Consider the following 43,734-nt stretch of genomic DNA (forward strand, 5'->3'; position numbering starts at 1 on the left):
TTGCAAATTTCTTCTTAGCTAAATCTAAGCCAATTTAGACGCCTCAATGCTTATGCGTAAAACGGGAATTTAAAAGCCAGCTGAAGATAGGTTTCCATTGGAAATCAGGCCCCTGAAAAGTAATTCTTAGAAGTTCTTGTAAGCAAATAGGGCTGCAGCGAGATCTTCGATTGCAAATCCAGCAGAGTTGAAAAGGGTGATTTCTTCTCTTGAGTTTCTTTCTGGGTGAATTCCTTTTACTAATTCGACAATATCCGCTTTCACATCAACTTCCGTGATGGTTCCCTCCGCAATAGGTATAGCAAGTTCACCTGTTTCATAAAGTGCCCCAGCTCGGAAATCCACAAAGATGCTGCTCTTTCGAATGGCATCATTTCGGATAATCATAAAATCTATTAACTAATCGGTTTTTTTAGTGGTATGCTGAAGAAAAAGTTAGAGCCGTTGTTTTTAGAACTTTTTACACCAATTTGCCCCTGATGTAACCTGATAATCTGTCTGGAAATCGCCAAGCCTAATCCGGTACTTTCCTCACCTTCAGTTGGTCTGGAGCTTGTTTTTGGAAATAGTTAAAAAGGTTTTGCTGCTCTGGCTCTGAAATCCCAATTCCATTATCTATAACTTCCGTGAGTACTTCGTGTGTTTTGGTTACAGAGACCTTTACTAAAACTGCCGTATTTCTATTAGAGTACTTAACTGCGTTAGATAAAAAATTGCCAATTACTTCACTCAAATAATGTTCGTCAAAATCTGAATATAGCTGATCTTTCTCCACCTCAAGTGAGATATCAATGTCCTTGTTTTTTGCCAAAATTTGATTGATATGAACCTGATTCGTGATAAACGAAATATAGTCCTGCGTCTTGTAAGTTAGTGAGAGTTGACCAGCTTCAATTTTTGAGACATCCAGTAAGTTTCTAACCACTGTGATGCTATTGCTACTCGTTGTTTTGATAATATTCAGGATCTCTGTTACTTCAGGATTGAACTCTTCCTTATAATCATCAATTAAAATTTCAGAAAAGGCATGAATGATGCCTAGCGGACCTTTTATGTCGTGCGCAGCTATTCCAATAAACTTATTTTTTTCATTATTGATGGCTTTCAAATGGCCATTTAACGACTTAAGTTTCTGTTCATTTGCCTTCAGGTAATATAACAGTAAGCCTACCGAAATAAAGAATGCAAGTCGTACTACGGCGTTCCAAACTGGAAAGAAAAGTAAGGTGTATTCTCTGGTAAGGTATTCGGAAACAAACCATTCAATTGATGCCAAGGTAGAGCAAAAGATAATTGCTGACACATTTGCCTTAGGAGAAATGGATAATGCAGCTATTGGAAGAAGGTAAAAAAATGAAAAGCCAAATTCATCTCCTGTTATAAAATCTATATAACCAATGAATAGAATTTTTAGGATTGCTACTGGTAGACTGATGTATTTATTTTTGATTTTGTCTATTAAACTCATTTCATTTTTTTAAAAGTCTACCCTAAAAAGTAGATTTAAGCTTACCGTAATAACTAAGGGCGTTTTCTGTACCATGTTTTGGGAGATCAGTTAGTTGAGTCAGTTCAACTTCCTAATTCTCTCTGATTTAGCGCGGACGAATATCTTCAGATAACTTCCAATTGCAATACCTTTTTTTATGTTTTTTACTGGAAATTTCTGGGTTCTCATCAAGGAGCCTCAGGATTAAAAAATCGGATTAAACTTAAATATTGGCAAAAATCTAAGTTAGTAAATATGTATAGCCGCTTTTGTGCCAGTATGGGGTCTAAAGCAAAAAGGATATCTAAAACTTAAGAATTGAGGCCGCTTTGGTCATGAGGCATCGGTCTTCCTGCCAGAAAAGCAAAGAATCGAAAGTGACTGGAATCTTTGAGAACAATTATATAAGTAAATCATTGCACTTTCATGAGGCCATCGAACAGCCTTCTCTTTCTAATAACAAGCTGAACACACCCAGACAGACAGATAAATTTCAAATCAAGTTTGCAGTTTTGGAGTCAGTTTTTGAAATAGTATTGTAGCTTAAAGAAAAAAGTTGAAAAATACCTACCCTTTCGACCCATTCATCAAACATCACCTGATTATCGCTCTAGGTCTGGCAATCTGGATATTTATTTTCTTGTTTTTCACAGAGCCCCTTGACGTAGGACAGCTTCCTGAAGTCGATAAACTGAAGTTTCTGCCGATTTATGGGTTGTTCGGGGCGGTAGGGTATTTACTTTGTCTTCCTATTCAATCATGGCTAGCCAGAAAAGAGAGGGAGGTGGCATCTTCGCTCAGAGTTAATTTTTATGGTCACGTTGATTTTGATCGGGTTTGTCACTACATAGTTGGTTTATTTTTATATCGTGATGGATGCAAATCCTTACGCCTACACCATTGACTATTTTGCGAAAGCTATCTATCTGCCGGCAGCATTGACAGTATTTCCCATTCTGGCAATCGGTCGCTGGTCTTGTGGGAAATACAAAGAGAAACAACTGGAAAAGGATAAAATAGAGATTCGTGGAGTGGGCAATTTTGAAGGACTGCGACTGCAAAGGGAGGATTTGATTTACATACAATCTTCCGATAATTACGTAGAGGTTTTTTTCAAAGAGGGTGAAAATTTAAAAACACAATTGATCCGGAATAAACTTTCTACCATAGAGGAACAACTCCCAGAACTGATCCGAACGCATCGCTCTTTTTTGATCAATCCAGCTCATTTTAATCAATGGAAAACTGGCAATAGGAAATTGTTTATCCGGCTAAGTGAAGGGATAGAAGTGCCCGTCTCCAAGACTTACTTGGAGTCCTTGAAAGCTGCGGTAAATTTCACCACAGAATAGCGCACTTTCGCCACAATCCCTGTTTATTGTCTTCAGAGGTAGATTTGAGTTTGTATGTTTGAATCAGTCAAACACATAATTCAATCTCTATGAAAAAGGTATTCATCTTAATGCTGCTGCTTAATTTCAACTTAAAGTTGGCAGCACAACCCAATTGCGATTGCGCATCCGAACTGGATTTTGTATATGAGCAAGTCCAGACAACCGCTTCATTCAAGGACCAGATCAGAGGCGAGAAGAAGGCGAAATTCGAGGAAAATTACTTAAGCTTAAGAGCTCAGATGAATGAGGAGCTGAGTAAATTGGATTGCTTTTGGGCACTGAATCAACTGACGTACATGGTGCAGGATAAGCATGTTGCGCTCACTGAGAATCCCTTGGGGCTATCTGAGAAAAGTCTTCAGGATTCTAGTTTCTTAGCAGGATATAGAGACAGTCATCCGTTTAAAAATTTCCCTAAGACCGACAGAAATGTGGCCAATTTGGCAAAAAGTCTGGAAGGTAAAAGACTGGATGAGGTAGAAGGAATTTATAAAATTGGCAGCAAGCTAAAGATGGGAGTGTATCGCGTTACTCCAGACAGTTTGGTGGGGGTGATTCTATCATCGCAAGTTGAAATCTGGGAGCCGGGTCAAATCTTCGCTTACCTCAAGCACTCCAACATCGAGTCACATTACGACATCATCCACTATGGAACGAGCCAGAAAAACCTCAAATTCTCAAAAGCTCAATTCTTTGACCATGGGATGCTATTCCCTTCTGTGTTGAAGGAAGACCTTGAAAGCAACTATGCATGGATAGATAAGCCGGAGGAGGAAGCATATCAACTTTCCCACTTGACGGATGATGTTCAGTACGTTTGGCTTAATAGTTTTAACCGAGTAACAAAGCCAGCAGAACGGGATGCGCTTATCGCCGAGATCCCGAGAGGCCTTACCGCAAAGAATCTGATCATTGACCTCAGAAACAATGGGGGTGGAGCGGACAAAATTTCGCTTCCAATACTTAAGGAACTGAAAAAGAAGAAGGTTAACATCTATGTGCTCACCAATTTTTTTACTGGATCCAATGCTGAAATGACTACCGTACGTCTGAAGGATGATTTTGATGCCATTCAACTCGGACAGAGGACTTATGGTGCCATTAGCTACGGGTCAAATTATGGTAAAAGCTATAATTCGCCTTCTGGTCTTTTTAATTTTTATCCTACCGATATGCGTCAGCGAGAATTTATCGCCTATGAAGAGGTGGGAGTGCAGCCGGACGTTAAGCTGAATCAGGAATCGGATTGGGTGAGGCAGACGGTAGCATACATCCAGTCGATAAATGACTAAGCGCCAATTGATTTTCACAAGTGAAAAAGGGTTGAAGTGTTTGACGACGAGTTAATCCTAGAAAAGGCTGTCCTTCGGGACGGTCTTTTTGCTCTTTCGTTGATTCCAGTTAAAAAACAGAACATGCGAAAACGTAAGGACTTTATACCCATAAGTTGAACGTGGACCAGGACTAGTTGTAGTTTATAACTACAACTTTATTTCTTTCCGAATTTGTAAATCGTTTGATTCGAATTATTTTCTTTAGATGGGTGTAGTTGCAAACTCACCCAGTGCTATCACTATCTGACTACACCCAGAAGGGGCGATGAAGGTTGTAAAGTGTTCTTTACTTCAATATTCGACCTTCATTATTCATCATTCGATAGTTTCTACTCCCATTTCGTACCTCGTATTTCAAATTACCCTGCCTCTCGTATTTCGACAATCGCATTTCCAAAATCCCACTTCCAAACTTCCCCCTCACCCAATATACTCTCTCAATTCTCCTTCTATCCCCACAGGAAAGCCTTTTTTCTCTTCTACGCCCACGTAGACCAAACAGCTGGAAGGAGTGCTTTCAGAGATGCCTTTGAACTTTGCGAGCCATAATTCTAAGTGGGCTTTCAGTTCTTTGAGCCTAGGGATATCAGAAAGGAGCGCTCGGTTTTGCTTGAGTAGATCCAAAGCAGATTGATTGTATTCCGCTAAAACATTGGAGGTGTAAGCCCGAATCGTACGATGAAGAATGAGTTCATCTGCTGTCATCTGATCAAAATACTCATGAAAAAATTCCTCGTATTGAAGGCGCTTGGTATTTGGTATTCGGTTTTTGAGCTTTTGGGCAAGTTTGTTTCGGAGTTTTACCTGAGCTTGGAAAGTAGTCCAGGCAGTATCCAGAATTTCCAATAAACTTTCAGCGACTTCTTTAGATGAAAGACCTGTATGCTTCTGAGAGGGTGCTTCTGATCCTGGAAACTCAGCCTTACTCCAATCAAATGGGTTTTCTTTGGCTACAGCATCCAAGATCAATCGCTTGGAAGTTTCCTGATCCTTGCCCACCACATCCACATAGACAATAGATCGCAGCATTTTTGGTACTTCGCCAGGTTTCACCTTGATAGGAATAATGGCCCGGTTTACGCCAGTTGGGTCGGAGTGAAATGCCGCGCCCCACTCGGGCATAGTGAAAATAGATGCAAAATAGGCAGCAGAATATACGGCTATCGTTTTATTGGCTTCTGTAGCTTTGAGCATTTCAAACACGAAATTGGAACCCGGCCGAAAGTCCTTTGCCTGCAAAACAGTGGTGTAGCCAGCCTCTTCGAGGATTTTGCTGATCCAAATAGCCCACTGAACATCATTTGCAGTATAGCTTATGAAAAAATCTTTCATGGTCTGTTAGTTAAAAGTCTGATATTCTGTTAATCGCCTTTGCGAGCATTTGAATAAATATAGGAATTTAAGGTTTGAGTTTTTTAAGGTTGTGCGATTCAAAGTTTAGCGTAGTAAAAATGGAGTTGCTATATAAAGGCAAGACTAAGTAGCAATTACCGTCAAATAAAAACCTACTTTTGCGGCCGCAAAGAAAAAACACGAATGAAACGCATCAACGAATACAAGAAGCTCTTTGGAGTAGAAAAAGAAATCAATTTGGCAACTCTTAAGAAGACTTACCGCAACTTGGTGAAGGAGTGGCATCCTGACAAATTCCAAGATGGCGATGCGATGAAAGTGGAGGCGGAGCTTCAAAGTAGAAGGATTATAGATGGGTATCATTTTTTAGTGAGTATTGCTCCAGAGACCCATACAGCTAACTTAGATGCATACACAGAGACGATCAATGTTGCGGGAATTGCTGATTATCATCACAAGGGTATGGTATTGGAAATCACGTTTGTGGATGGGAATACTTATGAATACTTTGGTGTGACGCCACAGGTTTTTCAAAAAATGATCAATAGCGACAAAATCAACCGCTTTGCCAAGCGTGCTATCTACCCAAATTATACCTATAGAAAGTCTAAGAAGAGCTCGGAGCAGGAGTAGGAGTTGTGAGTTGTTGGTAGTAAGGGTGCAAAATGGGGAGAAGGAGGTTGGAAAGTAGTAGATAGAAGATTTGAAGTTGGATGTTATTGATTCAGTCCTAAAGTGCCTTTAGATGGGTATAGATTGAGAAGGCGCATCGATCTCCTTTGTATTGTATAATTGGCAGAAAGTTTAGAAAGTGGGTCCAGCTTTTTTTACTTCAAATAATCAATCAAGAAGCCAATCACTACTACTGTTATTGAAAAAGTTAAGAAGCCAAGGAGGTAGGCGAAAAATGCTTTTAAATAGTTGAAGATCTTCTTTTTATCGAAAAATTGTCCTATGGCCCAAGCAATGTATACTATTCCTATTAACATGCCTTTGTCGATTATTCTTAGACCGCTTAGACCATCAATTATTCCAAAAAAGGCAAAGAAGAGCATTCCCATTCCCATTGTAAAACAGAGCAGAATGAGGATTTCAAAATAGTTGTAACCGTATTTTCTAAAGAAAATCTTGATCCATAGCGCGATAAATAAGGCCATGACAATATTGGCGTAACCGTAGTTATTTGACACCCACTCAAAGATCTGTGAATTGGTAGAATCGTCCGCCTGTGAATAGTTCACATAGCCATCTTCAAAATTTAATAACTGTTGGAACAGGGTGTAGATCAATGAACAGACTATTATAAAGACAATAGGTTTTACGATTCGGTTTCTATCCTCCAGGATAAATTCCTGAACTGTTTTACCCGGTCGCAAGAGCAGTTCTTTAACTGTATATAAAATACCTTTATCAAAATTGAGAACACTTCCGATCTCATTGAACACGTATTTTCTATCAATCCTTTTTAGCTCTACAGGTGCGCCACAGTAAAAACAATAACTACCACTTAGCTTGGTTTCGCACTTTTTGCAATACCCTAGACTATTTTGATCCTGCATGCAGTTTTGTCTTAAACTATATAAATGATTGATACTTCCAGTTCCCTAAAATATATAAATAGTGGTTCAAATAAAATCTCTTTGGGGGGTATAAGGTTGGGAAGTAGCGAGTTGTTGGATGTTAAGCGGGGAGAAAGTTCCATGTCCTTAAGCTGAATTTCCTGCTTTAATTTCTCAGTCTTTAGCTTTAGAAATTGAGTTTGAGTATTCTTAAGTTCCTTGCCCTTTTCCTGAATCACCTGAGTGGAGGCAAATTTGATCAATTTTTCCTTCTTGTTGTACCTTTCAATAAATCAGATAGGTGGTCAATATCAACAGCAGCAAATAGACAAAGAAGCTGCTTTCAATCGGAAGCAGCTTATTTGAATTTTAATTGCCAGGTAAACGAATCGGTATAGTGGGTACTGGCAAAGTTCATGGGATAGTTCAAGATATTTGAAAAAATGGAATCCTTTTAACAGAAAGGTCGTTTTAACATTGCGATGATTTGCTTGCTTGCTAAGCGGTAGCAGATAGGAAAATCATTATTTTTGCAGCACCTAATCACCACTACATGTTCTTGGAAATAATTATCGCCATGCTTTGGAGCATTTCTCCATTTGGAGAGGCGAAACTAGGTATTCCTTACGCGTTACTAAATGATATAAATATCTATTTAGCTTTTGCACTTTGCTTTGTTGCAAATGTGTTGGTATTCCCTGTTATGTCATTTTTTTTGGACGTAGTCAATCGTTATTTCTTGCGATGGTATCATTACAAGAAGGCGGCAATTTTTGTAGGGCGGAGAGCAAAAGCGGGTGCTGGTAAAAATGTCCAAAAATATGGGTTTTGGGGTCTTATGTTTTTTGTTTTGCTTCCAATTCCGGGCACTGGAGTCTATGCCGGTACTATCGCAGGTTATCTTTTCGGGATGGATAAGAAAAAGGCTTTTTTGGCAAATACCATAGGTATTTTTATCTCCTGTGTTATTGTGTGGGTGACTACTGTTATAGCTATCGGAGGGTTTAAATAATTTCAATTGGTAAGCATAGGAAACCGTATTTGTTGCCAACAATTTTAGTGGATTACATTTGGTGCAGGGTGTTTGAACTACCCTCAGTGCGGTAAATTTATACTACAGATCCTGCCCTTGGCACTCTGAGCTCGTTGACTCATTTTCTTTCACCCAGAATTGCATTCTCGTCTTCTACATGGTTCGCCTTTGGCAAGATTAGAAATCCCAATTAAAAAAGGCTGAACCCCTTAGAATTCAGCCTTTTTGCTATTAAGATTACTTCAAAATCTATTCTTTAGTCGTTTCAATCACTCCCCGAAAATACCCTATGGATTCGGCAATCCCCATAAATGGATTGTTCTGATTCCTCTCATGCTCCAGACTGCATACGCCGGTGTAACCAACTTTTCTGATCATTCTTACCATTGCAGGAAAGTCGATGACCCCACGTCCTACTTCGAGTGAATATCCCTCTTTGGTAGGGGCTGTCACGTCTTTAATGTGCATGTCGAATACGCGGGTGTGGTATTTTTCCATATCGGCTACTGGGTCCTTTCCATTTCTTGTGTCGTGGCCAATGTCCAGACACATGCCAATTCTAGGATCTAGATCTTTGGTGTGGTTCCAAACATCGTCGGCATCCTGATAGATTTTAATATCCGGCCCGTGCAAATGAATGGCGAATTTGAAATCATACTCCTTCACCTTTTTATCAACGTAAGGAAGCAGCTCCACATTGGGAACGCCCACGATCAGTTTTACCCCAACTCTTTTTGCATAATCAAATGCCTTATCGATTTCGGCCTCAGATTTCATGTAGATGGGACCAACAGCGTAACCTGTGATATCATTGGCTTTCAGTTTTTCATGAAAAGCAGCAATTTCATCATCAGTACTTGTCATTGGCAAATGAAAATCCTTGATGCAGAGATAATGAACATCCAAGGCTTTCAATGTTTCGAGTGTCTTGTCCAAGTCAAATTTCACAAAGGTGTAGCCTGCAATTCCAACTTTGAATGTTTCGCCTGTTTCAGGCGGTAGCTGTGGTGTCAGGTCTGCTATCCTGTGCTTTGCAAACCATCAGGGAGAAGGCGAGTAAAAGAGTTAATAGAGTTGATTTCATGTAAATTATTTTAGGAATTATTATTAGCCAATTTAGCAAATGCATAGCAAAGAGCGGTCTTGAGTTTTGCCAATACTACGGAATCGTTTGTTTTGGTTAGGGCGAGTGCGGATGGGTGGAAGGTGAAAAAGGTTGGGAATAACTATAATCTACCCCCAGTCCTTTTGGATGAATAGATATGGCCCGTCCCACTGGGACTTTGCCAGATGATAGTGCTATCAATTTTTCCAGAGGTTGAAACCGTCCCGATGGGACTGATAAATGATATTTTGTGGAATTAATGCCTTTTGGCATGACAGATCTTTTAGCCGGCCATTTCAATAGCTGTTAAAAAAAATCAAATAGTTGGCAAAATGTCATAGGTATGGCCGATATCAATTCTGCACCATTCACAAATATCAGTGAGAGAGAAAGAACCAGAAGATTACCTGTATTCCAGTGTTAGGAATCCCGCCACGGCCAGGTACTCTGGATTGAAAGGTTTGATTGAGGTGGACTATGGTTCTATTCAAAACAAAAAAATGTACTTAGTTTAAAACAATAACGGTTTGAGTTAATACCCAAACCGTTATAATGTTTTATGGTTGACTGTTCGACCTTTTTAGGAAGCATACACTTTGGTCAAAAATTCCTTCGCTGTGGTAGGTTTCCTTCCCAGGATTTTTTCTAAATCCGAATTTTCAACTGTGAATTCTCCTTGTTTGATAGCTGCCGAAAATCCTGCAAACATCCCTATATATTCTGAGGGAACATTTGCTTTAGTTAAGGTTTCCACATAGACCTCTTGGCTCGGACTGTGGTATGGGATCTCTTTTCCAACGACTTCACTTATGATTTCAGCCATTTCCGGAATAGATACATTTTCGCTGTTGCTAAAATCGTAAGTTTTGTTTTCGTGCCCTTCGGTCATTAAAATATTAGCGGTAGCTTCTGCCATATCCACTCTTAGTGCAAAGGCAGCTTTGGTGTCTCCTGCTGGTAAAAATATACCTGATTCCACTACTTTATCACCAAAAAACATAGGTAGCATATCCATATACAAACTGTTTCTCAAAATTGTATAGTCTAATCCGCTACTTTTTAAACAATTTTCGGTAGCAATATGAGTGGCAGAAACAAAAGTGATAGGAGATGTTTCAGTTTCGTTTTTACGCTCAAAACTCGTGTAGATGATGTGGTTGACACCAGCCTCTTTCGCAGCATTCACGGCGTTTTGATGTTGCTTGTCGCGGTTTACCATGTCAGAACCTGAAATCAGAAGTAATTTGTCAATGCCTTCAAAAGCCTCAACTAATTGTGTGTAATTGTCATAATCACCGACTCTGACAGCAATTCCTTTTTCTTTTAAACCGGAAGCCTTTTCTTCATTCCTTACTAATGCAACGATGTTTGAGGAAGAGAAACCTTTTTGAAGTAAGAAATCGATGGTTGATTTACCGTAATTTCCTGTTGCGCCTGTTATTAAAACCATAATGAATTTGTTTTGATTAAACTGTCTTATTTGGAAGTGATAGCGGCTTTCTTCGTTCTGCCCCAAGCTACAAAAACAGCAAGTGCAAGGAAGAATATGTTCATGCCGATAAGTGATGCTTCGCCTCTGGATATATGAAAAATGCTGGCAGCTATCATTAATACAATGACTCCGTAGGCTGCAAAAACGGTAAGTTTTGGCTGTATTCTTAAAGCCGCCGGTAAAACGATACCTATGCCACCAAGTAAATCAATGATACCCGTGAATTTTAATAATCCAGGATTATCAAGTGCCCAAGGCAACATTTCGGCGGTTTGTTCAATTGGTTGAAATAATTTGGTGAAACCTGCCCAAATTAAGGTTAGAGAAATTAACCCTTGAGCTACCCATAAAGCAATGGTTAGCCCTTTTGATTTTGCTGTTGTTGTCATTTTTATCTTTTAATTGTTTTTACACAACAAAGGTGGGTACAATAAAAAAGATAAAAATTAAGGTATCTTAAGAAATCACTTTTGGGCTAATTTTCGTCTGACATCGCTTAAATATTCGGGCGTCATTCCTAGATAGGAAGCAATTAGTTTAAGTGGAAGTCTTTGAATCAGTGTGGGGTAGGTTTCTATGAAATCCATATACCGCTCTTCGGCGGTGGCACTTAATAAGTTAATTAAGCGCTTATTGGTTGTAATTAAATTATTGACTAGTTTTTTATTTTGTTCAAGCAAATCACCATGATCCAACTGACTTATATCGTTGTAAGTTGAGGAAGTAAGAAATGCCACCTCACTGTCTTCAATCGCATCTATGAATATATTGGAAGGCTTTTGGTTCATGAAACTGTCCATATCGGTCATTATCCAGTCCTCAGAGGCAAAGTGTAGAATGTGTTCTTTTCCTGATTTATCGATTACATAGCTTTTTAAACAACCTTTAATTACCTTATAAACGGATCTGCAAGAATCTCCTTTGGACAGGAGAATTGTTCCTTTAGGTATTTTTTTAGTCTGTAAATTGTCAAATAGCTTCATTTATAATGATATTATTTAAAATGTTGGCTTATGCTTGAAAGCCAATTTTCTTATCACCAAATCCGATTGGCTTATTGCGATTATCCCCATATAGACCAATGGCATTTTGGTTGTTTCGAAAGCCAAATTAAGAATTTCGACCATGATTATCTTCGGGTTTTGGGTAGTTCCAGAATTATTTTTGTTTTTAATCCCAGGAATTCGGGGTCCCAATTACTAGGATTTTATTTATCGTCCAATTTCTGGAATGAAGATTTGTGTTGCAATGACTCATGAAAAAGCTGAAAGACCAGAGTCGTGATCCTGATAAGGTTTCTTTTCCAGGTAGGAATATTTATTGATGTTAATACTGCATAATGATTTGGGCGGAGGTACAAACTATAGTCAGACCAGTGCTAAAAAGTGGATTGTTAATCAATTTTCAATGTTTTGAAATTTCAGCAAAATATGTTTTTTTGAGTTAACAGTTAAAGTGTCCGATCCGGAGTTTTTTTGAAGTTCATTCCCTATTATAAAGTTCCCTTGGAGTTCATCTCCCATAGATGGAGCCGAAATTATTTGGTTCGTCAAAACGATTAAATAGTCTCCGTGATTATATAAACTGAAAAGGACTCTTCCTTTGATTTCCGTATCGCGTTGGAGTTGAGTTCCGGTTATAAAAAGGACCATGATAAGAATGAAGATCCCTACAAAAGTAATCATGATGACTCTACTTCCGCGCCTTTTAATCTTCTCCTTCCTTTCTTCAGTTTCTTGATTTAGATACATTCTACTCGAAAAGATTAGATAGTGATATTAATTAAGGAGAGCTTGCAATTTCTCCCAAATATAAAGATCAATTGCAAATTGATAAGGATAGGAAGGCGTAGTTACAAACTACCCTTAGATAACGATCGGACTACACCCAGACGGGGGGCTGCCGGCAAGCATTAATTCTCATAAAAAAATCCCTCAGATTGCTCTAAGGGATTTATAAGTCAAATTCAAAAGTGTTCGAATCCTAATTTACGGCTGAAGTTCAAGTCAATCTCGTAAATCCAATATCGTAATTCGTAAATATCGAATGCTGAACTTCGAATCCTGAATAGCGAAGTTTAGGAAGTATGTTCTTCCACCCAAAGGCATGCATTCACAAAAGCCTCCATCCATGGCGTAAAGTCGTCTTTTCTGTCAGCTGGATAATGTGCCCAGTTCCAAGGCTTCAGGCTTCGCTCGATATGTGGCATGATAGCCAGGTGACGACCGTCAGCCGATGCGATACCTGCGGTTGCATGATCGGAACCGTTTGGATTGCCTGGGTAAGCTTCGTAGCTGTATTTCATTGCGAAGTTGTAGTCGCTTGCGGATTGAGGAAGTGCAAACTTGCCTTCTCCGTGTGCTACCCATACGCCTAGTCTCTGTCCCGCTAAGTGATCCTAGCATCACAGATTCGTTTTGTGGGATGGTTACGTTCACGAAAGTAGATTCAAACTTATGGGATGCATTGTGAAGCATCTTTGGTTTGTCGGCATGATCAGGAGTGACCAGGCCTAGTTCTACCATCAGTTGGCAACCGTTACATACGCCCAAACTCAAGGTGTCAGGTCTAGCGTAGAAGTTGTCCAGCGCCTGCTTAGCCTTAGGATTGTATAGGAAGGCACCTGCCCAGCCTTTGGCCGAACCTAGTACATCGGAGTTGGAGAATCCACCCACAAAGACGATCATCTGTACATCTTCCAGGTTTTCACGACCTGCGATCAGATCGGTCATGTGAATGTCTTTCACTTCGAAGCCAGCCAACCAAAGGGAGTAAGCCATCTCACGATCGCCATTCACACCTTTTTCACGTATAATCGCTGCTTTCGCCTTGCCTTTGGTAGTGCGGAAAGGATCTAGTCCAGCAGTTGCAAAACTACCTTTCCAGCCTTCAGCAAACTCAAATGCAAGCGGCTGATTTTTATAATTGTCAAAGCGGTCTTTCGCTAGTTGCTCTCCACTTTGCTTTCTGTCTAATAAGTAAGAAGACCTGAACCATACATCACGAAGCTCAGCGATATCAAGCGTCAGGTCTTTTCCTGCAAACTCAATGTTTCCAGAATCAGTCACTTTTGCCAGCTCCACATAATCAATGTCAGCTTCTACCAACAAGGTTTCCACTGCATGGTCTTCGGCCACCTGAATCAGGATTCCCGGATTCTCGGCAAATAGCGCTTTCACTAGATCTGCTTCATGAAGGCGATTCAGTTTTACTTTCAACCCAATATTTTGCACCGGGAAGCACATTTCCAACAGGGCTGTTACCAATCCACCTGAAGAGATGTCGTGTCCTGCCAGGATCCAAGTTTGATCGATCAAATCCTGAACTGCGGTAAATGCCTTCGCGAAATATCTAGGGTTCTTGACGTCTGGAGTTTCTGTTCCAACCTTGTTCAAGGCCTGATAGAAGCTTGATCCAGCCAGTTTGAACTCGTCCTTAGAGAAATCTATGTAGAGGATTCTGCTCCCTTTGATAGGTTTCAAGGCAGTTTTCACTGTTTTCTGTACATCAGAGCATTCACCCACGGAGGAGATAATCACTGTTCCCGGGGAGTAAACCGTTTTTCCGTCAGGATATTTCTGAGTCATGGAAAGGGAGTCTTTTCCCGTAGGGATATTCACACCCAGATCAATGGCAAACTTAGATACGGCTTCAACCGCTCTATACAATCTATCGTTTTCGCCTTTGTTTTTGGCTGGCCACATCCAGTTGGCAGAAAGGGAAATCCCCTGCAAGCCGTCCTGAATATGTGCAAAAATCAAGTTGGTCATCGCCTCAGCAATCGCTAATCGGCTACCTGCTTCCGGATCTGCCAAAGCTGCCACTGGCGCATGACCGATGGAAGTTGCGATTCCTTTGTTTCCCGTGAAATCCAAAGCCATCACAGCCACGTCATTCAGTGGAAGTTGGATCTCACCGACGGTCTGCTGCGTAGCCACACGACCTGTCACGGATCTATCTACTTTATTTGTCAACCAATCCTTACATGCTACCGCTTCCAGCTGGAGTACTTCGCGTACATAGGCTTGGATCAGGTCAGCTTCATAGCTTGCTTCCGCAAAAGTTGAGTTGGTCGTATCGTCTTCCAAAATGGTTTTAGGAGATGAACCGAACATGTAGCTCAGGTTCCAGTCCACTGGCTTCTCTCCAGTTTTGCCATTTTCGAATTTGAAATGCATATCTCCAGTTGTCTCGCCCACCACATAGAATGGCGCACGCTCACGGTCAGAGATCTGATGTAAGGTATCTACATCCTTTTTGCCAATAACCAATCCCATACGTTCTTGGGATTCGTTTCCGATGATTTCCTTAGCGGAAAGGGTAGGGTCACCCACAGGAAGTTGGTCGATGTGGATAGTTCCTCCGGCATCTTCCACCAATTCAGAAAGGCAGTTCAAATGTCCACCAGCTCCGTGATCGTGGATGGAAATGATTGGGTTGTCTTCGCTCTCAGCCATAGCGCGAATCACATTGGAAACACGCTTTTGCATCTCAGGATTGGAACGCTGAATTGCATTTAGCTCGATTGCGTTGGAAAGTTCTCCGGTGTTCAGGGAAGAAACAGCCGAACCGCCCATTCCGATTCTATAGTTGTCGCCGCCCATGATCACAATCTGATCACCGGCTTTTGGCGCATCTTTTTTAGTGTACTTGGCATTGGTGAAGCCCACGCCACCAGCCAGCATGATTACCTTATCAAAACCGTGGTGCTTGCCGTCTTCCTCATGCTCGAAAGTCAAAAGAGATCCGGAGATCAGCGGTTGACCGAATTTGTTTCCGAAATCAGAAGCTCCGTTGGAAGCTTTGATCAGGATATCCATAGGCGTTTGGTATAGCCAAGGACGTTCTTCCAACTTGCTTTCCCAAGATCTTCCTTTCTCGGAACGAGGATAAGAAGTCATATAAACTGCCGTTCCTGCCAAAGGAATAGAGGCAGTTCCGCCAGCCATACGGTCTCTGATTTCTCCACCAGCTCCAGTGGCCGCACCGTTAAATGGCTCTACGGTAGTTGGGAAGTTGTGTGTTTCAGCTTTCAGGGAGATAACCGTATCGATGTCACGGGTTTCGAAGAAGTCCGCTTGATGCGCTGTTTTCGGTGCGAATTGCTGTGCTTTTGGTCCGGCTACAAAGGCCACATTGTCCTTGTAGGCAGAAGCGATACGGTTAGGATGCGCTTTGGAAGTTTCTTTGATCAATTGAAAAAGCGTCTGTGGCTTTTCTACTCCGTCTATGATAAACGTACCGTTAAAAATCTTGTGACGGCAGTGCTCTCCGAGTTCTTCACTTGGGAAAATCCGAAAACCTCAGAATCCGTCAGTGGACGCTCTAGTTGCTTGGAAACATTGTCCAGGTAATCCACTTCTACCTGGCTGAGTGCCAAGCCATGCTCTTTATTATAGGCAGCGATATCGTGGATTTCTACGATCGCTTCCGGCTGCAGGTGAATATCAAAGATTTCCTGATCTATTCCCTCGTATGCTTTTTGTAGCATAGGGTCGATCTGGTCACCTTCATTCATCGGGAAAAACTCCTCGATACGAATTACGCCTGGAATCTCCGATGTTTGCAGTGATTTCCACGGCGTTAGTTGACCATGGAGTAATCATTTCCTTGCGAGGTCCTGAGTATTTTCCGGAAAGTGATGGTGTGTTGATGGCTGTAGCTCCGCCGAAAAGCCAAGTCAGCTTTTCTAGGTCTTCTGGAGCGAAAGGTTGTGGAGATTGTACAGCGTAAACGGTTTTTAGAGGGGATTCAAAGAAGAAAATCATGTCCTTTGGCTGGTAAGATGCAAAGGTACGGAATTGAGAGGTAGATTGAAAAATTTGAAAATTGAAAGATTGAAAAATATACTGATCAGTTTTCAGTGGTGAGTCTCAGTTTTCAGTTCGAGAGGAGAGAGGATTTGTTAGTGCAAAAGCAATCTGTTTTGATTTACGAAATATGAAATACGATTTACGGGATTTCCGAGGAGTTGAGCGAATCTTGAATAGTTAGTCTCGTGCCTATTACCATGCAGTCTTCAGGCTGCGAAGTTTTGAAATTGAAATACGAAGTCAGAAGACTTCAAAACAGAAGATCCAAGCCCGTCTGAGATCGGACAGATCTGAAGACTTGAACCAACCTGTTTCTCAAATCTTATGTTTAAGGTCTTGCTACTTAATACTGGTGTCTTGCTACCAATTCCTCTCCACTGAAAATTCCAAAATCCAAAGAATATGTCCGCTTTCGCGCGCTTTTCTGAATTGTACTTTTATTAATGCCAAATATAGTTCGTTTTTGATACGGCAGAAACTTTCAAGTAGATGAAAGTTTCCGTAGTTTTGCGCCCGGATTACAAGTTGATTAAAGTAAATGAGAGAGAAGATTTTAGAAATAGCAAGTGAGCAATTTAGCCAGTATGGTGTAAGAGCCATTACCATGGAGGATATTGCGCGCTTGGCTGGAATATCCAAGAAAACCATCTACCAAGAATTCAAAGATAAAAAAGAGCTAGTGATGGAGACTTTTTCTTTGGCACTAAAGGAAGATCAAGAATCATTAAACAAGATTTTGGAACAAGAAGATGGGGTGATTGAACATTTAATGTTTACCTCCAGAATGGTTCGTGAGCGCCTTGCTACCTTGAACCCTATGGTGTTGCTCGAAATTCAAAAGTATTTTCCTGAGGTGTGGGAAATGTTTAATGAGTTCAAACAGAATGTTATTGTGACAGATATCGTCAATGTGATAGAGAAAGGCAAGACTCTTGGCTATTTTCGCCCTGAAATAAACGCTAAAGTCTTGGCAAATATGCGCGTTGATCAAATTACGGCTGCTATGAACCCTACCAATTACAATAGAAATGATTATAGCTTATTATCTCTGCATGTGGAGATGCTAGATCATTTTTTACATGGTATCTTTACCGAAAAAGGCAGGCAATCATATTTGCAACATCAGAATTCAGTTTAATACCCTTTCGAAAATCAGCTCATTCACCTAATAAAATAGAGTACAGATCCCTTTTAGAACTATATCATGTTTAAATCAAAGCTTTATTTACTAACGATTCTAGCCTTTAGCATTTTCAAGTTGGATGCAAATGCTCAAGAGGTTCAGCCTTTGGAGACACTGCAGCTCAACCTCAAGGAGACGCTGCAATATGCTTTAGAGAATAATGTAGATGCCAAGAATGCCAAGCTGGAAGTGATGGTGTCTCAGACTACAATTAAGGAGGAGACGGCGGCTGGATTACCCCAGATAAACGGAACTGTAGGGATAAATTATAACCCATTGGTGCAGGTGGTATTCCTGCCAAATGAGCCACCTTTCGGTGATCCTACCAATCCTTCTGATGTAATACCTGCACGATTTGGAGTAAACTATTCAGCAAATGCAGGAGTTAATTTGACTCAAATGATATTTGATGGGTCTTTTTTCGTTGGCTTAAGAGCTGCAAAAACCTACAAAGCATTGACTGAATTTGACAAGGTAAAGGTGGAGAACGATGTCATTGAAAATGTGAAAAAAGCATACTTCGGGGTTTTGGTCAATGCAGAACGAATTAAGCTTTCGCAGGCGAATCTAACTAGAATTGATTCACTTCTGGAAGAAACAAAAGCCCTGAATCAAGCTGGATTCACAGAAAAAGTTGACGTTTCCAGGATTCAGGTTCAACGAAACAATACCTTTTCCCAATTAAAGCGTAGCATCACTGCCTATGATATCTCTAAGCAACTTTTGAAAATCCAGCTTGGGCTTCCGAAAAATTACGACATCGTTATCACTGAAACCTTAGCTGAGCTTAATCCTGAAGAAGACATAGCCGCTCTTCAAACTATGGAAGGAATGCACAGAGTGGAAATGGATCAGTTGGAAACCAACCTAGAATTGGCCCAGCTGGATCTTAAGTATAATACATCTCAATACATGCCGACGTTGGATCTCAGTGCTAATTTCAATAGATCAGGTGCAGGGGATTCATTCAATACACTTTTCAAATCGATAAATTGGTTCAGTTCTTCGATGATAGGGGTGTCGATGAACATTCCGATTTTTGACGGATTATCAAAAAGCGCGAGAATTCAGCGTAATAGAATTCGACTGCAGGAGTGCTAGTAAAACCAAAGATTCTATTTGGGACAGAATATTCAATTAGAGATTTATCAAGCAAAGCAAAATCTAGCGAATGATTTGGAAGTATTGGCTGTGCAAAAAGAAAGTATGGCACTAGCTCAAGAAGTGTACGACATTTCCAAAATCAAATATAATGAAGGTGTAGGCTCCAACTTAGAAGTAGTAGAAGCTGATGCGGCATTAATAGAATCAGAAATCAATTACCTCGGTGCTCTTTACGATGGCCTAATTTCCAAAGTTGACTTGGAAAAGGCGCTGGGGATTTTAAAAGAAGGAATCATTGACTAAACCGACCTTCTCTTTCTAGCAAGAGAATCATTCAATCACGACAATATCACTATATCATGAACGCAACATATAAATTTTTACCCTTGATCGCACTTGCTTTGGTTGGCATTTCCTGTGCTTCTGAAGACGGAGTAGAGGCTAAAAAAGCTGAATTGGAAAAGCTTAAAACGGAGTCAAACGAAATTACCAATCAAATTAAGGAGTTGGAGGCGGAGTTGATTCAGCTTGATCCTGAGTTTGCGAAAGCAAATCATAAATCGATTCTGATCACTACAGCTCAGGCTAAGAAGGGAAGATTTGAGCATTACGTAGAAGTTACCGGATCGGTGCTTTCCAAAAAGAACGTAAGCATCAGTGCAGAGACCTCCGGTAGAATTCTGGAAGTGCCGGCGATGGAAGGGATGAGAGTGGCGAAAGGCGAAGTCTTGGCAAGAATCGACTCAGAATCCATTCAGAGATCAATCGATGAGTTGGAGAATACCTTAGACCTTGCTACCACGCTGTTTGAAAAGCAAGATCGACTTTGGAAGCAGCAGATCGGAACTGAAGTTCAGTACTTGGAAGCTAAAAACAGGAAAGAAGGACTCGAGAGAAACTTGGCTTCTTTGAAAACTGAATTGTCTAAGTCGGTAATTCGTGCGCCTTTCTCTGGTACTATAGAAACTGTTCAAGTGAGGTTGGGAGAATTGGTTCAGCCTGGTGCTCCGATGTTTCAATTTGTGGGTGAAAGTGATTTATTTATTGAGGCAGATATTTCAGAGTCCTATGTGGGAGTTTTGGCTAAAGGAGACTCAGTGGATGTGAACTTTCCATCGATCAATAAAGATATTCAGACCAAGGTGTCTGCTGTAGGTGCAATCATCAACCCAAATAACAGAACATTCAAAGTGGAGGTTTATCTCCCGAATATGCCGATGGTGAAGCCAAATATGATTTCTGTTTTGAAAATCCAGGATTATGAAAATAATAACGCAGTGACTGTACCAAGTTATTTGATTCTGAGTGACAACAAGGGTGATTACATCTTTGTGGTAGAAGAAGGGATTGCTAAGAAAAAATATGTGGAGCGAGGAAAGACTTTTGATAAGGATACTGAAATCCTAGCAGGTTTAGAAGGCAATGAAGTGCTTGTAGATAAAGGCTTCAGAGAAGTAGGAGATAATTTCAATGTGAATATAGCTCAGTTGTAAAAAGATGTCGGAAAATCAAAAACCAATAAAAACACGAGAGTTTGGGTTATCCAGTTTATCTGTAGATAACTCCACCTCAGTGGTGATCCTTACACTGATCATTTCTTTTCTTGGCTTAAGTGCTTATCGCAATATGCCAAAGGAGAGTTTTCCGGAGATTGTAATACCTACAGTCTATGTGGGCACACCTTATCCTGGGAATTCCCCAGTGGATATGGAAAATCTAATCACCAGACCGATTGAAAAGGAGCTCAAATCTATCAATGACGTAAAGGATATCACTTCCACATCAGTTCAGGATTTTTCCTCTATAGTAGTAGAGTTCAATCCAGGTGTGGAAATCTCTAAGGCGATACAGGATGTAAAGGATGCTGTAGATAAATCAAAGAGCGAATTACCTACAGACTTGGATCAAGATCCAAATGTATTGGAGATCAATACCTCCGATTTCCCGATCATGAATGTGAATATTTCGGGTAATTACTCAGAAGCAGAATTGAAGAAATTTGGGGAATATCTAGAGGATGAGATTGAGAAACTTGCAGAAATATCCAAGGCCGACTTAGCTGGGACTGTAGAGCGTGAGATTCAAATCAACGCCGATCCCTATAAAATGGAATCAGTTGGGGTGAGTTTTGGTGATATTTCCTCTGCGATTCAGTCAGAAAATGTAACGATCTCAGGAGGAAATATTCGTGCTGGAGATTTTCAACGCACCCTACGTGTTGATGGTGAATTTACAGATCCTATGGATTTGTTGGATATTATCGTCAAAACTGATAATCAGAAGATCGTTTATCTACGGGATATAGCAGAGGTTAAAGATACCTATAAAGAGAGAACGTCTTATGCCAGAAGCAAGAATCTACCGGTAGTCACGATCAACGTGGTGAAACGTAGTGGAGAGAACTTGTTGAATGCTGCAGATAAAATCAAGGAGATAATAGATGAAACTAAAGCAAATAGGTTTCCCCCGGATCTCGAAATTACTATTACAAACGATCAGTCTAAAGCGACCAGACTTCAAGTTTCTGATTTGGAAAACTCCATCATTTTTGGGGTGATTCTAGTGGTGTTGGTATTGATGTTTTTCCTAGGTTTCAGGAACGCACTTTTTGTAGGTATCGCGATCCCACTTTCCATGTTTATTTCATTCTTGGTGCTGAATGCATTTGGGATTACACTGAACCTCATGGTGCTTTTCTCTTTGATTCTTGCACTGGGTATGCTGGTGGATAATGGTATTGTGGTGGTAGAGAATATCTATCGATTGATGTCCGAAGGAAAGAGCGCTGTGCAAGCAGCAAAAGAAGGTGTGGGAGAAGTAGCCTGGCCGATTATAACCTCTACTGCTACTACGCTGGCTGCATTCCTTCCACTGGCTTTTTGGCAGGATACGGTAGGGGAGTTTATGAAGTTCCTTCCTATTACCTTGATTATCGTATTATCATCTTCCCTTTTTGTAGCGCTGGTTATAAATCCAGTGTTGACCGCGCTATATATGAAAGTTGAGGATGTGACAAAAGATAAGCCGAAGCAAAAATCCATCATTGTAGCAGGGGTTTTATTGGTTTTCTCTGCACTGTTTTATCTGATAGGTTGGACAGCTTTCGGTTCTTTGATGCTCATTGGTTCCTTGCTGACTGTCTTCAATGTCTTTCTGCTTAGAAAGGCAATCCGATGGTTTCAGACAGTATTTTTGGTTAAGTTGGAAAACATGTATGAGTCTATATTGACTTATGCGCTCAATGGTAAAAAGCCCTATGGGTTCTTAGGCGGGACTGTCTTATTACTAGTTTTATCCCTGATGTTGCTTGTAGTTAGAGCTCCTGAGGTACTCTTTTTTCCAGATAACCAGCCGCAGCTGATCAATGTCTTTGTGGAATTTCCAATCGGAACGGATATAGAAGCCACAAATGACTTTGTGGACGAAATGGAAGACGAACTAATGGTGGCGCTAGCAGATTATGAGGATATTTTGGAGTCTGTTATTTCCCAGGTTGGCGAAGGTACAGGCGATCCAATTGAGGGGCCGAGCAATCAGCCAACTCCGCACAAAGCCAAGATCACCATAGGATTTGTTGATTACATCGACAGACAAGGCGTAAATACGAATGGTGCTATGGAAGTGATTCGTGACTTGGCTGTGAAATATCCGGGTGTTTTGGTGACTGTAGATAAGCAGAGAAATGGACCTCCAGTAGGAAAAGCTATCAATTTGGAGTTTGCTGGAGAAGATTATGATCAGTTGATTGCTTTTGTCAACAAAACAAGAGAATACCTAAACGATCAAAATATTCCGGGTGTTGAAGAATTGAAGTCTGATTTGTCACTTGGCAACCCAGAAGTTATTTTGGATATAGATCGTGAAAAAGCTAGGAGATTTGGGCTTTCCACATCCCAAATAGCAACTGACCTTAGGACTGCGCTTTTTGGTTTGGAAGTTTCCAAATACAAAGAAGGAGAGGATGATTATCCTATTCAGCTGAGGTTAAAAGAAGGTTTTAGATACGATATCAATACCTTGGTCAATAAGAAGATTGGCTTTAGAGATAAGTTTGGTGAGAAACGAGAAGTGCCTATATCAGCGGTAGCTGAAGTGAAATATGGTTCTACCTATGGATCGGTAAAAAGAAAAGATCTAGAGAAAGCCATAACGATTTATTCCAATGTGCTCGATGGCTACAATGCCACTGTGGTGAATTCACAGATTCAAGCAGCTCTTCAAAACCACGAAGTGCCTGATGGAATTTCAGTAAAGTACACTGGTGAGCAGGAAGAGCAGCAGAAATCAATGGAGTTCTTAATGGGCGCCTTGGGAATTGCTGTTTCATTGATTTTCTTAATCATAGTGGCGCAGTTTAATTCCGTTACCACTCCATTTATTATCATGGCGTCGGTTGTTTTGAGTACCATTGGGGTGTTTTTGGGCCTAGTGATTTTCAATATGGATTTCGTTGTGATCATGACAGGTATCGGGATTATTTCCTTGGCCGGTGTTGTAGTAAACAATGCGATCGTGTTGATTGACTACACCAACTTGGTGCGTGAGCGAAAAAGAGACGAGCTTGGTATGGGGCCAAAAGAGCATTTGCCTTTCCCACTGATGATAGCAAGTATTGTGGAATCTGGTAAAACCAGACTACGTCCAGTGTTGTTGACAGCGATCACAACGGTATTAGGATTGATTCCTTTAGCGATTGGTATGAACATTAATTTCGGGACTTTGCTTAGCTCATTTGACCCACAGTTTTATGTGGGAGGGGATAACGCAGCTTTCTGGGGGCCGATGGCTTGGACGGTAATATTTGGGTTAACCTTTGCGACCTTCCTTACGTTAGTCATCGTACCAGTCATGTATTTGTTGGCAGATAAACTCAACATGAGAATCAGCAAACTTAAATCTTGATTGGATTAAGGTTGGTGGTTTTTTTTGTTAAAACCTCCGGGGCTATGTCTCGGAGGTTTTTTATGTTTTGAGGGATATATTTTTTCCCTTTCAAGCATGGAATTTGTAAGTTCGCCATCCCAAATAGTTGAATGAAGAGATGGAAGAACTAAAGTGGTATGTGATGTACACAACTTCACGATCTGAAAAGAAAGTGGCAGATAGATTGAAGGAAAGAGGCTTTGAAGTCTATTTGCCGATGATTGAGGAGCTGCGGCAATGGTCGGACCGTAAGAAGAAAGTGCAAAGAGCCATGTTCAATGGGTATGTTTTCGTTAAAACGAAACGAAACCAACTTTGGGAATGTCTACAGGTTCCTGGAGCAGTTAAATTTGTTCATTTTTCCGGGAATCATGCCACTGTACGAGAAGAAGATCTGGATATTATTAAGCGGGTTATAGAAACTGGTGTAGGCGTTGAATCTGACGGGTCTAGTATTGATCCAGGAGAAAAAGTACTAGTCATCGGTGGGCCTCTTCAGAATATGACTGGAGAAGTCATTGAGAAAGGAAATAAGGATTACTTCCTGATTAGAATTCCTGGTATTTACCAAAATCTGCTAATCTCCCTTCCTCGGAAATTTTTAGAGGTGACTTCCTAAACAAACGAAAGCCCGTTCTTCAGAGATGAACGGGCTTTCTTTTCAATGTGTCTTGTATGGTTTTTTAATCCTTAAACTGGGAGAAGAAATATCTTCTATAAACGATTTGTCCCTGTACCAGATGGTCTCCAAATCTATTGAAACCTACATTTCCATCTAGGTTGTCGGTGAAAGTTGCTAGCAAGGTCCCTTCCAAAGCAATGTCTGAATACGGCCCAAGCGTATAGCTCACTCCGCCTCTGACTGGTACATAACCTGTGGTGATTTTTTCATTGGTCGGTATTTCATCTTCACTAAAAGATTTGGTTTGATCTGTGTTTGCATGCATTACTCCAAGGCCAAGGCCAATGTAGAAATTAAACATGCTTCTGTTCATATGATTTCCAAAAGGGACAACATACATACTTGGCATAATGTCAAAATAATAAACAGATCCTACTGCGGTAAATGCTGAATTGTTCGCGGCCCATATATCGGTTACAGCCTTGTTAGGGTCACCTCCACTAGAGATCCATTGTAAGCCACCAGTTGCCCTTACCTCAAATCGGTCATTTAGCCTTTTGGTCAATGAAGCAGAAATTGAAGGCTTTATTTCAAAATTTATAGCTCGGTATTGTCCACCATTATCCATATAAGCGAAAGAAGGACCAACCCCAATGCTCAGAATATTGTCTCTCGAATTTTTCTCTTTATAAAAGCTCTGGGCCGGTAAATTTATACTGGCAAAAAGAAATATAACTAGTGCGGAAAGCTTGAAAAGAGTTGACATAATAGAGATTCCTAAATAAGTGAAATGACCTTAGCGTAGGACTTGATTGCAAATTTGGCAACAAATATGCCAATACCCTGCATGGAATTATATTTAAAACAGATAAAAGCGGAAAAAAGTATATTTTAAATAAAAATTTAAGCGCCTTCAAAGGCTTTTTTGATGTCCTCCTCTGTGGTTTTTAGCTTAGTTCTGCAGGATTTCACGAGCTCAGCCGCTTCTTTTACTAGTGCAGAAAGTTCGTCAACACTTTTCTTTCCTTCCTCTAGCTCCGCCAATATTGTCTCCAATCGGCTCATAGCTTCATTGTACTTTAGTTCACTCATTTTTCCTCAATTTGTGTAATTGTGCTGCTGATTTTATACTTGGACGTATGGGTTTGCAAATTATCCCCAAGCTGGATTTTTGCAGTATTAATGGGCTTTCCATAGATTTCTGAGCGCGTGTATCCTCTGGCTAATATGGAGGCTGGATCCAATTGGCGAAGCAAAGATTCCTTGGAGTCTAGGTTTTGCTTTTCCTTTTTCAAAAAAGTATCCAATCCCCGAATCATGTTTTTCTCAAATGAAGCCAAGTTGTTTTCCTGAATCTGAAGTATGTTTCTTCCAGAAATTCGGATGCGAGTAATCGAAGAATTTAACTTCTCTGCTTCAAGTTTCAGTCGGCTTTCCGCCAAAGCCTTTATCTGATGAGAGGTTTGATGGATTCTGTTTTGCTCTTCGGCAAGTTTTTGTCGCGTTGCCCGATCCAGACGAAGCATTGCCAATCCAAGATTCTCTTCAAATTCCCGAAAGCCTGAAAGTAAAAACTCGGCCACTGCTGTTGGGGTCTTGAGTTTGGTGTGTGCCACCAAATCTGCAATGCTTTCATCCCGCTCATGCCCGATTCCAGTTAAGACCGGAAGCGGGAAATTTGCAATTTTGGCAGCAAGCCTGTAATCATCAAAGCAATCCAAATCCAATTGTGCACCACCACCCCGTATTATTACGACGGCTTCTATTCCCAGCTCTTCTTTTACCCCATCTATTTCATCCAAGCTTCTGGTCAAAGAGACCACCGCTTCATTTCCTTGCATTGCTGAAGGAAATAGCTTGTGATACACTTGGTAACCGTAGGCATTATTTTCCAATTGATTAACAAAGTCACCGTAACCAGCTGCGGTCGGACTGCTGATAATCGCGATTCTCTGGATAACAGCAGGTAGAATATGCCTCCCATTTAGACGAAGCAAACCTTCCTGGAAAGTCTATCTATGGTTTCTTGGCGGATTCTAGCTCTTTCACCCAAGGAAAAGGAGGGGTCGATATCCTTTACATTGATGCTCAGTCCATAGACAGGATGGAAGTTCACTGCTACTTGAGCTAGTACTTTCATGCCGTTTTTGATGCTGGATCCTGTAATAGATTCAAATCTTGCTGCTACGGCTCTATAGGCAAAAGACCAAAGGTTTGCTTTGATCTTCGCTTGTACGGTATTTCCCTGCTTTTCTACTAATTCAAAATAGGCATGCCCTTGCGGAGCCTGGCGAAAATCTGCGATTTCACCGATCACCCAAATCACCGGATCCAATTCCGTCTCCAAGGCCAATTGTATCAGCCTGTTGAGTTCAGATATCGATCTGGCATTTTGCATTCTTACTTGAGTTTTTGAAATTCTGCTTTGATCTTTTGGTTTAGACCTAAGCTTGCACGTAACATGGGTAGTCTTACCTGATCGTCGCAAATTCCCATGTGACTAAGTAGATTTTTAATCCCTACAGGATTGCTTTCTTCATACATAAGGCTATTCAGCGGCAAGAGCGAAAATGCGGCCTGAAGACTTTCTTCTTCTGAACCATGGCACAAGGCTTTGAATGTCGCAGGAAGCGCATTTGCCATCACGGAGATAATTCCCGATCCGCCAATACTATAGAGAGCTTTGGTCATTAGGTCATCACCGGAAACAAGCAAGAAGTCTTTTGGCATTTTAGCAGCGATTTGCATACACTGCTCCAAGTTTCCACTAGCTTCTTTCATGCCGATGATGTTGGAATGCTCAGCGAGACTAATGGTGGTTTCGGCCGTGATGTTAGACATCGTTCTGCCTGGGATATTATACAAAATCACTGGCACTGGACAAGCATCGGCTATTGCTTTGTAATGCGCAACAATCCCTGCTTGAGTAGGTTTGTTATAATATGGGCTTACAGATAGAATTGCCGTAATACCAGTGAAATCTGTGTTTGCGATATCACTCAATACCGACATAGTATTATTGCCACCCATGCCGTAGACTACAGGCACACGTCCGGCATTGTATTCTAAACAGGCATTTAGCACTTGTTTTTTCTCTGTAGAGGTAAGCGTAACTGTCTCCCCAGTCGTACCCAAAACCACCAAATAATCCACTCCGCCGTCGATCACATGATCGATTAGACGTTTTAGTCCTTCGAAATCAATAGAGTAATCGTCATGAAATGGGGTGACAAGGGCTACGCCGGTTCCTTTAAGTTGGTGCATGGGTATAAGGTTTGGGAGGCTAAAGATAATGGGATGAGAGGAATTGACATTCTGTTTTTTGAAAAAAAGGGTTTTCTAGTATTCAGTCACAGTTTCCAGTCGCAGTTGGGGGATCACAAACTGAGACTGCGACTGATGACTATAATCTCTACATACCTATCATCTTCAAAAACTCCTCTTCGCTAATCATAGGAACGCCGAGCTTTTGAGCCTTTTCTTTTTTGCTTGGCCCCATATCTTCGCCTTCGATGATGAAATCAAGATTTTTGGAAACGGAGGAAATATATTGTCCACCATGTGCTATGACGGTGTCTTTGATTTCATCGCGTTTGAAATGCACTAATTTTCCGCTGGCTAAAATTCTCTTGCCTTCAAGTGAATTCCCAAGTTTGACCGATTCGCTTTCACTGACTTCGAAATTCAATCCGAAACCTTTCAGGCGAGTGATGATCTCTTGGTTTTTTGCCTGTGCGAAAAAGTCGTGAATACTATGAACCAGCGTTTCTCCCACACCATTAATATCTAATAACTGCTCAGAAGTAGCAGCTTCCAATTTCTCAATTGTACCAAAATGTCTGGCAAGCAACTGAGCGGTGTTCTCGCCGATATTTCTAATCCCCAATGCGAAAAGAACTTTTTCGAAAGGCTGATTTTTAGAGGCGGCAATTCCTTCCATCATGTTTTTGATGACTCCGTCCTGAAAGGTGTTTGCTTTGAGTTTTTTGATACGTTCTCTCAATTCATCTGAAAGATCCAAATTCAAACGAAGCATGATTCCGTGGACTGTTCCTTCTTTATAGCTCGCTTCCTCAATTACTTCAAAAGCTACACGACGACCCAAGAAAATCTCCAAAACAACAGCAACAGGAATGTAGTCTTCCAGTTTTGGAAACTCTGCATGATCTTTCAAAGAGTTGATTAGGATATCAACCATTCCCACATTAGAAGCAACTTTTTTATTCCACTTTCTAATTTGTACCTGAAAGTGTCGAAGAATTTCTATCATCGGAAGCTCGGTAGCTTCTTTCAGGTATTGCTGGATTTGCTTTAATGAAATCTGCTCCGTTAGGGCAAAAAGTGCCTTTTCCAACGTGATATAAAGTATACCACTTCCTTCCTTTTCATATTGGTCATGGCTCATTTCTAGCCCCAAGAGTTCTTTTTGTTTTTGCTGGAGTAAATAAATATCGGTGTAATTCTGGATGAATTTCTGATCGATTAAGGCTCGGATTCTTTCGGTTCCCAAAGAATCAATGTCCATGGCTCTTTTGGAAACGAAATGCTCAATCCTACCTAAAACTTGTGGAGGACAGGAGCTTGCATTCGGACAATAATGCTTGGCTTCCCCTTCTTTTCTTTCCAGACTAGAGCCACATTCAGGACAAACAGTAATGTATTGAATAGGTTTTGCATCAGGCTTTCTTACAGAAAGGTTGACTCCTGTAATTTTGGGGATGATTTCTCCTCCTTTTTCTACATAGACAACATCACCTTCATGGAAACCCCGCCGCTCAATTTCATTGGCATTGTGGAGAGAAGCACGCTTCACTGTGGTGCCTGCCAAACTTACAGGAGAAAGATTTGCAACGGGAGTGATGGCTCCTGTCCTTCCCACCTGATAAGTGATGGAAAGTAATTCAGTTTCCACACTTTCTGCTTTGTATTTGTAGGCTATTGCCCAGCGTGGATTTTTTGCAGTAAACCCAAGTTCTTCCCTTTGATAGTAATCATTGATTTTTAAGACCACGCCATCGGTCTCCAAAGGCAGCTTATGCCTTTTTTCTCGCCATTCTTCAATGTAGTTCAAGACATCTTGGATGGTTTGTGCCTTTTGATAAGTTTTGGAGACATTGAATCTCCACTTTTCTATCAAGTGAATCGCATCTGAATGTGTGGAAACATTTAGATTTTCTCCTAAAAGCTGATAAAAATAGCAGTTTAATCGACGCTTGGCTACGATTGAAGAATCCTGCATTTTTAGTGTTCCTGAAGCTGCATTTCTTGGGTTGGCTAATAATGCATCGCCAGCTTCTTCCCGTTGTTTATTGATCTTTTCAAATTCTTTCAAAGGCAAAAAGATCTCGCCCCGAACTTCAAATTTTGAAGGAATATCCTCTCCATAAACAGTTAATGGGATGTTTCGAATGGTTCGCACATTGGCTGTGACATCATCTCCTTTATTTCCATCTCCACGAGTGACAGCACGTACTAATTTTCTATTTTCATAAACTAAGCTGATAGCTACACCGTCAAATTTCATTTCACAGAAATACTCGTAATCTGTACTCCCTAAGCCTTTTTGTACTCGTTCGTCAAAAGCTTTCAGATCTTCAATAGTGTATGTGTTTCCCAAAGAAAGCATGCGAGTTTCATGCTTCACAGTTTTGAACTCCTTTGTAATGGTTCCACCTACTCGCTGGCTGGGGCTATCCGGGTCTAATAGATCTGGAAAATCAGTTTCTAATTGGATCAATTCTTTCAATAACTGATTAAACTTAAAATCAGAGATCTCTATCCTGCTTTCTTGATAGTAGAGGTGATTGTGGTGGTTGAGTTCCTTTGTGAGTTCAGCGATTCGGAATGCAGCTTCTAGATGAGTCATGAGATTTATAGAAAAATTAGGGCTTGTAAAAATAATATATACTTACCGCAAAGTCGCAGAGATCGCCAAGAAAGGAGAAATGGAAATGTTAATTCTATCAGATGAAAGGACAAAACATAATGAGCTGAAACATGTACGAAGGAATTATGGTGAGCTAAAAGCCAGCTTCATTTTTTGCGTCAATATTAAAATTTTGAATATCCTTTAAGAACTTTTTCCACATACTGAATTTCAAACTTCCCCCAGAATACAGTTTTGAAATGAAGCCATTTGTGATCACTCTTAATGAGGTTGATTTTTTATATGGTGCTTCTATTATGACTTGTTTGATGTCTTTTATTCGGTATTTATCATTCACCCATGGCCATACATGATTTTTTACTACTAGGTTTTTTTGGTCCATATAAAAATAGTGAAGTTGGAGGCCGAGATAACCATATAAGACACCAAACATTATAACAAGTCCTATAATTAGACCTCCAGAATTAGGATAAGTAAATACTATAAAAATTGAGAAGATTATCCATCCGTAAAGCAGAATTCCATTAAATGATAGGATATGGTTTCCACTGTATTTTGTCCTATTACTGAGATGTATAGTGTCAGTAGTGTCAACTTTCGAAGTTGCCTTAAGTGGGCTGAGCAAAATTTGATCATTGCTCTCAATTATTTGCTGGAGCGTTTTTCTGATGGCAGGCATATTTTCATAACGGGAAGCTATTAAGTCGATTTTCCTGCCAGTTTTGAGGTTAAGGATTGTTGCGTCCAAGGGGGAATTTGCAACTTGGCTTTTACCGATCAATTCAATCGTATTAATCTCGCTCCAGAGAATGGATTGCTTATTGAAAAGATTGCTGACGTTTATTCCCTTGCTATCAATCTCGATAGATTTACACATTTTTATGTAGTGAATGACGGTCCCAATAATCGCTACAAATAGAATAAGACTTCCATAGATTGGCGTTTTGAAAATTGAATTTACCTTCCCATTCTTTACATCTTCGAAGGAAATAAATATTATGAGAAGGGCGAGTGCACCCAGTAATAAAATAAGCAAGAGAGGTAATAGTATCGAGTTTACAGAATTGAACCGGCTTCTTACAATCATTTTGACCTTTGCTATCTGAATTGATGGGTTGTTTAGGTAGTCAGAATCCAAAATAGTAATTTTTTCACCTAATCTGTCAAGTAAAATTGGGTTTAAATATTTTGCTTTCGTATTATTTCCAATTTTTACAGTACCAAATATTGTTTTCTCATACGATCAGCACAGCTATGGGGAGTGACGGTAGCAGTCTATTGCATATCCTCGCATTATTTTAAACCTTTGCTGTTGATTATTTCTGCCCCTCCCATGCCTAATAAAGCCAATATTGAAAGCAAAATTCTGGATGCAGCGTACAAGCTTTTTCTGGAAAAAGGCTATCGCCATACCACTATGGACGATATCGCCCAGTTGCTAGGCATGAGCAAAAAGACACTTTATAAGTATTATCCAGGAAAATTTGAATTGCTGGCAGCTTCCTTTGAAGTGACCAAAACTAAGCTCACAGCCAAAGTGGAGGCAATTGTAGATAATCGATACATTTCATTTCCCCTGAAGCTTAAATCTACATTGACGGTGATGGCTTCCCTGCTAGGCCCAATTAATCCTGAGTTATTCGAAGACCTACGGGAACATGCGCCTGAAATTTGGGAGGGCTTGGAGCAGTACATAAAGGAATCTGCTTATATACGATTCAAACAATTGCTGGATCAAGGGATTAGTGAGGGTTTGGTTAATCCTGCTGTTAATGTCAATTTGGTCGTGATGCTTTACGCTACCGCGATACAGTCTCTTATGGACCCAAAATTCATCTCACAGTTTCCTGAGCCAATTCAACAAGGAATGAAGATTCCTCCTGCAGACATCTACGATCAGGCTATCTCTATTATTTATAAAGGCATTCTAACGGATGAGGCCCGCAATGAATTTGCAAATGCCTAAGGCAGCCTAAGCCTGATTTCCCTATCTTTGCACCCTTATTCTGCAATGAATTTTATATTTCAAAGCGGGGTTTACTATTTCGAATCTTAGAACGATTATGAGCAATACCAATTTCAAAAGATATACCATTACTTCTGCGCTTCCTTATGCGAATGGCCCACTTCACATTGGTCACTTAGCTGGATGTTACATCCCTTCAGATATTTACGTACGCTATTTGCGAAGCTTAGGCAAGGATGTGGCATACATCTGTGGTTCGGATGAGCATGGAGTTGCGATTACAATCAAAGCGAAAAAGGAAGGAAAAACTCCTCAGGAAGTGGTGGATCACTACCATCAGATCATGAAGGGGAGTTTTCAGGAATTTGGGATCAGTTTTGATCACTACTCCCGCACCTCTGCGCCAATTCATCATGAAACTGCACAGGGATTTTTTAAGGACTTGTACGAAAAAGGCGAATTTCTCGAGCAAAGTACGGAGCAATATTATGACGAGGAAGCTAATCAGTTTTTGGCAGATCGATACATAGAAGGTACCTGCCCAAAATGTGGCAATCCAAACGCGTATGGTGATCAGTGTGAGAAATGCGGCAGCTCATTGAGCCCGACAGATCTTATCAACCCAAAGTCAAAACTAAGCGGAAGAACTCCAGTATTGAAAGAAACCAAGCATTGGTTTTTGGACTTGGCAAAGTATCAGAGTTTTCTGAAAAAATGGGTGCTAGAGGATCACGCTGATGATTGGAAAAATAACGTACTGGGACAATGTAGATCATGGTTGGAAGCTGGTGATGGTTTGCAGGCTAGATCTATGACCCGTGATCTGGACTGGGGAATCAAAGTGCCTTTGCAAGACGCAGAGGGCAAAGTTCTTTACGTATGGTTTGACGCACCGATAGGATATATCTCTTCTACTAAAGAGTGGGCTGCGGAAAAAGGAATCGATTGGGAACCGTATTGGAAAGATAAAGACACCAAACTTGTGCACTTTATCGGAAAAGATAACATCGTGTTCCATTGTATTATTTTCCCTGCTATTCTCAAGACTCACGGAGAGTACATTCTTCCAGATAATGTTCCTGCAAATGAGTTTTTGAACCTGGAGGGAGATAAAATTTCTACTTCTAGAAACTGGGCAGTTTGGCTGCATGAGTATTTGGAGGAATTCCCTGGCAAGCAGGATGTGCTTCGCTATGTGCTGACTGCTAATGCTCCTGAAACTAAGGATAATGACTTTACCTGGAAGGACTTCCAAACTAGAAATAACTCAGAGCTGGTTGCTATTTACGGGAATTTCGTGAATCGTGCCGTGGTTTTGACGCATAAATACTATCAGGGAACCATCCCTCAGCGTGGAGAATTGACTGGCTATGATCAGGAGGTTTTGGATGCATTGGCAGAATTCCCTGAGAAAATTGCCGCATCCATCGAGCGATACCGTTTCCGAGAGGCTTTGGGAATTGTGATGGATTTGGCCCGCTTGGGCAATAAATACCTGGCTGATACTGAGCCTTGGAAAGTCATTAAAACTGATGAAACCCGCACTGCGACAATACTCAATATTGCCTTGAATATTGCAGCAAATCTGGCTATTGTGTCTGAGCCATTCTTGCCATTTACTGCTGGGAAACTGGTGGATCTTTTTGGAATGGATAAGATTGATTGGTCTGAAGCTGGTCAAGGTGAGCTGCTCAAAGCAGGGACTTCACTAGGAGAGATGGGATTGCTTTTCGAGAAAATCGAAGATGTAACCGTAGAAAAACAAGTACAAAAACTATTAGATGCCAAGAAGATGAATGAAGCTGAAAATGCACCTGTGACCCCAATGAAGGAGATAATCACCTACGATGATTTTGCGAAGCTGGATATGCGGGTAGTTACGATTTTGGAAGCAGAGAAAATGCCAAAATCCAAGAAGTTACTTAAACTCAAAGTTGATATGGGACTAGGTGAAAGAACAGTTCTTAGCGGTGTAGCTGAGCATTTCGAGCCAGAGTTTTTGGTAGGGAAACAAGTCACAATGCTGATCAATTTGGCCCCAAGAAAAATGATGGGAATCGACTCTGAAGGAATGATTTTGATGGCAGAAGACAAAGACGGCAAACTGAAGCTGATGGTGCCGCATGAAGGAACTGCGAGCGGATCGACGATTTCTTAAGTAGCAAGACATAAGTATCAAGTACCTAGACTTGAGAATTTAGAACCAATAGTCAAGATTTTGGAAAGGGCGAACAATTATTCGCCCTTTCTCAATTTATAACATACATCAAATAATTCCTTAAATTGATTTCTGTATGGAAAATGATATTCGTTGGAAACAGAGGTTTGAGAATTTTGCAAAAGCAGTGAAACTTTTGGAGGAGATCCAATCTCTTGATCTTGCTAAAACTTCCCAGTTGGAGAAAGAAGGAATTATTCAGCGATTTGAATTTACACTTGAGCTAGGTTGGAAAACGCTTAAGGATAGAATGGAGTCAGATGGGCTAGTTCTTACACAGATTTCTCCTAAAATGGTTGTGAAAGAGGCATTCAAAGCTAAATACATTGATCAAATTGAAATCTGGCTAAACATGATCAATGATCGAAATTTGCTCAGCCATACCTATGATTTCGCTGTAATGGAGGAGGTGATTCCAGATATTCAGAAAAAGTATTCTCCAGCACTTTCTGCTCTTTTTGATACATTATCTTAAGATTTAGTGATGAAATTTGGCTTGTCAAATTCAACGAAGGATATTCTAATTGATATTTTCAAAAAGTATCCACAAATCGCCCATGTACTTGTTTATGGCTCACGTGCCAAAGGTAATTATACTAGCAGAAGCGATTTGGATTTGGTTATTGATGATCATGAGATTGATCGATTTACCTTAGGTGAACTAATCTCAGAATTAAATGAAAGCGATTTCCCTCATACAATTGATTTACAAAGTCTAGATCGAATTCAGAATGAAAAACTGATCGATCATATTCGTCGCGTTGGAAAAACCTTTTATAAAAAGGAATGACTTTCTGTAATGCAGAGCAATCATTCAGGTAGAATTAATAGTTGAGAACCAAGATTCTAGATTCAAGAGCCAAGAAGTCGAATTTAATTCGAATTTTTTGGCTCTTTTCTCTTGATTCTAAAATCTATTGTCTAGCTACTAAAGTCTAATGTAACGGTCTCTTCTTAATCATCCCTCCTTTAGTATCCTTAATAGGGTATTGGATTACAAAGGCTTTGGAGTCAATTTTTTCTATCTCTAACAACATTTTGGTGACTTCCAGTCGAGTAATCACACAGAATAATACTTTTCTATCCGGTAGTTGATTGGCTTTGTCGCCATAGCCTCCGTCCGACTTGAGCACCGTTACTCCTCTTCCTAGATCGTGAGAAATCATTTGTTTGATGTCTTCATTGTGTGGAGACATGATCATCACACCTAAATATTCTTCTACGCCATTGATGATGAAATCTACCGTTTTGGAAGCTGAGAAGTAAGTCAGCATGGAGTACATCGCCGTTTCTATTCCTACGAATATTGCCGCAACTATAAAAAGGCAAACATTGAAAATTGTGATAAAATCCCCTACCGTTAGGCTTGATTTTCTGCTGACTGATATCGCCAATACTTCTGTGCCATCGATAACTGCACCGCCACGAATAGCGAAACCAATTCCAGACCCAAGGAAGAATCCTCCAAATACGGCAATGAGCAGTTTATCTGCAGTGATTGCTGGAACTTCTATGAAGTGTACCAAAAAAGCTAAGCCAAAGATGGCAATTGAGCTTTTTAGGGCAAACTGTAAGGAAACCTGTTTGGCACCTAACAGGATGAATGGCAAATTGACTAAGATAATAAGTACAGAAAGGTTGACTGGGGTGAGCATTTCCAGAAGTAGGGACATGCCCATTGCTCCACCGTCGAAAAAACCGTTGGGGAGCAAAAAGCCTTTCAAGCCAATACTAGCCATCACAACTCCTATAGCTATGAAAAGTCCGTCTTTGATTTGTCTCCAAATCGTAATTCTCTTTACCAGTTGATTGTCCTGAATTTTTAAAAGTCTTTTCACCATGGTTCGAAAATAGAATTTTTTAATCAACAGTTCTGCCAACAATGCAATCTAAGGCAAGAATAAATTCATAACTTATGATGGAGGATAAGATAAACTACTGGATTGTCATCATTGAAGTATTTGTAAGAAATGAATCCTGTTTTTAACAAAATGTGGTGTTATTATTTATTTTAATAAAAATTTGAGCCTATTTTCTTAAAATTTTTGACAATTACGCTTTTTCATCTATCTTTTTGAACCTAGTTTGATTTTAAATAAACTTATGAAGACAGACGGATATAACGCAGGAGAACATTACGATGAAATGATTTCCGCAGAAGGGGAGATCAGAGAGCATTATGCGGAGTTTTACAATCACCTGAAGAAGACTAGTTCTAGGAAAATGAATCATCTGCAGCATTCTGCCAATCAGACGCAGCGCTCGATGGGGATGACTTTCAATGTCTATCATGACAATCAGGGGATGGAAAAAATCCTTCATCTGGATATTATACCCAGGATAATACCCAATTCGGAATGGCAGAAATTGGAAGCTGGACTGAAGCAAAGAACTCATGCGCTGAATCTTTTCCTTCAGGATATTTATAATGAGCGGAAAATCCTGAAGGACGGAATAGTGCCTTCAGAGCTTATCCTGAAAAGTAAGGATTACCTCGAGCCCTGCATTGGACTCACTCCTCCCAAAGGCATTTGGTGTCATATCACTGGAACTGATCTGGTGAAGGCCAAAGATGGAGAGTATTACATTTTGGAAGATAATCTTCGATGTCCATCAGGCGTCTCTTATATGCTGGAGAGTCGTGAAATCATCAAGCGGGTTTACCCGGATATTTTCAATCAAAAAGGGGTTATGCCAGTTTCGAATTACCCTACAAAACTCCTTCGTATGCTTCAGAATCTCTCCGATAAGCCAAAGCCGGTTGTTGGAGTACTGACTCCAGGGATTTATAATTCTGCATACTATGAGCATTCCTACCTCGCTTTGCAAATGGGCGTAGAGCTGGTAAATGGTGTGGACCTTATCGTAGAAAATAAGCGTGTGTATATGCAGACCACCAAAGGATTGCAGCAGATCGATGTGCTTTACCGACGGATAGATGATACATTTTTGGATCCGGAAACCTTCAATCCTGAATCTATGCTAGGAGTTCCTGCCTTTTTGAAGCATACAAGGCAGGAAATATCGCATTGGCAAATGCGCCAGGCACTGGTGTGGCAGATGATAAAGCCGTTTATGCTTATGTTCCAAAAATCATAAAATATTACCTGGACGAAGAACCAATCCTGAATAATGTGCCGACCTACTTGTGCCGAGAAGAGAAGGACAGGCAATACGTATTGGATAATATTGAAGAATTGGTAGTGAAAGAAACGAACGCTGCGGGCGGATACGGAATGCTGATCGGCCCTAAGGCGGATGCTGAAGAACATGCGAAATTCCGTGAACTCATCAAAAACAATCCAACCAATTACATCGCTCAGCCCACCTTGTCACTTTCCACCGTACCCACTTTGACTGATGAAGGAATTAGTGGCAGGCATGTGGACTTGCGGCCTTATATTTTATATGGAGAGGAAATAGAAGTAATTCCTGGGGCACTCACCAGAGTTGCTTTAAAGAAAGGTTCCCTGGTGGTGAACAGTTCGCAAGGAGGAGGCAGTAAGGATACTTGGGTTTTATATTAAAATAACAGAACGAATATGCTAAGTAGAGTAGCGAATAGTATTTATTGGCTGGGTAGATACCTGGAGCGTGCGGAGAATTATGCGCGATTTATTGATGTGAATTTCAATCTGATGCAGGATCTTCCTGTAGATCTCAAGGAGCAGTGGCATCCACTGATCGCTGCTACTGGAGATTTGGCTCTATATGAGAAAAAGTGCACTGGCTACGAAAGAAATCAGGTTTTATTCTTCTTAGGGTTTGATGCCGAGAATCCGAACTCAATGCTCTCAACTATTAAGAATGCCCGTGAGAATGCCCGTATAATACGGGAAAATCTCAACAAGGAGACTTGGGAGAAAGCCAATGAACTTTATTATATGATGCAGGAAGGCTTGGAGAAAAAGGTGTGGAAGAAAGAGGATCCAAGGCCATTTTTTGAAAAGGTTAAAAACCAAATCTTATTGATCTACGGGATTGCTGATAGTAGTGTGGCGAGGATTGAAGGCTGGTATTTCAGGCAACTAGGGCAATATCTTGAGCGGGCTGACAAGACTTCTAGGATTTTGGACGTGAAGTATCACATTCTTTTGCCTGCAGATCAGCAGGTAGGGACGCCTCTCGATTTCTTGCATTGGATGGCATTGCTGAAATCTGTCACCGCATTCAATACTTATCGGAGATTGTATGGGAATATTGAATCTGCCAATGTTGTAGAGTTTTTGGTCCTGAATAAATATTTCCCTAGATCTATTTACTACTGTATTAAAGAAGCAGAGAAATGCCTGCACAATATTTCCGGGAAATTTAGGCGGAGGATATATGAATTCCTCCGAGAAGGCAATTGGCGAATTGCGTTCGAAGCTAGAATTTGCAGAAGTGGGAGAGATTATTGGTTTTGGACTACATGAATATCTCGATAGTCTTCAATTGAAAATCAATGCGATTTCCAATAATGTAGATTCTAATTTCTTCACCATCAGAGATAATCAAAATCACCAAAACCAAACCCAATCACAGAATTGATAGGTTCTTGGTAAAAGCATAGCCAAATAGTATAAAAAATGCCCCAGCAATTTGCTAGGGCATTTTTGATTAGTAGACCTATCGGTTATTCTATTAACCTACATCGTATTATTCAACTGAACTGTCTTTAAGCACTTTTTCTCTCAAATTTTCAAAACTGAAATCTGCGTTTTTGACTACTTGAATTGCCTTTGGAATCAACGCGGTTCCAACTAGCAATCCTCCTATGGAGATGACGTGTAGTGGGGATGTGAAATAGCTCCCTGATGTAAAAACACCTAGAATCAACAAGGTGCTGTACGGCATAGAAACTGCTAAAACGTTGATACCAAGATCAAGGTCAAAGGTAGGATTGCCTTTTTGAGATTCATTTTCATACTCAAGCTTTCTGATTGCGGACATGTGTGCAAAAGGCCAAAAACTAACGGCGCTTTGAGGAAATACTACAGCCAGTAAGACTGCGGCCTCAGAAGGCATTGGTACAAGCCAGATGAATAATCCGCTAAGTAAGAAGGTGAACCCTGCCCTAAAGGTCAGGATAGATGAAATCATTCGTAGCTGGTCCCATTTGAAGATCACTGCTATCCCGATGAATAAGAGGACAAGCGGGGTCATCATGTCTTTCATCATAACAATGGATGAGCTAAGGAATGCTGGCATACTTTCCATATTAAATCCAAAGCTAAGTAATCCAATGGCGACTAAAATCACCAGGTTTATTGGCTCGCTTACCATAGCTAGAAGTAATTCTTTTACCTTTTGCCCATTAGATTTAGCCTTGAGTTGTTGGTTTTTGTAATACCAAGACATTGCTAACAAATAGGCTAGAACTAAGACGAATAACTTGTTGCCAATGTCAGCAAGTGCTGCCCAAGCCAGTACATCGTCTCCTAGATATTCTACAATAAATGGGAAACAAGTTAACCCTGGAGCAAGAGAAGGGAGAAGCAACATCAGTGTTCGCATAGCCGGACTATCTGCCTTGATACCAAAGAATGGTAGCGAGAACTTGGTAATGATGATCATCACAATATTAAAAACCAATGCCAATACCGGAAGAATTAGAAGATCCGGGTTGATTTCGATTTTCAACAAAGCCACAAAAATCATTGCCGGTAAGGCGATGTTTAGAATTATGGTTTTTAACCCTTTTTTCTGATCCTCATTTTGTAGTTTTTTCTGGAGAAAAATCCCAATAACTATTAATAGAATCAGCGATAGAGTCTTCTGAAGTGCAATACTCATACGAATTTTTGCTTACTAGGCTGTCACTTTTTTGAAAGCGTCTACGAAAATTTCCATTTCCTCTTTTGTGCCCATGCTTACTCGGCACCATGGTTTGTTGTCGATATTGAATACTCGAATACCTACTCCGCTATCGTACATACCTTTCATGAATGGTTGTCCCTCCATACGTAGTGGGAAGATCATAAAGCTGGTTTCTGAAGGAATAATATCATACCCAAGAGACGCGATTTCACCTTTAGTGTACTCTCTGCATTCGGTGTTCATTTCTCTACAACTCGTAATAAATCCAGGATCCTTTAAGCTTGCAATAGCCCCATTTAAAGAAGTGACGCAAAGTCCCATTGTACTTCTTACTTTCGACGTGATGCTTTCAATACGCTCTGGAAGTGCTACCATGTAACCGATTCTCAAGCCGGCCATTCCATGGACTTTAGAGAAGGTTCTGGCGATGATTACATCTTTGCCTTCAGCTACGAGTCCTACCATGGAAGATTCTTCTGGCTTTTGAAGGAATTCTAGATACGCCTCATCCACGAAAACTGGTGTTTTTTCAGAAACAGTCGAACAGAAAGCTTTCAGTTTCTTGGCGTCTGTGATGGAGCCTGTCGGGTTGTTTGGGTTGCAGATGTAGACAAGGTTAGTCTCTGAGTCAACGGATTTAGCCATAGCATCTAGGTCATGCTGAAAGTCACCCGTTAATAGAGAAGGCTTCCAGGTCTGCGACCCCAGTTTCTGCGCGGTATTCATCAAGGACATATAAGATGGATCTGCAGATACCACGTTACCGCCATTCATGAACTGTACGAATGCAACTTTTTCCAGAATATCTGATGAACCTGGAGATAGCATGATGTGATCAGGTGTCACGCCTTCTTTCTCGGCAATCATATCGATGAGTACTTTTGCTTCTCCATGTCCATACCTATTGCCTAAGGAAATAGAGTCAGAGATGGCTTTAATTACTTTAGGTGAAGGCCCATAAGGATTTTCATTTGCATTTAATTTGGCAACTATCCGTGCTTCATTGTAATTAAACAAAGGGATGTGCTCATTTAGAATAGAGTCTGGCTGATATGCGGCCAATGCTTTATTTTTTGGTAGTGCAAAAGCTGGAGCGACAGCCATTGTTCCCATTGCCATTAGGCTGGATTTGATCCAAGTTCGTCTGTTAATAGAGTTGTTCATCATGATTTAATAAGGTTGTTGAATGATTTTTTGATGTTATTAAAAGTGTTAGTTGACTCTTATGGTGTGGTATTTTCTAAATGGAACATTTTTGTAAGTTCCTGCGAATTCTAATCTGACAGAATTTCCGCTGGAAGCCTCGGAGAGCCCCAAATCAGCCCAAGAGACTACCAAATCAGCTGCGCCATCAGTACCGGTTACTAGTCTGGCCACTTCATTCGTGTTGTTGATGAATACCGCGATATCTAGATTTGGAACAGGTATAGAATCTGCATACCTTTCGTATGATCCAGAATATTGGTCTTATCCAGTTCCAAAAATTTGGATCCTACGGTGACTGGTGAGGTTGCCCCGAAGGAAGTTCCTTCGAGTAGGATTAAAACCGGAGAGGCTACATTTGGTGTTACTAAATCTTCTTGCTTCCACACAGGATTGAGAGAAAGCAAGGGTGATGAAAGCTGCCGCTAGTAAGTATATGTTGAATGACTTTTTCATAAGAAATTGAATTGAATGATTAGAGGTTGATTTGGTTATTCTACCCACCAAAGTGGAGTTCTCATGTTGTCAGATCCGCCAAATTTGCTGACACCTTCGTCCAGATTAGTCTTATTAAGTGAGTATTCTGAAGTAGGGTATTCGATTCGGGTAGGCAGTACACCTTCGTTGGAAAAGACCGAGCTAGGATGGGGAGCAGACATCATTGGATAGCCTGTACGACGATATTCATTCCATGCTTCAACTCCCTGCCCGAAAAGAGCAATCCATTTTTGAGTCATGATACTCTCTTTGGTTACTCCGCCTATCCGGCTCATGTAATCACTTGGCATGGTTAGACCTTGCTGATGGAATGATGCTTTAATCGCGCTTTCAAGAAATGCTGAGGCATCACCTTCTATATCCCCATCTAATGCAGCCTCTGCTTTGATGAATTCCACCTCAGCATAGGTCATTAGTACACTAGGAGCCGTAGGGTCCAAATATTTAAGTCCAATTCGCGAAGCGTTGAAGGTGCCAGCTGCTGCATCTGTAAGCCCATTTGGCAATCCAGCATAGGTACCATCGTCCAATGGTTGCGCATAAACTGTGATTCTTTCGTCATCAAGTTCAAGTAGCTTGTTGATGAGTGTAGTACTGATATTCCAGTCTGAGCGAGTTGAGAATACATCAAACATTTTGTTTCTGCTTCCAATTACATCGAAATGAGTTAGTTCGGCCGCTTGGGCGTTGTTTTCGATAATTGGGTATTTTACAGGATCAGATAGAATCTGAGTCATAATAGCACTAGATTCTGCAGGTTTTTTAGCTGCCTGGCGGTTTGCTATTCTCAAAGCGAGGGAATTCGTAAAACGTTTCCATTTCATGATATCCCCATTAAAGAGGATGTCTCCAACAACAGCTGGTCCCGATGTGGAAAGGAGATCGTTCGCCTCCATTAAATCAGCTAAAATTCCAGCATAAACTTCCTCCATTGAATCGTATGCAGGAGAGTTAATGGCTTCTTCTGCTGTTCCTTTTAGAGATTCAGAATAGGGTATTGGGCCAAATACATCCGTCAGGTATGCAAATGAGAAGGATTGCATTGTCATTGCTATTCCTAAGTAGTTGGCATTTTCATATTCTGCTCCGGCGGCCGTTAAGGATTTAACCCGTTCGAAATTGATCAGCGATTCATTATATATACTATTCCAGGTGCCTGAAGAAATGGTAAGTGGTATTTCATAGCTGTCTCCTTCTGCATTGATATAGATGTTTCTGGATAGATGTTGGATCCAGCACATAGCGGCATCTATATTCAGTCTCTGGTATCGGGTGCTGTGTCCCCAGTATCTGTCTACTACTACTTGTATGGCATTTGGCAGAAGTAGAGAAGGGGAAATAGAGACAGGATTGTTAGGGTCGGTGTTGATTTCTTCAAAATCCTTGGTGCAAGACGTAAGCGTACCAAAAGAGAGAAGAAGTATGGCGATGGTTGATTTATATAGTCTTTTCATGTGTTTATTATTTGATGTTTTTGGCCACATGGAATCTCACATGGTAAATAATAATGTCTGTTGATGACGTCTGAGTCATTTTTGATTTCATGATAAGTTCTTTATAGGTAGAGAATTAGATCAGAATGTCACGTGAAGATTGAATCCCAGATTTCGGGTAGAGGGCATTTCTCCATAAGAAAACCCTTGACCGTTCCCTCCTTTGTCATCAACTTCTGGATCCATGTGGGGATGGTTTTTATATAGCATCGCCAGATTTCTTCCTACAAATGATAGCTTCATTGTTTGTATGAACTTATTAGGTG

The 43,734-nt window shown here is 40.6% G+C and carries 42 protein-coding genes and 2 pseudogenes; 17 read left to right on the top strand and 27 right to left on the bottom strand.

Annotation, left to right across the window (positions count from 1 at the left end; genetic code table 11):
* Positions 1-126 precede the first annotated feature (126 nt).
* From AC0L6R_RS24060 to AC0L6R_RS24070, 3 genes are read right to left on the bottom strand one after another with little or no spacing between them, the layout of a single operon-like run.
* A complete protein-coding gene (locus AC0L6R_RS24060) occupies positions 127-387 on the bottom strand; it encodes a hypothetical protein (protein ID WP_473273454.1) in 261 nt (86 codons plus the stop codon).
* 8 nt (positions 388-395) lie between these two features.
* A complete protein-coding gene (locus AC0L6R_RS24065) occupies positions 396-512 on the bottom strand; it encodes a hypothetical protein (protein ID WP_473273455.1) in 117 nt (38 codons plus the stop codon).
* A gap of 2 nt (positions 513-514) precedes the next feature.
* Positions 515-1,468 (bottom strand): sensor histidine kinase, encoded by a 954-nt coding sequence (locus AC0L6R_RS24070; protein WP_473273456.1) that lies wholly within the window; start codon positions 1,466-1,468, stop codon positions 515-517.
* Between the two features lie 577 nt (positions 1,469-2,045).
* Here AC0L6R_RS24070 and AC0L6R_RS24075 point away from each other — a divergent pair.
* From AC0L6R_RS24075 to AC0L6R_RS24085, 3 genes are all read left to right on the top strand, one after another.
* Positions 2,046-2,393, top strand: a complete 348-nt coding sequence (locus AC0L6R_RS24075) for a hypothetical protein (RefSeq protein WP_473273457.1) — start codon at positions 2,046-2,048, stop codon at positions 2,391-2,393.
* Positions 2,362-2,841: a LytTR family DNA-binding domain-containing protein gene (locus AC0L6R_RS24080; protein ID WP_473273458.1), complete on the top strand. Its 480-nt coding sequence runs from the start codon at positions 2,362-2,364 to the stop codon at positions 2,839-2,841. Before AC0L6R_RS24075 ends, AC0L6R_RS24080 begins: the two co-directional genes overlap by 32 nt.
* A gap of 89 nt (positions 2,842-2,930) precedes the next feature.
* A complete protein-coding gene (locus AC0L6R_RS24085) occupies positions 2,931-4,175 on the top strand; it encodes a S41 family peptidase (RefSeq protein WP_473273459.1) in 1,245 nt (414 codons plus the stop codon).
* Between the two features lie 462 nt (positions 4,176-4,637).
* Here the strand turns inward: AC0L6R_RS24085 and AC0L6R_RS24090 are convergent, their stop codons facing one another.
* The gene (locus AC0L6R_RS24090; protein WP_473273460.1) at positions 4,638-5,549 is read right to left on the bottom strand and encodes a toll/interleukin-1 receptor domain-containing protein; all 912 of its coding nucleotides are present in this window, start codon (positions 5,547-5,549) and stop codon (positions 4,638-4,640) included.
* A 204-nt stretch (positions 5,550-5,753) separates the two neighbouring features.
* On the opposite strand from AC0L6R_RS24090, the gene AC0L6R_RS24095 reads away from it, so the two are divergent.
* The gene (locus AC0L6R_RS24095) at positions 5,754-6,203 is read left to right on the top strand and encodes a KTSC domain-containing protein (RefSeq protein ID WP_473273461.1); all 450 of its coding nucleotides are present in this window, start codon (positions 5,754-5,756) and stop codon (positions 6,201-6,203) included.
* A gap of 194 nt (positions 6,204-6,397) precedes the next feature.
* Here AC0L6R_RS24095 and AC0L6R_RS24100 read toward each other — a convergent pair whose 3' ends face one another.
* Positions 6,398-7,129, bottom strand: coding sequence for a DUF3667 domain-containing protein (locus AC0L6R_RS24100; protein WP_473273462.1), 732 nt, complete (start codon positions 7,127-7,129; stop codon positions 6,398-6,400).
* Between the two features lie 553 nt (positions 7,130-7,682).
* Between AC0L6R_RS24100 and AC0L6R_RS24105 the strand changes: the two genes are divergently transcribed.
* Entirely contained in the window at positions 7,683-8,141 is a 459-nt protein-coding gene (locus AC0L6R_RS24105; RefSeq protein ID WP_283413906.1) for a COG2426 family protein, read from the top strand.
* Positions 8,142-8,411: 270 nt separating this feature from the next.
* On the opposite strand, the gene AC0L6R_RS24110 is transcribed toward AC0L6R_RS24105, so the two are convergent.
* From AC0L6R_RS24110 to AC0L6R_RS24145, 8 genes are all read right to left on the bottom strand, one after another.
* A complete protein-coding gene (locus tag AC0L6R_RS24110; protein WP_473273463.1) occupies positions 8,412-9,110 on the bottom strand; it encodes a sugar phosphate isomerase/epimerase family protein in 699 nt (232 codons plus the stop codon).
* A 737-nt stretch (positions 9,111-9,847) separates the two neighbouring features.
* Complete coding sequence (locus AC0L6R_RS24115; RefSeq protein WP_473273464.1) at positions 9,848-10,717, bottom strand: SDR family oxidoreductase; 870 nt, start codon at positions 10,715-10,717, stop codon at positions 9,848-9,850.
* 26 nt (positions 10,718-10,743) lie between these two features.
* Entirely contained in the window at positions 10,744-11,148 is a 405-nt protein-coding gene (locus tag AC0L6R_RS24120) for a DoxX family protein (protein ID WP_283413909.1), read from the bottom strand.
* Positions 11,149-11,223: 75 nt separating this feature from the next.
* Positions 11,224-11,742, bottom strand: coding sequence for a Crp/Fnr family transcriptional regulator (locus AC0L6R_RS24125; RefSeq protein WP_283413910.1), 519 nt, complete (start codon positions 11,740-11,742; stop codon positions 11,224-11,226).
* Positions 11,743-12,836: 1,094 nt separating this feature from the next.
* Complete coding sequence (locus AC0L6R_RS24130; protein WP_473273465.1) at positions 12,837-13,064, bottom strand: phosphoribosylformylglycinamidine synthase subunit PurQ; 228 nt, start codon at positions 13,062-13,064, stop codon at positions 12,837-12,839.
* Complete coding sequence (gene purL, locus AC0L6R_RS24135; RefSeq protein ID WP_473273488.1) at positions 12,988-16,053, bottom strand: phosphoribosylformylglycinamidine synthase; 3,066 nt, start codon at positions 16,051-16,053, stop codon at positions 12,988-12,990. The genes AC0L6R_RS24130 and purL overlap by 77 nt, the downstream gene beginning before the upstream one ends.
* On the bottom strand, positions 15,987-16,277 hold the full coding sequence (locus AC0L6R_RS24140; RefSeq protein ID WP_473273466.1) for a hypothetical protein: 291 nt from the start codon (positions 16,275-16,277) through the stop codon (positions 15,987-15,989). Before AC0L6R_RS24140 ends, purL begins: the two co-directional genes overlap by 67 nt.
* A complete protein-coding gene (locus AC0L6R_RS24145) occupies positions 16,270-16,527 on the bottom strand; it encodes a hypothetical protein (protein ID WP_473273467.1) in 258 nt (85 codons plus the stop codon). The genes AC0L6R_RS24140 and AC0L6R_RS24145 overlap by 8 nt, the downstream gene beginning before the upstream one ends.
* A 583-nt stretch (positions 16,528-17,110) precedes the next feature.
* Here AC0L6R_RS24145 and AC0L6R_RS24150 point away from each other — a divergent pair.
* From AC0L6R_RS24150 to AC0L6R_RS24175, 6 genes are all read left to right on the top strand, one after another.
* A complete protein-coding gene (locus AC0L6R_RS24150) occupies positions 17,111-17,710 on the top strand; it encodes a TetR/AcrR family transcriptional regulator (RefSeq protein ID WP_283413925.1) in 600 nt (199 codons plus the stop codon).
* A gap of 66 nt (positions 17,711-17,776) precedes the next feature.
* Positions 17,777-18,856 carry a TolC family protein gene (locus AC0L6R_RS24155; RefSeq protein ID WP_473273468.1) on the top strand — a complete coding sequence of 360 codons (1,080 nt, stop codon included), beginning with the start codon at positions 17,777-17,779 and terminating at the stop codon, positions 18,854-18,856.
* 18 nt (positions 18,857-18,874) lie between these two features.
* Positions 18,875-19,162, top strand: a complete 288-nt coding sequence (locus AC0L6R_RS24160) for a TolC family protein (RefSeq protein WP_473273469.1) — start codon at positions 18,875-18,877, stop codon at positions 19,160-19,162.
* A 56-nt stretch (positions 19,163-19,218) separates the two neighbouring features.
* Positions 19,219-20,352 (top strand): efflux RND transporter periplasmic adaptor subunit, encoded by a 1,134-nt coding sequence (locus AC0L6R_RS24165; protein WP_283413927.1) that lies wholly within the window; start codon positions 19,219-19,221, stop codon positions 20,350-20,352.
* Positions 20,353-20,356: 4 nt separating this feature from the next.
* Positions 20,357-23,761 carry an efflux RND transporter permease subunit gene (locus AC0L6R_RS24170; protein WP_473273470.1) on the top strand — a complete coding sequence of 1,135 codons (3,405 nt, stop codon included), beginning with the start codon at positions 20,357-20,359 and terminating at the stop codon, positions 23,759-23,761.
* 139 nt (positions 23,762-23,900) lie between these two features.
* The gene (locus AC0L6R_RS24175) at positions 23,901-24,401 is read left to right on the top strand and encodes a UpxY family transcription antiterminator (protein WP_473273471.1); all 501 of its coding nucleotides are present in this window, start codon (positions 23,901-23,903) and stop codon (positions 24,399-24,401) included.
* 64 nt (positions 24,402-24,465) lie between these two features.
* Here the strand turns inward: AC0L6R_RS24175 and AC0L6R_RS24180 are convergent, their stop codons facing one another.
* The 7 genes from AC0L6R_RS24180 to AC0L6R_RS24210 all read right to left on the bottom strand — a co-directional run bounded on the left by AC0L6R_RS24180 (position 24,466) and on the right by AC0L6R_RS24210 (position 31,429).
* Entirely contained in the window at positions 24,466-25,170 is a 705-nt protein-coding gene (locus AC0L6R_RS24180) for a hypothetical protein (RefSeq protein ID WP_473273472.1), read from the bottom strand.
* 137 nt (positions 25,171-25,307) lie between these two features.
* Positions 25,308-25,496 (bottom strand): exodeoxyribonuclease VII small subunit, encoded by a 189-nt coding sequence (xseB, locus tag AC0L6R_RS24185; protein ID WP_283413931.1) that lies wholly within the window; start codon positions 25,494-25,496, stop codon positions 25,308-25,310.
* The gene (gene xseA, locus AC0L6R_RS24190) at positions 25,493-26,401 is read right to left on the bottom strand and encodes an exodeoxyribonuclease VII large subunit (protein WP_473273473.1); all 909 of its coding nucleotides are present in this window, start codon (positions 26,399-26,401) and stop codon (positions 25,493-25,495) included. The genes xseB and xseA overlap by 4 nt, the downstream gene beginning before the upstream one ends.
* Complete coding sequence (locus AC0L6R_RS24195; RefSeq protein ID WP_473273474.1) at positions 26,389-26,802, bottom strand: exodeoxyribonuclease VII large subunit; 414 nt, start codon at positions 26,800-26,802, stop codon at positions 26,389-26,391. Before AC0L6R_RS24195 ends, xseA begins: the two co-directional genes overlap by 13 nt.
* Before the next feature lie 2 nt (positions 26,803-26,804).
* Complete coding sequence (gene dapA / locus AC0L6R_RS24200) at positions 26,805-27,668, bottom strand: 4-hydroxy-tetrahydrodipicolinate synthase (protein WP_473273475.1); 864 nt, start codon at positions 27,666-27,668, stop codon at positions 26,805-26,807.
* A 148-nt stretch (positions 27,669-27,816) separates the two neighbouring features.
* Positions 27,817-30,270, bottom strand: coding sequence for an NAD-dependent DNA ligase LigA (gene ligA, locus AC0L6R_RS24205; RefSeq protein WP_473273476.1), 2,454 nt, complete (start codon positions 30,268-30,270; stop codon positions 27,817-27,819).
* A gap of 154 nt (positions 30,271-30,424) precedes the next feature.
* Positions 30,425-31,429, bottom strand: coding sequence for a hypothetical protein (locus tag AC0L6R_RS24210; protein ID WP_473273477.1), 1,005 nt, complete (start codon positions 31,427-31,429; stop codon positions 30,425-30,427).
* Between the two features lie 174 nt (positions 31,430-31,603).
* Here AC0L6R_RS24210 and AC0L6R_RS24215 point away from each other — a divergent pair, with 174 nt between their 5' ends.
* The 4 genes from AC0L6R_RS24215 (at position 31,604) to AC0L6R_RS24230 (ending at position 35,265) form a co-directional block, all read left to right on the top strand.
* Entirely contained in the window at positions 31,604-32,257 is a 654-nt protein-coding gene (locus AC0L6R_RS24215) for a TetR/AcrR family transcriptional regulator (protein WP_473273478.1), read from the top strand.
* A 97-nt stretch (positions 32,258-32,354) separates the two neighbouring features.
* Positions 32,355-34,415 (top strand): methionine--tRNA ligase, encoded by a 2,061-nt coding sequence (metG, locus tag AC0L6R_RS24220; protein ID WP_473273479.1) that lies wholly within the window; start codon positions 32,355-32,357, stop codon positions 34,413-34,415.
* Positions 34,416-34,551: 136 nt separating this feature from the next.
* A complete protein-coding gene (locus AC0L6R_RS24225; protein WP_473273480.1) occupies positions 34,552-34,950 on the top strand; it encodes a nucleotidyltransferase substrate binding protein in 399 nt (132 codons plus the stop codon).
* 21 nt (positions 34,951-34,971) lie between these two features.
* A complete protein-coding gene (locus AC0L6R_RS24230) occupies positions 34,972-35,265 on the top strand; it encodes a nucleotidyltransferase family protein (protein WP_473273481.1) in 294 nt (97 codons plus the stop codon).
* 145 nt (positions 35,266-35,410) lie between these two features.
* On the opposite strand, the gene AC0L6R_RS24235 is transcribed toward AC0L6R_RS24230, so the two are convergent.
* Positions 35,411-36,316, bottom strand: a complete 906-nt coding sequence (locus AC0L6R_RS24235) for a YitT family protein (RefSeq protein ID WP_283413940.1) — start codon at positions 36,314-36,316, stop codon at positions 35,411-35,413.
* A 262-nt stretch (positions 36,317-36,578) separates the two neighbouring features.
* Here AC0L6R_RS24235 and AC0L6R_RS24240 point away from each other — a divergent pair.
* Both AC0L6R_RS24240 and AC0L6R_RS24245 read left to right on the top strand, forming a co-directional pair.
* Positions 36,579-38,002: pseudogene (locus AC0L6R_RS24240) on the top strand (circularly permuted type 2 ATP-grasp protein).
* A gap of 15 nt (positions 38,003-38,017) precedes the next feature.
* A pseudogene (locus AC0L6R_RS24245) lies at positions 38,018-39,005 on the top strand (alpha-E domain-containing protein).
* 108 nt (positions 39,006-39,113) lie between these two features.
* Here AC0L6R_RS24245 and AC0L6R_RS24250 read toward each other — a convergent pair.
* The 6 genes from AC0L6R_RS24250 to AC0L6R_RS24275 all read right to left on the bottom strand — a co-directional run.
* Complete coding sequence (locus tag AC0L6R_RS24250) at positions 39,114-40,250, bottom strand: AEC family transporter (protein WP_283413943.1); 1,137 nt, start codon at positions 40,248-40,250, stop codon at positions 39,114-39,116.
* A 15-nt stretch (positions 40,251-40,265) separates the two neighbouring features.
* Positions 40,266-41,441, bottom strand: coding sequence for a pyridoxal phosphate-dependent aminotransferase (locus AC0L6R_RS24255; RefSeq protein WP_473273482.1), 1,176 nt, complete (start codon positions 41,439-41,441; stop codon positions 40,266-40,268).
* 45 nt (positions 41,442-41,486) lie between these two features.
* Positions 41,487-41,651 carry a hypothetical protein gene (locus AC0L6R_RS24260; protein ID WP_473273483.1) on the bottom strand — a complete coding sequence of 55 codons (165 nt, stop codon included), beginning with the start codon at positions 41,649-41,651 and terminating at the stop codon, positions 41,487-41,489.
* A gap of 32 nt (positions 41,652-41,683) precedes the next feature.
* The gene (locus AC0L6R_RS24265; RefSeq protein WP_473273484.1) at positions 41,684-41,866 is read right to left on the bottom strand and encodes a hypothetical protein; all 183 of its coding nucleotides are present in this window, start codon (positions 41,864-41,866) and stop codon (positions 41,684-41,686) included.
* Between the two features lie 102 nt (positions 41,867-41,968).
* Entirely contained in the window at positions 41,969-43,429 is a 1,461-nt protein-coding gene (locus tag AC0L6R_RS24270) for a SusD/RagB family nutrient-binding outer membrane lipoprotein (protein ID WP_473273485.1), read from the bottom strand.
* 120 nt (positions 43,430-43,549) lie between these two features.
* The coding region (locus AC0L6R_RS24275; protein ID WP_473273486.1) for a hypothetical protein at positions 43,550-43,734 on the bottom strand (185 nt) is incomplete at its 5' end.

The organism is Algoriphagus sp. 10J20-15 (genome assembly GCF_055809615.1).

Bases quoted from the DNA above. Each gene is read 5' to 3' on its own strand.
- AC0L6R_RS24060 (WP_473273454.1), bottom strand. From the start codon at position 387: ATGATTATCCGAAATGATGCCATTCGAAAGAGCAGCATCTTTGTGGAT.
- AC0L6R_RS24070 (WP_473273456.1), bottom strand. From the start codon at position 1,468: ATGAGTTTAATAGACAAAATCAAAAATAAATACATCAGTCTACCAGTA.
- AC0L6R_RS24080 (WP_473273458.1), top strand. From the start codon at position 2,362: ATGGATGCAAATCCTTACGCCTACACCATTGACTATTTTGCGAAAGCT.
- AC0L6R_RS24085 (WP_473273459.1), top strand. From the start codon at position 2,931: ATGAAAAAGGTATTCATCTTAATGCTGCTGCTTAATTTCAACTTAAAG.
- AC0L6R_RS24090 (WP_473273460.1), bottom strand. From the start codon at position 5,549: ATGAAAGATTTTTTCATAAGCTATACTGCAAATGATGTTCAGTGGGCT.
- AC0L6R_RS24095 (WP_473273461.1), top strand. From the start codon at position 5,754: ATGAAACGCATCAACGAATACAAGAAGCTCTTTGGAGTAGAAAAAGAA.
- AC0L6R_RS24100 (WP_473273462.1), bottom strand. From the start codon at position 7,129: ATGCAGGATCAAAATAGTCTAGGGTATTGCAAAAAGTGCGAAACCAAG.
- AC0L6R_RS24105 (WP_283413906.1), top strand. From the start codon at position 7,683: ATGTTCTTGGAAATAATTATCGCCATGCTTTGGAGCATTTCTCCATTT.
- AC0L6R_RS24115 (WP_473273464.1), bottom strand. From the start codon at position 10,717: ATGGTTTTAATAACAGGCGCAACAGGAAATTACGGTAAATCAACCATC.
- AC0L6R_RS24120 (WP_283413909.1), bottom strand. From the start codon at position 11,148: ATGACAACAACAGCAAAATCAAAAGGGCTAACCATTGCTTTATGGGTA.
- AC0L6R_RS24125 (WP_283413910.1), bottom strand. From the start codon at position 11,742: ATGAAGCTATTTGACAATTTACAGACTAAAAAAATACCTAAAGGAACA.
- AC0L6R_RS24130 (WP_473273465.1), bottom strand. From the start codon at position 13,064: ATGAAATACAGCTACGAAGCTTACCCAGGCAATCCAAACGGTTCCGAT.
- AC0L6R_RS24140 (WP_473273466.1), bottom strand. From the start codon at position 16,277: ATGAATGAAGGTGACCAGATCGACCCTATGCTACAAAAAGCATACGAG.
- AC0L6R_RS24145 (WP_473273467.1), bottom strand. From the start codon at position 16,527: ATGATTTTCTTCTTTGAATCCCCTCTAAAAACCGTTTACGCTGTACAA.
- AC0L6R_RS24150 (WP_283413925.1), top strand. From the start codon at position 17,111: ATGAGAGAGAAGATTTTAGAAATAGCAAGTGAGCAATTTAGCCAGTAT.
- AC0L6R_RS24155 (WP_473273468.1), top strand. From the start codon at position 17,777: ATGTTTAAATCAAAGCTTTATTTACTAACGATTCTAGCCTTTAGCATT.
- AC0L6R_RS24165 (WP_283413927.1), top strand. From the start codon at position 19,219: ATGAACGCAACATATAAATTTTTACCCTTGATCGCACTTGCTTTGGTT.
- AC0L6R_RS24170 (WP_473273470.1), top strand. From the start codon at position 20,357: ATGTCGGAAAATCAAAAACCAATAAAAACACGAGAGTTTGGGTTATCC.
- AC0L6R_RS24175 (WP_473273471.1), top strand. From the start codon at position 23,901: ATGGAAGAACTAAAGTGGTATGTGATGTACACAACTTCACGATCTGAA.
- AC0L6R_RS24180 (WP_473273472.1), bottom strand. From the start codon at position 25,170: ATGTCAACTCTTTTCAAGCTTTCCGCACTAGTTATATTTCTTTTTGCC.
- xseB (WP_283413931.1), bottom strand. From the start codon at position 25,496: ATGAGTGAACTAAAGTACAATGAAGCTATGAGCCGATTGGAGACAATA.
- AC0L6R_RS24195 (WP_473273474.1), bottom strand. From the start codon at position 26,802: ATGCAAAATGCCAGATCGATATCTGAACTCAACAGGCTGATACAATTG.
- dapA (WP_473273475.1), bottom strand. From the start codon at position 27,668: ATGCACCAACTTAAAGGAACCGGCGTAGCCCTTGTCACCCCATTTCAT.
- ligA (WP_473273476.1), bottom strand. From the start codon at position 30,270: ATGACTCATCTAGAAGCTGCATTCCGAATCGCTGAACTCACAAAGGAA.
- metG (WP_473273479.1), top strand. From the start codon at position 32,355: ATGAGCAATACCAATTTCAAAAGATATACCATTACTTCTGCGCTTCCT.
- AC0L6R_RS24225 (WP_473273480.1), top strand. From the start codon at position 34,552: ATGGAAAATGATATTCGTTGGAAACAGAGGTTTGAGAATTTTGCAAAA.
- AC0L6R_RS24235 (WP_283413940.1), bottom strand. From the start codon at position 36,316: ATGGTGAAAAGACTTTTAAAAATTCAGGACAATCAACTGGTAAAGAGA.
- AC0L6R_RS24250 (WP_283413943.1), bottom strand. From the start codon at position 40,250: ATGAGTATTGCACTTCAGAAGACTCTATCGCTGATTCTATTAATAGTT.
- AC0L6R_RS24255 (WP_473273482.1), bottom strand. From the start codon at position 41,441: ATGATGAACAACTCTATTAACAGACGAACTTGGATCAAATCCAGCCTA.
- AC0L6R_RS24270 (WP_473273485.1), bottom strand. From the start codon at position 43,429: ATGAAAAGACTATATAAATCAACCATCGCCATACTTCTTCTCTCTTTT.